The 55,300-nt window shown below is 72.7% G+C and carries 54 protein-coding genes and 1 riboswitch (2 of these 55 only partly in view); of the genes, 24 read left to right on the forward strand and 30 right to left on the reverse strand.

Annotated features, from left to right (window positions below; all coding sequences use genetic code 11):
* Positions 1-1,415, forward strand: partial view of an MFS transporter gene (locus tag ACFYST_RS14095; protein WP_387862041.1) — the 3' portion only. Its footprint begins 7 nt before the window's first position; the window shows 1,415 of its 1,422 coding nt (coding positions 8-1,422); its start codon lies off the left edge, out of view; the stop codon is at positions 1,413-1,415.
* Between the two features lie 203 nt (positions 1,416-1,618).
* Here the strand turns inward: ACFYST_RS14095 and ACFYST_RS14100 are convergent, their stop codons facing one another.
* The 3 genes from ACFYST_RS14100 to ACFYST_RS14110 form a co-directional block, all read right to left on the reverse strand.
* Positions 1,619-2,326 (reverse strand): tyrosine-protein phosphatase, encoded by a 708-nt coding sequence (locus tag ACFYST_RS14100; protein ID WP_387862045.1) that lies wholly within the window; start codon positions 2,324-2,326, stop codon positions 1,619-1,621.
* Positions 2,327-2,361: 35 nt separating this feature from the next.
* Positions 2,362-2,868: a hypothetical protein gene (locus ACFYST_RS14105; protein ID WP_387862047.1), complete on the reverse strand. Its 507-nt coding sequence runs from the start codon at positions 2,866-2,868 to the stop codon at positions 2,362-2,364.
* Between the two features lie 179 nt (positions 2,869-3,047).
* Positions 3,048-4,496 (reverse strand): glycine hydroxymethyltransferase, encoded by a 1,449-nt coding sequence (locus ACFYST_RS14110; protein ID WP_387862049.1) that lies wholly within the window; start codon positions 4,494-4,496, stop codon positions 3,048-3,050.
* Between the two features lie 30 nt (positions 4,497-4,526).
* Positions 4,527-4,634: riboswitch (ZMP/ZTP riboswitch) on the reverse strand.
* A 100-nt stretch (positions 4,635-4,734) separates the two neighbouring features.
* Between ACFYST_RS14110 and ACFYST_RS14115 the strand changes: the two genes are divergently transcribed.
* Both ACFYST_RS14115 and ACFYST_RS14120 read left to right on the forward strand, forming a co-directional pair.
* Positions 4,735-4,932: a DUF664 domain-containing protein gene (locus tag ACFYST_RS14115; RefSeq protein WP_387862051.1), complete on the forward strand. Its 198-nt coding sequence runs from the start codon at positions 4,735-4,737 to the stop codon at positions 4,930-4,932.
* 85 nt (positions 4,933-5,017) lie between these two features.
* Positions 5,018-5,509, forward strand: coding sequence for a hypothetical protein (locus ACFYST_RS14120; RefSeq protein WP_387862054.1), 492 nt, complete (start codon positions 5,018-5,020; stop codon positions 5,507-5,509).
* Between the two features lie 100 nt (positions 5,510-5,609).
* On the opposite strand, the gene ACFYST_RS14125 is transcribed toward ACFYST_RS14120, so the two are convergent.
* Positions 5,610-6,890, reverse strand: a complete 1,281-nt coding sequence (locus ACFYST_RS14125; protein ID WP_387862057.1) for a carbohydrate-binding protein — start codon at positions 6,888-6,890, stop codon at positions 5,610-5,612.
* A 252-nt stretch (positions 6,891-7,142) separates the two neighbouring features.
* A complete protein-coding gene (locus ACFYST_RS14130) occupies positions 7,143-7,949 on the reverse strand; it encodes a TetR/AcrR family transcriptional regulator C-terminal domain-containing protein (RefSeq protein ID WP_387862059.1) in 807 nt (268 codons plus the stop codon).
* A 361-nt stretch (positions 7,950-8,310) separates the two neighbouring features.
* Between ACFYST_RS14130 and ACFYST_RS14135 the strand changes: the two genes are divergently transcribed.
* Positions 8,311-9,834, forward strand: coding sequence for an MFS transporter (locus ACFYST_RS14135; protein ID WP_387862062.1), 1,524 nt, complete (start codon positions 8,311-8,313; stop codon positions 9,832-9,834).
* A 168-nt stretch (positions 9,835-10,002) separates the two neighbouring features.
* Here the strand turns inward: ACFYST_RS14135 and ACFYST_RS14140 are convergent, their stop codons facing one another.
* The 3 genes from ACFYST_RS14140 to ACFYST_RS14150 form a co-directional block, all read right to left on the reverse strand.
* Positions 10,003-11,631: a cellulose binding domain-containing protein gene (locus tag ACFYST_RS14140; protein ID WP_387862064.1), complete on the reverse strand. Its 1,629-nt coding sequence runs from the start codon at positions 11,629-11,631 to the stop codon at positions 10,003-10,005.
* Positions 11,632-12,073: 442 nt separating this feature from the next.
* Positions 12,074-13,003 carry a lytic polysaccharide monooxygenase gene (locus ACFYST_RS14145; RefSeq protein WP_387647991.1) on the reverse strand — a complete coding sequence of 310 codons (930 nt, stop codon included), beginning with the start codon at positions 13,001-13,003 and terminating at the stop codon, positions 12,074-12,076.
* Between the two features lie 513 nt (positions 13,004-13,516).
* A complete protein-coding gene (locus ACFYST_RS14150) occupies positions 13,517-14,038 on the reverse strand; it encodes a protein phosphatase (RefSeq protein ID WP_387862066.1) in 522 nt (173 codons plus the stop codon).
* Positions 14,039-14,215: 177 nt separating this feature from the next.
* Between ACFYST_RS14150 and ACFYST_RS14155 the strand changes: the two genes are divergently transcribed.
* Positions 14,216-15,646 (forward strand): lamin tail domain-containing protein, encoded by a 1,431-nt coding sequence (locus ACFYST_RS14155; protein ID WP_387862069.1) that lies wholly within the window; start codon positions 14,216-14,218, stop codon positions 15,644-15,646.
* A gap of 7 nt (positions 15,647-15,653) precedes the next feature.
* Here the strand turns inward: ACFYST_RS14155 and ACFYST_RS14160 are convergent, their stop codons facing one another.
* From ACFYST_RS14160 to ACFYST_RS14170, 3 genes are all read right to left on the reverse strand, one after another.
* On the reverse strand, positions 15,654-16,436 hold the full coding sequence (locus tag ACFYST_RS14160) for a hypothetical protein (RefSeq protein ID WP_387862072.1): 783 nt from the start codon (positions 16,434-16,436) through the stop codon (positions 15,654-15,656).
* 105 nt (positions 16,437-16,541) lie between these two features.
* The gene (locus tag ACFYST_RS14165; protein ID WP_387862073.1) at positions 16,542-17,510 is read right to left on the reverse strand and encodes a hypothetical protein; all 969 of its coding nucleotides are present in this window, start codon (positions 17,508-17,510) and stop codon (positions 16,542-16,544) included.
* 48 nt (positions 17,511-17,558) lie between these two features.
* Entirely contained in the window at positions 17,559-18,113 is a 555-nt protein-coding gene (locus ACFYST_RS14170) for a hypothetical protein (protein WP_387862076.1), read from the reverse strand.
* 196 nt (positions 18,114-18,309) lie between these two features.
* Between ACFYST_RS14170 and ACFYST_RS14175 the strand changes: the two genes are divergently transcribed.
* The 3 genes from ACFYST_RS14175 to ACFYST_RS14185 all read left to right on the forward strand — a co-directional run bounded on the left by ACFYST_RS14175 (position 18,310) and on the right by ACFYST_RS14185 (position 21,098).
* Entirely contained in the window at positions 18,310-19,173 is an 864-nt protein-coding gene (locus ACFYST_RS14175; RefSeq protein ID WP_387862078.1) for a hypothetical protein, read from the forward strand.
* Between the two features lie 40 nt (positions 19,174-19,213).
* Positions 19,214-19,750, forward strand: coding sequence for a carboxymuconolactone decarboxylase family protein (locus ACFYST_RS14180; protein ID WP_387862079.1), 537 nt, complete (start codon positions 19,214-19,216; stop codon positions 19,748-19,750).
* An 85-nt stretch (positions 19,751-19,835) separates the two neighbouring features.
* Positions 19,836-21,098 (forward strand): MFS transporter, encoded by a 1,263-nt coding sequence (locus ACFYST_RS14185; protein WP_387862082.1) that lies wholly within the window; start codon positions 19,836-19,838, stop codon positions 21,096-21,098.
* 160 nt (positions 21,099-21,258) lie between these two features.
* Here ACFYST_RS14185 and ACFYST_RS14190 read toward each other — a convergent pair whose 3' ends face one another.
* Together ACFYST_RS14190 and ACFYST_RS14195 are read right to left on the reverse strand one after the other, a co-directional pair.
* The gene (locus ACFYST_RS14190) at positions 21,259-21,900 is read right to left on the reverse strand and encodes a hypothetical protein (RefSeq protein ID WP_387862085.1); all 642 of its coding nucleotides are present in this window, start codon (positions 21,898-21,900) and stop codon (positions 21,259-21,261) included.
* Between the two features lie 80 nt (positions 21,901-21,980).
* On the reverse strand, positions 21,981-22,595 hold the full coding sequence (locus tag ACFYST_RS14195; RefSeq protein WP_387862087.1) for a hypothetical protein: 615 nt from the start codon (positions 22,593-22,595) through the stop codon (positions 21,981-21,983).
* An 85-nt stretch (positions 22,596-22,680) separates the two neighbouring features.
* On the opposite strand from ACFYST_RS14195, the gene ACFYST_RS14200 reads away from it, so the two are divergent.
* Positions 22,681-23,097: an SRPBCC family protein gene (locus ACFYST_RS14200; RefSeq protein WP_387862090.1), complete on the forward strand. Its 417-nt coding sequence runs from the start codon at positions 22,681-22,683 to the stop codon at positions 23,095-23,097.
* A gap of 49 nt (positions 23,098-23,146) precedes the next feature.
* Here the strand turns inward: ACFYST_RS14200 and gdhA are convergent, their stop codons facing one another.
* From gdhA to ACFYST_RS14215, 3 genes are all read right to left on the reverse strand, one after another.
* Positions 23,147-24,526: an NADP-specific glutamate dehydrogenase gene (gene gdhA / locus ACFYST_RS14205; RefSeq protein WP_387647957.1), complete on the reverse strand. Its 1,380-nt coding sequence runs from the start codon at positions 24,524-24,526 to the stop codon at positions 23,147-23,149.
* 275 nt (positions 24,527-24,801) lie between these two features.
* Positions 24,802-25,626, reverse strand: a complete 825-nt coding sequence (locus ACFYST_RS14210; RefSeq protein ID WP_387862093.1) for a barstar family protein — start codon at positions 25,624-25,626, stop codon at positions 24,802-24,804.
* A 49-nt stretch (positions 25,627-25,675) separates the two neighbouring features.
* Positions 25,676-27,382, reverse strand: coding sequence for a glycoside hydrolase family 13 protein (locus ACFYST_RS14215; RefSeq protein ID WP_387647951.1), 1,707 nt, complete (start codon positions 27,380-27,382; stop codon positions 25,676-25,678).
* A gap of 308 nt (positions 27,383-27,690) precedes the next feature.
* Between ACFYST_RS14215 and ACFYST_RS14220 the strand changes: the two genes are divergently transcribed.
* Positions 27,691-28,194, forward strand: coding sequence for a helix-turn-helix transcriptional regulator (locus tag ACFYST_RS14220; RefSeq protein WP_387862096.1), 504 nt, complete (start codon positions 27,691-27,693; stop codon positions 28,192-28,194).
* Here the strand turns inward: ACFYST_RS14220 and ACFYST_RS14225 are convergent.
* On the reverse strand, positions 28,187-28,957 hold the full coding sequence (locus ACFYST_RS14225) for a TetR/AcrR family transcriptional regulator (RefSeq protein ID WP_387862098.1): 771 nt from the start codon (positions 28,955-28,957) through the stop codon (positions 28,187-28,189). The genes ACFYST_RS14220 and ACFYST_RS14225 overlap by 8 nt on opposite strands.
* A 96-nt stretch (positions 28,958-29,053) precedes the next feature.
* Positions 29,054-30,580, reverse strand: a complete 1,527-nt coding sequence (locus tag ACFYST_RS14230) for an MFS transporter (protein WP_387862101.1) — start codon at positions 30,578-30,580, stop codon at positions 29,054-29,056.
* 181 nt (positions 30,581-30,761) lie between these two features.
* On the opposite strand from ACFYST_RS14230, the gene ACFYST_RS14235 reads away from it, so the two are divergent.
* The gene (locus ACFYST_RS14235; protein ID WP_387862103.1) at positions 30,762-31,097 is read left to right on the forward strand and encodes a hypothetical protein; all 336 of its coding nucleotides are present in this window, start codon (positions 30,762-30,764) and stop codon (positions 31,095-31,097) included.
* On the opposite strand, the gene ACFYST_RS14240 is transcribed toward ACFYST_RS14235, so the two are convergent.
* On the reverse strand, positions 31,048-31,572 hold the full coding sequence (locus ACFYST_RS14240) for an RICIN domain-containing protein (RefSeq protein ID WP_387647936.1): 525 nt from the start codon (positions 31,570-31,572) through the stop codon (positions 31,048-31,050). The two genes, ACFYST_RS14235 and ACFYST_RS14240, sit on opposite strands and share 50 nt — an antisense overlap.
* A gap of 193 nt (positions 31,573-31,765) precedes the next feature.
* Between ACFYST_RS14240 and ACFYST_RS14245 the strand changes: the two genes are divergently transcribed.
* The 3 genes from ACFYST_RS14245 (at position 31,766) to ACFYST_RS14255 (ending at position 34,919) form a co-directional block, all read left to right on the forward strand.
* Positions 31,766-33,247: a helix-turn-helix domain-containing protein gene (locus ACFYST_RS14245; RefSeq protein WP_387862106.1), complete on the forward strand. Its 1,482-nt coding sequence runs from the start codon at positions 31,766-31,768 to the stop codon at positions 33,245-33,247.
* A 146-nt stretch (positions 33,248-33,393) separates the two neighbouring features.
* A complete protein-coding gene (locus tag ACFYST_RS14250) occupies positions 33,394-34,512 on the forward strand; it encodes a hypothetical protein (protein WP_387862109.1) in 1,119 nt (372 codons plus the stop codon).
* A gap of 71 nt (positions 34,513-34,583) precedes the next feature.
* Positions 34,584-34,919 carry a DUF6191 domain-containing protein gene (locus ACFYST_RS14255; protein ID WP_387862111.1) on the forward strand — a complete coding sequence of 112 codons (336 nt, stop codon included), beginning with the start codon at positions 34,584-34,586 and terminating at the stop codon, positions 34,917-34,919.
* Between the two features lie 13 nt (positions 34,920-34,932).
* Here ACFYST_RS14255 and ACFYST_RS14260 read toward each other — a convergent pair whose 3' ends face one another.
* Both ACFYST_RS14260 and ACFYST_RS14265 read right to left on the reverse strand, forming a co-directional pair.
* A complete protein-coding gene (locus ACFYST_RS14260; RefSeq protein ID WP_387862114.1) occupies positions 34,933-36,366 on the reverse strand; it encodes a cytochrome P450 in 1,434 nt (477 codons plus the stop codon).
* 143 nt (positions 36,367-36,509) lie between these two features.
* A complete protein-coding gene (locus ACFYST_RS14265) occupies positions 36,510-37,043 on the reverse strand; it encodes a DUF1453 domain-containing protein (protein WP_387862117.1) in 534 nt (177 codons plus the stop codon).
* Between the two features lie 88 nt (positions 37,044-37,131).
* Here ACFYST_RS14265 and ACFYST_RS14270 point away from each other — a divergent pair, with 88 nt between their 5' ends.
* Positions 37,132-37,752, forward strand: coding sequence for a TetR/AcrR family transcriptional regulator (locus tag ACFYST_RS14270; RefSeq protein WP_387862120.1), 621 nt, complete (start codon positions 37,132-37,134; stop codon positions 37,750-37,752).
* 102 nt (positions 37,753-37,854) lie between these two features.
* Entirely contained in the window at positions 37,855-38,739 is an 885-nt protein-coding gene (locus tag ACFYST_RS14275) for a CHAD domain-containing protein (RefSeq protein WP_387862123.1), read from the forward strand.
* Between the two features lie 16 nt (positions 38,740-38,755).
* Here the strand turns inward: ACFYST_RS14275 and ACFYST_RS14280 are convergent, their stop codons facing one another.
* Positions 38,756-39,559, reverse strand: coding sequence for an NAD-dependent epimerase/dehydratase family protein (locus ACFYST_RS14280; RefSeq protein WP_387647914.1), 804 nt, complete (start codon positions 39,557-39,559; stop codon positions 38,756-38,758).
* Between the two features lie 144 nt (positions 39,560-39,703).
* Here ACFYST_RS14280 and ACFYST_RS14285 point away from each other — a divergent pair, with 144 nt between their 5' ends.
* The 3 genes from ACFYST_RS14285 to ACFYST_RS14295 all read left to right on the forward strand — a co-directional run bounded on the left by ACFYST_RS14285 (position 39,704) and on the right by ACFYST_RS14295 (position 40,807).
* Positions 39,704-39,844, forward strand: a complete 141-nt coding sequence (locus tag ACFYST_RS14285) for a hypothetical protein (protein WP_387862125.1) — start codon at positions 39,704-39,706, stop codon at positions 39,842-39,844.
* Between the two features lie 44 nt (positions 39,845-39,888).
* The gene (locus ACFYST_RS14290; RefSeq protein WP_387862128.1) at positions 39,889-40,269 is read left to right on the forward strand and encodes a hypothetical protein; all 381 of its coding nucleotides are present in this window, start codon (positions 39,889-39,891) and stop codon (positions 40,267-40,269) included.
* A gap of 130 nt (positions 40,270-40,399) precedes the next feature.
* Positions 40,400-40,807, forward strand: coding sequence for an ester cyclase (locus ACFYST_RS14295; RefSeq protein ID WP_387862130.1), 408 nt, complete (start codon positions 40,400-40,402; stop codon positions 40,805-40,807).
* 36 nt (positions 40,808-40,843) lie between these two features.
* On the opposite strand, the gene ACFYST_RS14300 is transcribed toward ACFYST_RS14295, so the two are convergent.
* Complete coding sequence (locus ACFYST_RS14300; protein ID WP_387862131.1) at positions 40,844-41,614, reverse strand: uracil-DNA glycosylase; 771 nt, start codon at positions 41,612-41,614, stop codon at positions 40,844-40,846.
* Between the two features lie 158 nt (positions 41,615-41,772).
* Here ACFYST_RS14300 and ACFYST_RS14305 point away from each other — a divergent pair, with 158 nt between their 5' ends.
* The gene (locus tag ACFYST_RS14305; protein ID WP_387647904.1) at positions 41,773-42,708 is read left to right on the forward strand and encodes a slipin family protein; all 936 of its coding nucleotides are present in this window, start codon (positions 41,773-41,775) and stop codon (positions 42,706-42,708) included.
* Between the two features lie 103 nt (positions 42,709-42,811).
* Complete coding sequence (locus tag ACFYST_RS14310) at positions 42,812-43,243, forward strand: CBS domain-containing protein (protein ID WP_387647901.1); 432 nt, start codon at positions 42,812-42,814, stop codon at positions 43,241-43,243.
* Between the two features lie 55 nt (positions 43,244-43,298).
* Here ACFYST_RS14310 and ACFYST_RS14315 read toward each other — a convergent pair whose 3' ends face one another.
* Positions 43,299-44,192 (reverse strand): SGNH/GDSL hydrolase family protein, encoded by an 894-nt coding sequence (locus ACFYST_RS14315; RefSeq protein WP_387862134.1) that lies wholly within the window; start codon positions 44,190-44,192, stop codon positions 43,299-43,301.
* A 110-nt stretch (positions 44,193-44,302) separates the two neighbouring features.
* A complete protein-coding gene (locus tag ACFYST_RS14320) occupies positions 44,303-44,755 on the reverse strand; it encodes a PaaI family thioesterase (protein ID WP_387862136.1) in 453 nt (150 codons plus the stop codon).
* Between the two features lie 97 nt (positions 44,756-44,852).
* On the opposite strand from ACFYST_RS14320, the gene ACFYST_RS14325 reads away from it, so the two are divergent.
* Positions 44,853-45,968, forward strand: a complete 1,116-nt coding sequence (locus ACFYST_RS14325; RefSeq protein ID WP_387862139.1) for a PP2C family protein-serine/threonine phosphatase — start codon at positions 44,853-44,855, stop codon at positions 45,966-45,968.
* Positions 45,969-45,974: 6 nt separating this feature from the next.
* Here the strand turns inward: ACFYST_RS14325 and ACFYST_RS14330 are convergent, their stop codons facing one another.
* A complete protein-coding gene (locus ACFYST_RS14330; RefSeq protein WP_387862141.1) occupies positions 45,975-48,833 on the reverse strand; it encodes an FAD-binding and (Fe-S)-binding domain-containing protein in 2,859 nt (952 codons plus the stop codon).
* A gap of 120 nt (positions 48,834-48,953) precedes the next feature.
* On the opposite strand from ACFYST_RS14330, the gene ACFYST_RS14335 reads away from it, so the two are divergent.
* Entirely contained in the window at positions 48,954-49,292 is a 339-nt protein-coding gene (locus tag ACFYST_RS14335) for a hypothetical protein (protein WP_387862143.1), read from the forward strand.
* 63 nt (positions 49,293-49,355) lie between these two features.
* Here ACFYST_RS14335 and ACFYST_RS14340 read toward each other — a convergent pair whose 3' ends face one another.
* The 3 genes from ACFYST_RS14340 to ACFYST_RS14350 form a co-directional block, all read right to left on the reverse strand.
* The gene (locus ACFYST_RS14340; RefSeq protein WP_387862146.1) at positions 49,356-50,153 is read right to left on the reverse strand and encodes a hypothetical protein; all 798 of its coding nucleotides are present in this window, start codon (positions 50,151-50,153) and stop codon (positions 49,356-49,358) included.
* 344 nt (positions 50,154-50,497) lie between these two features.
* Complete coding sequence (locus tag ACFYST_RS14345) at positions 50,498-51,496, reverse strand: glycosyltransferase family 2 protein (protein ID WP_387862147.1); 999 nt, start codon at positions 51,494-51,496, stop codon at positions 50,498-50,500.
* Between the two features lie 245 nt (positions 51,497-51,741).
* A complete protein-coding gene (locus ACFYST_RS14350; protein WP_387862150.1) occupies positions 51,742-52,512 on the reverse strand; it encodes a transglycosylase SLT domain-containing protein in 771 nt (256 codons plus the stop codon).
* Between the two features lie 552 nt (positions 52,513-53,064).
* Between ACFYST_RS14350 and ACFYST_RS14355 the strand changes: the two genes are divergently transcribed.
* Complete coding sequence (locus tag ACFYST_RS14355; protein ID WP_387862152.1) at positions 53,065-54,360, forward strand: metallophosphoesterase; 1,296 nt, start codon at positions 53,065-53,067, stop codon at positions 54,358-54,360.
* Between the two features lie 84 nt (positions 54,361-54,444).
* On the opposite strand, the gene ACFYST_RS14360 is transcribed toward ACFYST_RS14355, so the two are convergent.
* A protein-coding gene (locus ACFYST_RS14360; protein ID WP_387862154.1) for an enoyl-[acyl-carrier-protein] reductase FabV crosses the window boundary here: on the reverse strand, positions 54,445-55,300 show its 3' portion. It continues 491 nt past the right edge of the window; only the last 856 of its 1,347 coding nucleotides appear in the window; the start codon falls outside the window, past its right edge — the gene reads right to left on this strand; its stop codon occupies positions 54,445-54,447.

Here is a 55,300-nt window from a genome sequence, read left to right on the forward strand (position 1 = left end):
TCGAGGCCCAGCGCCCGCTGCCACCCCGGGCAGCCGCGCCGACCACTGCTCCGCCCGCCACCCCGGCCGGCGGGCCCGGTGGCCGCCCGATCCGGCTCGGGCTGCGCGCCAACCTCGCGCAGTTCGGCCTGCTGGTGGCGGTCAACGCCCTGGTCGGAGGCATGCTCGGGCAGGAGCGGACGGTTCTGCCGCTGCTCGCCGACAAGGTCTTCCACCTGTCCGCCTACACGGGTGCGCTGACGTACATCCTGGCGTTCGGCGCGACCAAGGCGGTCACCAACTTCTTCGCCGGCACCCTCTCCGACCGGTACGGGCGCAGGCCGGTGCTGATCGCGGGCTGGCTGGTGGCCCTGCCGATACCGGCGATGCTGGCCTGGGGCCCGACCTGGGGCTGGATCGTCGCGGCGAACGTGCTGCTGGGCGTCAACCAGGGCCTTACCTGGTCCACCACGGTGATCATGAAGATCGACCTGGTCGGCCCGGCCCGGCGCGGCCTCGCGATGGGCCTGAACGAGGCGGCGGGCTACCTCGCGGTGGCCGTCACCGCGATCGGCACCGGCGCCATTGCCGCCCACTGGGGCCTGCGCCCACAGCCGTTCCTGCTCGGCGCGGCCTACGTCGCGCTCGGCCTGGGCCTGACGGTCGCCGCCGTCCGGGAGACGCGCGAGCACGCCCGGGCGGAGGCCGCCGCCCATGCGGTCACCACAAGCGCGGCGCTGGAGCGAGCGGCGGCCGGGGCCTCGCCGGAGGGTACGGTCGCTGCCACGCCGGAGGATGCGGCCACTGCCCGCGCGAACGCCGGTGGTGACGACCAGGCGGCGCTCAGCACCGCCCGAATAGCGCGCACCACCAGCCTCGGAGATCGGGCGCTGTCCAGCGCCAGCTGGGCCGGCATGGTCAACAACCTCAACGACGCCCTCGCCTGGGGCATCTTCCCGCTGCTGTACGCCGCGCACGGTCTGGAGATCGGCCGGATCGGCATCCTGGCCGCGCTCTACCCGGCGGTCTGGGGCGCGGGGCAGATGCTCACCGGCTGGTGGTCCGACCGGATCGGCCGCAAGCACCTGATCACCGCGGGCATGCTGCTGCAGGCCGCCGCCCTCGGCCTGGTCGCGGTCGGGACGACCTTCCCGGTGTGGGCCGCCGCCCAGGCACTGCTGGGTGCGGGCACCGCCCTGGTCTACCCGACGCTGCTGGCCGTCATCGGCGACGTCGCCCACCCCGCATGGCGGGCGCGCGCCGTCGGCGTCTACCGGCTGTGGCGTGACGGCGGCTTCGCGGTCGGAGCGCTGGTGGCGGGCATCCTCGCCGACGCCTACGGCGTGACCACCGCGATCTGGGCGGTTGCCGCGCTGACCGCAGTGGCCGGCGTCACCGTGGCGGTGCGGATGTACGAGACGCACCCGCGCAACTGATCAGCCCGCGCAACTGGCGGTTGTCGCCGGCGGTGGCGAGGGGCGGCAACCCCGGGGTCATGGCCCCGGGGTCGCAGTCAGAGGACGAGCGATGCGATGCCGTGCGGGTGTCGGGCAGCGCGGGGAACGGAGGAGGTCCAGGCGGAACAGGATGCTGCGGCGGGTGCGTCGCGGCAGGCCGGTGCGACGGTGCCGGGAAGGCCCTACGGGCAGGCCGTGGGGTGGAACTCGGCGCGCAGGGAGGCGAGTTCGGAGGTTCGAGCGCCGTGGGCGCGCAGGTGCTCCTCGAGCGTGCCGTGGTGGGAGCGGACGGAGATCAGGGCGCGTCGCAGGTGGACGGCCGCGACCGGGCGGTCGGCGTGGCCGGGGACGTCGGGGTCGTGGGCGGTGAGTCCCAGTGCCGCGTTGGAACGCAGGAAGTCGGAGAGGATCTCCGGCTCCCCGGCGCCCAGCAGCGACTGCACCAGCGCGACCACCACGCCGGTGCGGTCCTTGCCGGACGCGCAGTGCACCAGGACGGCCCGGCGCTCGGCGGCCAGCAAGGTCCGGACGAGCGCGACGGCCGGGCGTCCGGCGAGCTCGGCCATCAGCGGGTACAGCTCGGCCTGCTCCTCGGGCCAGCGCCGCTCGGCGAAGACGGGGACGTGCAGGTGCCGGATGCCGCTGTCGCCGAGCGCATCCGGGCGGGCGGTGACCTCCGGCGTGCTGCGCAGGTCGAGGACGGTGCGCACACCGAGGCCGAGCAGCGTCCGGGCGCCGTCGGGCGTCAACTGGTCCAGCGCACCGGAGCGGTAAAGGATGCCCTGGGGCAGTGCCCCGAGCCCGCCCGCGTCCCGGAAGTTGCGCACCCCGGGAAGGGCGGTCCCGTCCGCTTCCGCTGCCATCGGTTCGTCCGCGATCACGCCGGCCATCCTAGGCGGCCCCGGGGCGCCGGCCCACGGCACTCCTAGGTGGGGACGACGGCCAGGATCACCGCGGTGTTCTCGCGGATGGCCCGGCCGTCCAGCTCGACCGCCACCCGGGCCGATTCGGTGCTGGTGACGGGCTTCAGCGGGACCGAGACCGCAGGAACCTTCGCGGTGTTGCCGCACAGGCCGGCGTAGTCCGCGACGTCGCCGTGCGGGTAGGCGCTGTCGTCCAGGTGCGCCAGCTGATCGGCCGTCAGGCCATGTTGCTGCAAGTAGTCGGTCATTGCGGCGCGGGTGCTGCGAAGCGCCACCGCGACCTGCAGCCGGCCGCTCTCCGGATCGACCCGGGCGAGGTAGTGCAGGTCCGTCGCCCCGGCGGGCAGGTCGAGTTCGTAGGTGGCCAGCGCCTGGTCCAGCGACAGCACGGTGCCCTTGCAGGCGCGCCGGTCGCCGGCCGGCAGCCCTTCGGCGGTGAACAGGCGTGCCACCCACAGACACATCAGGGTAAAGACGGTCAGCAGTGTGAGGCCGATCGCCCATCGCACTGCGCGTTCCCTGGTCTCCGACACCTTCGCCCCCGCCCCCTGCATGCCCACGCACGCGGTCCGCGCGACGCTAGCAGAGCCGCCGCGTCGCCGTCGGCCTTATCGGGCAACGGAATTGGCCGCGGGGCCGGCTTGCGGGCGTCGGGGACATGCAGGGATGCAGGGGGAGGGACGGTCGGTCAGTCGAGGGTGATGCCGGGGTAGAGGGGGTGCTCGGCCAGCAGGTCGACGGCGCGCTTGGCGACCGCGTCGCGGATGGCGGGGTCGAGGACGTACTGGGCCTTGGAAGAGCCGGCGGCGGAGGTCGCGGCCAGGACGGTGTGGATCAGGTCCGCCACCTCGTCCAGCTCCGCGGTGCCGAGGCCGCGGGTGGTGAGGGCGGGGGTGCCGAGGCGGATGCCGGAGGTGTACCAGGCGCCGTTCGGGTCCTGCGGAACGGAGTTGCGGTTGGTGACGATGCCCGAGTCCAGCAGCGCCGCCTCGGCCTGGCGGCCGGTCAGGCCGTAGGAGGAGACGTCCGCCAGCACCAGGTGGTTGTCGGTGCCGCCGGTCACCAGCCGGGCGCCGCGCTTCAGCAGGCCCTCGGCCAGTGCGTGCGCGTTGTCCACCACCTGGCGGGCGTACACCTGGAACTCGGGACGCCGGGCCTCCGCGAACGCGACGGCCTTCGCGGCCATCACGTGCGACAGCGGGCCGCCGAGCACCAGCGGGCAGCCCCGGTCGACGTGCTCGGCCAGCTCGGAGGTGCACAGCACCATGCCGCCGCGCGGGCCGCGCAGCGACTTGTGGGTGGTGGTGGTGACGATCTGCGCGTGTGCGATCGGGTCGAAGTCGCCGGTCAGCACCTTGCCCGCGACCAGGCCCGCGAAGTGCGCCATGTCGACCATCAGGGTCGCGCCGACTTCGTCCGCGATCTCCCGCATCTTCCGGAAGTTCACCAGCCGCGGGTAGGCCGAGTACCCGGCGACCAGGATCAGCGGCTTGAAGTCGAGGGCGATCCGCCGGACCTCGTCGTAGTCGACCAGCCCGGTCACGGGGTCCGTCCCGTAGCTGCGCTGGTCGAACATCTTGCCGGAGATGTTCGGTCGGAAGCCGTGCGTCAGGTGGCCGCCCGTGTCCAGAGACATGCCGAGCATCCGCTGGTTGCCCAGTTCGCGGCGGAGCTCCGCCCAGTCCTGCTCGCTCAGGTCGTTGACGTTGCGCACCCCGGCCCGCCGGAGCGCCGGGCTCTCCACCCGCTGCGAGAGCACCGCCCAGAACGCCACCAGGTTGGCGTCGATACCGGAGTGCGGCTGCACGTAGGCGTGTTCCGCGCCGAACAGTTCCCGGGCGTGCTCGGCGGCCAGCGACTCCACGGTGTCGACGTTCCGGCAGCCCGCGTAGAACCGGCGGCCCGGGGTGCCTTCCGCGTACTTGTCGCTCAGCCAGTTGCCCATCGCCAGCAGCACGGCGGGCGAGGCGTAGTTCTCGCTGGCGATCAGCTTCAGCGAGGCGCGCTGGTCCTCGATCTCTCCACCGATCGCCGCCGCGATCCGCGGCTCGACGGCGCGCACCACGTCCAGTGCGCTGCGGAAGGCGGTGTCGGCGGCGGGGCTGCCGAAGGTGTGCGGGGTCAGGGACTCGGCCAAGGCGGTCTCCTCGTTCGGAATGGCGACGATTCGGACGGCCCAGGCGCTCGGCTACAGCACGTCGGAACCCGCGGGTTCCGTGCGGAGCCGCTCCCCGATGGTGAAATCCATCCCAGCGCGCCAGTCACGGCTCACCGCGACTCTACCAACCACCCACGCCCGGTCCGGACCAGCCCCGGCCAGGGCACATCCCCGCCCGGCGGCGGAAACTCCCTGGTGCGCCCGTGCGCCCGTGCGCATGACCTTGACCGTTGAGGGACACAAGCACGCCGACTTCGACCTGCTGGACCCGGCCCGTGCCGAGCAGGAGTACCGGCAGTTGCTGGAGGAGCAGTCGCTGGGGATGACGTTCCTGCACTTCACGACCGAGTACGCCCGTCACAACGGTCACGCGGACCTGCTGCGTGAGCACCTCGACGGGGTGGCCGGCGCCTGAGAGATGCCGAAATGCCGTGCGGGGCAAGGGGGATGGGGCGGGCCCGATCGAACGGCGCGTCAGGTGACCGGATAGCATACTGAGTATGGGACCTCTCGAACCGAATGTGCCCGAGCTGATCCTCGGCCTGACTCTCTTCTTCTTCCTGTCCGCGGTGCTCGGCAAGGTGGTGCTGCCGCGCATCGAACGGACGCTCGCCGAACGCCACGACAAGACCGACGGTGGTCTGGCCCGCGCCGAGGCCGCCCGCGCCGAGGCCGAACGCATACGTGACGAGTTCCAGTCGGAGCTGTCCGCCGCCCGGCACGAGGCCGCCGCGATCCGTCAGACCGCCGCCGAGGAGGGCGCGGCCCTGGTCGCCGCCCTGCGCGCCGAGGGCCTCCAGCAGCGCGAGCAGTTGGTGGCCGAGGCGCACGTGCAGCTTGCTGCCGACAAGGTGCTGGCCGAGGCCGAGCTGCGCGAGGACGTCATCAAGGTGGCGACCGAGCTGGCCTCCCGGGTGGTCGGCGAACCGCTGGCCGACCTGCCCTCGACCCGCGCCGTCGTGGAGGAGTACCGCAACCGCGCCACCGTCTGACGCGCCGTCACACCGACTGCCGACAGACACCGACGGGCCGTCCGCCCCCAGAAGTCCTGGGAGTGGGCGGCCCGTTCGGCGTTCCGAGGGGCGCAGGGGCTCAGGTGCACGGGCCGTCGTCGGCCCACACGCCCCACTGGCCGCTGGCGGCCGGGTTCTCGTTCAGGGTCCACCACTTGGCGTGGTAGTTGTGGCCGTTGTAGCTGGCCTTGTCGCCGCCCACGTAGGTGGTGGTCGGCTGCCAGACCGGGCTGCACGTGGTGGTGCCGGGCGAGGAGCTGGAACTGCCGCTGGGCGAAGGCGAGGACGAGCCGGTGGGCGGGGTCGCACCGGCGAACCGCACGGTGAACTTGGTGAAGTCCCAGTCGTTCTGCGCCACGCTGGAGCACGACCCGGACAGGCCCGGGTCCACCGTGCCGGGGCACTGCCGGTCCCGGTTGACCGACCAGTAGGTATAGCGGGCCAGCCGGTGCGCGGTCGCGAAGTCCAGCACGGTCTGGAAGTCGGCCTGCCTGAAGTACTCGGCGGCGTCGGTGCGGCCGTTCATCATCGACACGCCCTCGTGGGCGTACGCGGTGGCCTCGTTCCAGCCGAAGGTGCTCTGCAGGATCTGATTGAACTTCACCAGCGCGTCGGTCTGCGCCGCGGCCCCGTTGAAGCCGCCGTCGAACGGCATGATCGAGTAGTTGTTCGGGGTGAAGCCCTGCGACTTGGCCTCCAGCAGCATCTGGGTGCCGAACCAGCCGGTGCCGGCGTTGGTGCCGGCGGTGGTGACGGAGATGTAGATGCCCGGGTTGTTCTGCTGGAGGATCCGGGCCGCGCCGATCTCGTTGTGGATCGCGGCGGTGTTCTCGTACTCCGGCTCCTCCAGGTCGAAGTCGATCGCCTTGAGGTTGTACTTGGTGACCACCTTCTGGTAGGCGGCGGCGGTCGCCTCCGGAGTGCCGCAGGTCTGGCCGAGCTTGGTGCCGCCGTAACCGCCCACCGAGACCGAGACGTCGCCGCCCTTGGCGCGGATGGTCTGGATCACCGCAGGCATGGTGGTGTCCGAGTCGATCGAGGAGGTTCCGCCCCAGGACGGGCTGCAACTGCTGCCCTGGGCCAGGATGAACGCCAACTGGAAGGCCTTCTGGCCGGTGGCGTCCATCACCGCGGCGGCGTTCGGCGGGCTGTTGTCCTCCGGCATCAGATACGGCGCGGAGGCGTACCAGTTGGAACCGAGCCCGTCTGTGGTGGCGGCGTTCGCCGACCCGGACGCGGTGACGGCGGCCACCCCGCCGGCCAGCAGGGCGAACACGGACAGCGCAACCGCGAGGGCGCGGCGCGGGCGGTGGCGCGCCGGGGCGACGGCAGGGGGGTGTGGGGGGAGTGCGCGTTCCATCGAAGACCTCTCCAGGAGGCGGCGAGGACGGCGGCCCGGGGGCGCGAAGTGGGGGCGCGCGGCCGGGTCAACGGTCGGGTACCGAGCCGAGGTTGACGTGACTGCCCACTGGTATAGACCTGCGCCGGATGGTCGTCAACCCTTGCTGACGCCTGACGCCTGACGCCTGACGCCTGACGCCTGACGCCCGGCGCCCGGTGCCCGGCGCGCGCGACGTCGAATGCCGGGCGCCCGGAGGGTTTCGGTGCCCCGTCAGCTGCCTGTGCCGTCCGCCCCGCCCGACGGGCCGTGCCAGGCGGGCCCGTCGGACGCCGGGCCGGGGCCGGGCTCTGTGGCGACGGCGGGGGCCGGTGCGTTCGCCGGGAGGTAGGACTCCACGCCGCGCAGGAACACCTCGATCTTGAACGCGTACCGCTGGTCGCCGTCGCCCGTCATCATGGTGCCCGCCAGGCGCTGAATGGTCGGGAAACGGTCGGTCGGCAGATCGTCCAGGTAGCCGCGCAGCTGGTCGAAGTAGGCGCCGAGGTCGGTTCCCCGGGCCATCCGGTCGGTGTACACCGAGGCCTCGTACGCGTCGGTGTCGATGATCTGGCCGAGCGCGTCCAGCGCCCAGGCCGCCACCTGCGGTGGCAGACCGACCTGGAGCAGCAGGTCGAGCAGGAACTCGGTGATCCGCAACTGGCTCTCACCCACCGGGATGCTGCCCAGCGACACCAGCGACACGTCCCGATGGGCCGTCAGCACCCGCTGCGCCTCGAAGCAGATCTCGGTGATCTGCTCCTTCCAGCGCTCGGGCTCTGGCCGGAGCGGCAGCCGGATCTCCGACACAACCCGCTCCAGCATCAGGTCGAACAGCTCCTCCTTGTTGGCCACGTGCGCGTACAGCGAGGCCGGGCCGGTGCCGAGTTCCTGGGCGATCCGGCGCATCGTCACCCCGGCCAGGCCCTCGGCGTCCAGCACCCGGACGGCGGTCTCGACGATCAGCGAGCGGCTGAGCGGCTGGCGCGGGTCGGCCTTGCGTGGCTTGTGCCACGGGATCGAGGGCATCTGCGCGGACATCGGGCCACCTGCTTTCGCTGAACGTCCAATGTCGATCATCGTACTCGGGACGAACGCCGTTCGACCGGTGGGCGAAGCACCCGGCTCGAGAGCCGATCGTGGGAGCCTCGGGAGCGGGTCAGGGGCAGGTCGGGGGCAGGTCGGGGGCGGGTCAGGGGTGGGTCCGGGGCAGGTCGGGGGCGGGGCAGGGGTGGGTCAGGGGTGGGTCAGGGGTGGGTCCGGGGCGCCCTCCGGGAGAAGTCGGGGTTAAATCGTTTGACGGGAACGCTGCTCGACTCGTAGAACAGTGTTCGTTAGAAGAAACACCGTTCACTGCGCGGCCCACCGTCCACCGCGCCCTGGCATTCAGCAGGAGTTAGCAATGACCGATGCGGTCGGACTTACCACCTCGGCGAAGCCGCCCGGCGCGGCCGAGCCCTACCGTTGGCGCTGGGTCGCGCTGTTCGTCATCCTCGCCGCCGAGGTGATGGACCTGCTCGACTCGCTGGTGACGAACATCGCCGCGCCCGCGATACGGCAGGACATCGGCGGCGGCGAGTCCACCATCCAGTGGCTCGGCGCGGCCTACACGCTGGCGATGGCGATCGGCCTGATCACCGGCGGCCGGCTCGGCGACATCTTCGGTCGTCGGCGGATGTTCATGCTCGGCGCGGCCGGGTTCACGCTCGGCTCGCTCGCCTGCGGCGTGGCCCAGGAGCCGTGGCAGCTGATCGCCGCCCGGATCGCCCAGGGTCTGCTCGGCGCCGTGATGCTCCCGCAGGGCCTCGGCATCATGAAGGAGATCTTCTCGCCGAGCGAGCAGGGCACGGCCTTCGGCCTGTTCGGTCCGGTGATGGGCCTGTCCACGGTCGGCGGCCCGATCCTGGCCGGCTGGCTGATCGACGCCGACTTCGCCGGCACCGGCTGGCGGATGATCTTCCTGATCAACATTCCGCTCGGCCTGTTCGCCCTCATAGGCGGCCGGGTGTTCCTGCCGGCCCAGGCGGAGGGGCGCACGGTCCGGCTCGACCTGGTTGGCGCGCTGCTCGCGGCGCTCGGCGCGGCCACCGTCATCTACCCGCTGGTGCAGGGCCGTGAGCACGACTGGCCGCTGTGGGCGTTCGCGCTGCTGGCGGTCGGCGTGGCGGTGTTCGGAGTGTTCGGCTGGTACGAGGTGCGGCGCAAGGCCACCGGAGCGGACCCGCTGGTCGAGCCCAGCCTGTTCGCCAAGCGCGGCTTCAGCGGCGGCATGGTGCTCGGCCTGATCTTCTTCACCGCCATGACGGGCTTCTGGCTGACGTTCAGCCTCTACACCCAGCTGGGTCTGCACTACAGCCCACTGAAGTCCGGCCTGGCCGGGGTGCCCGCCTCGATCGGCATGGTGATCGCGTTCGTCACCTCGCAGGCGCTGCAGCGCTTCGGCCGCAAGGTGATGCACGCGGGCCTGCTGGTGATGCTGGCCGGCGTGCTCGGGCTGATGTACACGCTGCACAGCCAGGGCGCGGGCGTCACCCCGTGGCAGACCGTGCTGGCGCTGCTGGTGACGGGCCTCGGCATGGGCCTGGTGATGGCACCGTTCTTCGGCATGGTGCTCGCCTCGGTGGACACGCACGAGACCGGTTCGGCCTCGGGCACGTTGACGGCCGTTCAGCAGCTGGGCGGCGCGCTCGGCAGCGCCATCCTCGGCACGGTGTTCTTCGAGCGGCTGAAGACCGCCGACTTCGCCAACGCCGAGCAGCTCACCCTCTGGTTCGAGATCGGCATGATGGCCGTGGTGTTCGCCGCCATCTTCCTGCTCCCCAAGCACGCCCGCCCCGAGGGCGCCGAGGGTGCGCACGGGGAGAGCGCCGAGGGTGCGGAGGCACCGGCCGAACCCCGCAAGGAAGGGGAGCACCAGGCGGTGTGACGTCTCGTCAATGACGGTCCGGCCGATCGGCCGCCCCGGGCATCAAGCGCCAGGGGCGACCGACCGGCCGGTCACTCGGATCGGATCCGCCGTCGGCCGTCGGCCGACGGTCAATCGGGTCCGCCGTCCGCCGGCGGCCGTCGATCACCGGCCCTCGGCCGTCAACGTTCAGCCGTTGTACGCGGCGAACATCTTCGAGAACTGGTAGGGGGTCTGCGGAATGTTGGTGCACTTGGGCAGCGAGCCGGTGCAGGCGTTGGCGTCCCGGGTCATCTCCCAGAAGGCCAGCTCCCCGAGGTGGTTCTGCTGGGCGAAGGTGAGCAGCTGCTGGGCGTCGGAGATGCCGAACACCTCGGAGCTGGTGTCGTTCTGGCCGAGCATCGGGGTGACGCCGACCATGGCGTACGCCTGAGCGTCCGTCAGGTTGGTCCACACGGAGCGGATCTGCGCCTGGGTGGACTGGGCGGACTGGATCGCGTAGGCGCCCATCTTGCCGGCGGGGCTCGGGGCGGCCCAGTCGCCGAAGTCCATCGCCATGACGTTGACCAGGTCGACGGCCAGCCCGGCGTTCTTGGCGGACTGCAGGATGTAGACGCCGTCGGCGGTGAGTCCGCTGGGTAGCACCGGCAGGGTCAGGCTGACCTTCAGGTCGCGGCCCTTGGCGCGCTGCGCGGCCTGCACCTGGGCGAGGGCGGCGGAGCGGCGGTCGACGGAGGCGTGGTCGGTGACGGCGGTGCCCTCGATGTCGAAGTCGACCCGGTCCAGCGTGTAGACGTCCACCACCTTCTGGTACTGGGCGGCGAGCGAGGCCACGGTGGTGCAGGACTGCGCCAGTTCGGTACCGTTCGCGCCGCCGAACGACGGGCGGACGTCGCCGCCGGCGGCCCGGATGGCGTCCATGTCGTCCTTGTCCCAGCCGGTGGCGGGGTCGTACGCGCCGAACCAGCTGGCGGTGCAGGGCTGGCTGCCGTTGATGATGAAGGCCAGCGAGAACTCCTTGAGTCCGCTGGCGGCGGAGAGCGCGGGGAGGCTGGGCGTCGGGTAGGCGCCGAGGTCCACGTAGGGCGCGGCGGTGCCGGGTGTGGTGCCGGTGCCGGCGGTGGCGGTCACGGCGGTGGAGGCGGCGGACTCGTTGCCGGCGGCGTCGAAGGCGCTGACGGTGAAGGTGTGGCTGCTGCCCTGGAGCAGCCCGCGGACGGTCGCGCTGGTGCCGGTGGCGGTGGCGACGACGGTGCTGCCCTCGCGCAGGTGGTAGCCGGCCACGCCGACGTTGTCGGTGGCGGCGTTCCAGCCGAGGGTGATGCTGCCGGGCCCGGTGGCGGTGCTGCGCAGGCTGCCGGGGACGGTCGGCGGGGTGCTGTCGGCGGGCGCACCGGCGCACGGCAGGTTGTTGATGGTGCAGTTGGCGGGCGCGGTCTGGGTGGCACCGCTGGTCACGCCGAAGCCGACAGCGGGGGCGCTGGCGCCGGGGGCGAGCGGCGAGGCCCAGGTCGGCGAGGTCACCGTGTAGTGGGTGCCGGTGGAGGTGCTGGTGGAGGTGAGGGTGCCGTTCCACAGGCTGGAGACGGTCTCGCCGGTCGGCAGGTCGAAGGAGAGCAACCAGGTGTTGACGGTGGTGTTGGTGTGGTTGGTGACGGTGTAGCTGGCCTGGAAGCCGTTCGACCAGCTCTGGGTCACGGCGTAGTCGGCGACCAGTCCGGAGATCCCGGCGGCGTTGGCCGTGCCGGCCGAGGTGGCGGCCAGCGGCGCGACGAGCAGGGCCGTGGTGGCGGCGAGAGACAGGGTGACGCGCCTCATGGGCGGGTTCTCCTCGACGGTGTGGGGGAGTGGGGTGGTGCAACGGGTGCATGGGGTGCACCGGCTGCGGTGCGGCGCGGTGCGGTGCGCGGTGCTGGGGGCGGACTCAAGATGGTCCAGACCAATTGGGGCCGTCAAGGTGAAAGCCTGTGGTTTTGCAGAGAGTTGACGGTTCGTCGAGGCGCGGGCGGGACGGGACGGGCAGGCGGCGTCGGGGCGGCGTCGGAGGCGGCGTCGAGCCAGCGTCGGGGCAGCGCCGGGCTCCGCGGCGGGTCGGCTCCGGGCCGGTTCTGGGGCGCTCCGGCAGGCCGTGGTGTGGGGAGGGTGCGGCAAAGGGAGTGCGATGGCTCCGGCAGGCCATGGTGACGGAGGGCGCGGCCCCGGAGCTGTGGGGGATGGGGCCACGCCACCCGCCTGACTCGCGTCAGGCGTTCATGGGCCGTCAGGCGGTGACGGCGGCGTTGCGCATCCGGCGGGCCAGGTACACGCCCGAGGCGGTTGCCGACAGCAGGCCGGCGCCGGCCAGGCCGAGCAGGGCGTTGCTGCTGTTGGTGTGGGTCGACGCGGCGGTGCTGGTCGCGGCGGTGCCGGCGGCGGCCTCCTGGGCGGTCAGGGCGTCGCCGCCGTGGCCGGTGTGGGAGACGGAGGAGTGGTCGGCGCCCGCGGCGATCTGCGCCTCGGTGGGCGCGGACGGCGTCTGGGCGGCGAGCGCGCCGGCCGCGGCCGCGGTGCCCGAGCCGAATTCGACGTCCGAGCAGCCGAAGAACGCCTCCGGGCTGTCGGTGCGCTGCCACACCATGTAGACGATCTGACGACCGGTGCGCTGCGGCAGGTTGACGTTGACGTTGTAGTAGCCGTTGTCCGAGGTGCGCGGGCTGGCGAAGGTGGCGATCGGGTTCGCCAGGTCCAGGTTGGACCACTTCAGCGGCTGGGTCGGGTTGTAGCTGCTGTTGGTGATGTACAGCGTCATGACGCCCTGGTGGGGCGCGGTGACGCGGAAGTTGAAGGTCTTCGCGCCAGCCGCCACCGAGGTGGCCGGCCAGTCGGTGCGGGCCCAGTCCAGGGCGCGGTACTTGTCGCGGTTGGCGGAGCACAGGTGGCCGTCGGGGATGATCTGCTGGGCCTGCCCGTTGGCGCTGGCGATGTTGACCTCGTTCCAGTCGTACAGCGGCTGGGTGCCGCTGTCCGCGACGAGGTCCTTGCAGACCTGGGACTTGGGGGCCTCGGGGCCCTCCGCGTAGCAGGCGGCGACGCGGCTGGCGGGGCCGAACATCGCGCCGTGGGCGCCGGCGGTGCCGGCGGCGAAGGTGGTGGCGACCAGGGCGCCCGCGCCCACCGCGGACGCGGTGAGCAGACGACGGGACCAGGACATGGTTCTCCTCGGAAAAGTGCCGGGTCGATGGTGGGGGAAGGGGCGGACGTACGTCCGCCCGACGCCCAGGGAGCGACCCGTGGGCGGCGCGGTGTGGACCCGGCACACCGCGAACGGACCGAAGGCTACGATTGGCCTATACCAATTGACAAGTGTCTGCCACATTCGGCCGGTGCCCCGATGGCGGCATCCGGCCACCCGCAACACCGTTGGCGAGCCGCCGACCTGGCGTTGCGTCAGAATCCGCCGACCGCGCGCTCGGCGAAAAGCACCAGCGGAATCGGCCTCCGACCAGGCCCGGAACCTACCGCCGCCGTACCCGCCGGGCTACGTCCACCCGCCCGCGCGGCCACCTCCACCCTCCGCGCGCGGTGTGCGACGGCTCCGGCGGATAAGGAGGTCATAAGCCACCGATAACCCGCAGCCAACCCGCCAAAGGTCCGCCGAAGCCCCGCCCGGCGGCCCACCCAAGGCCCCGCCCGGCGGCCCCGCGCGCGCCCGCCCGATGCCTCGTCAGCTCCCGGGCGCGGTCAGCGAGCTGAGCAGGCGCGCCGTGTCGAGACCGGTCTCCAGGTAGGCGACGAAGAGTTCGTTGTTCAACGCCCAGGGCGAGCGCCGTGCCCGTACCCGGCGGATCGCCCCGGCGGCGTCCGCACCCAGCTCGACCAGCGCCTGGGCCACCACCAGCCCGGACCGGTTGTAGCCGGAGTGGCAGCGCACCAGCACCCGGCGCCCGGCTGCGACCGCCGCCGCCGTGTACTCGGCCGCGGCCTGGACGGCGGCCAGCTGCCCGGCGTCCAGCGGGTCGTCCGGCACCTCGGCGACCAGGTGTTCGACGCCCGGGTCGGGCCCGTGGCCGGGTGCCGTGAACAGGCTGACCACCAGGTCGAACTCGGCGCCGACGCAAACGAACTGGAGCTCACCGGTGGGGTCGTGCCAGTAGTGGCCGCCCATCCACAGGCCGGGTGCGACCTCGTTCCACGGCTCCTCGGGCGGCCCCGGCAGGTCGGGACCGTCCTTCCGTCGGGTCTTCATGTCATCGCCTCCCCGCCCGACAACGCGATCGGTCCGGGCACAGTTCCCGCAAGCACCGGGGCCGGGGCGGGGTTCGCCGGGCGTTCATGCAGGGAACAGGTCGCGGTGGGGCTTCGTTGGGGCGGGGTCGGGAGGTTGGTCGGCGCCGTGTTCACACCGAACCGAGGGACGGAAACCGTGATCGAACCGCGCGCCCCGAAGTGGCGTCGTCGCCTCTCGCTGCTGCTGGCCGCCGTCGCGTTGCCGGCCGTCGGCGTGGGAGTGCTGACCGCCGCGCCCGCCGCCGCCGCGCCGACCGACGACATCCGCCTGAACGAGGTGGTGACGACCGGGTCGGTGAACGACTCGATCGAGCTGTACAACAAGGGCACCGCGACGATCGACCTGTCGGGGTGGATCCTCAAGGACGACAACGACAGCAACAAGTACAAGATCGCCTCCGGCACCAGCCTGGCCCCGGGCGGCTTCAAGGCCTTCGACGTGCACGGCAGTTTCGGCCTCGGCTCCGCCGACAGCGCCCGGCTGTACCTGGCCGACGGCACCACCCTGGTCGACTCGTTCAGCTGGAGCTCGCACTCCAACCCCTCCTGGTCGCGCTGCGCCGACGGCACCGGCGACTGGACCCAGGCCGCCACCCTGACCCTCGGCGCCGCCAACAACTGCGGCTCCGGCGGCGGCGGTTCCACGACCCCGGTGGCCTGGCCCGGCGGTTCGACGGTCGCCACCGCCGACGCCGCCAACGTGTTCGGCACCGACCTGTCCGGCCTCTACCAGGAGGGCGGCGTGATGTGGGGCGCGCAGAACTCCGGCAAGCTGTGGCGGCTGGTCCCGAACGGCTCCGGCGGCTGGACGCCCGACACCGCCGGCGGCTGGGGCTCCGGCAAGGCGCTGCGCTTCCCCGGCGGCACCGGCACCCCCGACGACGAGGGCGTCACCCTGACCGGCGCGGGCTCGGTCGGCGGCGTGTACGTCTCCAGCGAGCGCAACGCCGACGCCTCGTCCACCAGCCGGCTGTCCGTGCTGCGCTACGACGTGTCCGGCACCGGCAGCACGCTGACCGCCACCCGGGAGTGGAACCTCACCCCCGACCTGCCCGCCACCGGCGCCAACCTCGGCCTGGAGGGCATCACCTGGGTGCCCGACAGCTACCTCACCGGCGCGGGCTTCAAGGACGCCGCCACCGGCGCCGCCTACGACCCGAGCCGCTACGCCGCGCACACCGGCGGCGTGTTCTTCGTGGGCGTCGAGGGCTCCGGCACCGTCTACGGCTACGTGCTGCTGGAGGCCGGCGGGTTCACCAAGGTCGCCACCCTCAGCAGCGGCATGGCCGGCGTGATGGAACTCCAGTGGGAGCCGCAGGCCAACCGGCTCTGGGTGGTCTGCGACGACACCTGCTCCGGCCAGCACCGGGCCTTCCAGGTGAACACCGCCGGGTCCTTCGCCGTCACCGCCGTCCACAACCGCCCCGCCGGTATGCCGAACATCAACAACGAGGGCTTCACCCTGGCCGGCGCCGACGAGTGCGTGGGCGGCAGCAAGCCCGTCTACTGGTCCGACGACAGCAACACCGGCAGCCACGCACTGCGCAAGGGCAGCATCAACTGCTGATCCGGCATCAGAGGTCGGCGGGCGGCGAGGTCTCGGCGACCGGGCCGTACTCGGCGAGGCCGGTGGTGGACCGGAGACGGTAGCCATCGGCCTCGCAGGTCAGCGTCAGTACGGACAGCCGGCCGTCGGCGTCGACCAGCAGGTCGGCGACGCAGTCCGAGGCGTGATGCTGGGCCAGCTGCGAACGGGAGGCGGTGTCGAACGCCCCGGCGACCGTCGCGAGCGGGAGTCGCCCGACCAGGTGGAAGCCCATGCCGCCGCGGAGTGTCCGGATCCTCGCCCGCCCGCGGAAGGACCCCGGGTCGTTCCGCAGCAGTTCCCGGGCCAGCACGCGGTGGTCGGTGAGCAGCGGCTCCGGCGGGCGCGGCGACCGCACCCACGCGGCGTCGTCGGAGCGGGTGTACGCGGCTTCCCGGGTGATCGTCAGATATGCCTGGCTTCGGGCCTGTTGCTCCGCAGAAGCCGATATCACGCTGAGTGCCCCGGTCTGCTGGTCGTCCGACACGTTGACCACGCCCTGCCGCCGCACGGTGCGCGTGCCGTCCGTGACTTCGACGTTGAGCACCGCGGAGAACGGCTGCGCGGGCAGCGCGAGAGCCGCCCGGAGCTCGGCCAACTCCTGGTCGGGGCTGACCGGCCACGCCGCGCCGGCCGACGCGGGTACGGCCCGTGCGCCGGTCGGCGCGGGCAGCGGCCTCGGCGCGGACACGCCCCCCGAACACCCCGTCAGCGCGGCCGCCAGCACCCCTGCGGCCACCGTGACCACCACACCGCCCCTGTGCGTCACCACGGACCCCAACCCCCACCGCAACCCTCGACTTGATCAGCGACCGACACGTTGTCGCAGGTCAGGGGTGGAGCGCAAGGGATTTCGGCCGGTGGACCGAGAAAGTTCTCAGGAGGTGAAACCGGCGTGAACGTGGTCGTGGTGGGTCGGGTCGCTGAAGAACTGGCTCGCCGCCTGTCCGCCGGACAGCAGGCGCGGGCCGCCCACGTTGTACGAGCCGGCGGCCGCGGCGGCGCGCATGAAGGAGTCGACCAGGTCGGTGGGGGTGGCCGGGTCCACCACCGGGTGGCCGTCGATCTGCCAGGTGTCGAAGGCCTTCCCCAGCGGGTGGTCGCTCGGCCGGTCGGTGCCGAACACCAGCAGCGGATGGCCGGAACGCACCACGCTGACCTGGAAACTGTACGGACCGGCCAGCGTCAGCATCGCGCTCAGCACCGAGTCGTGGACCTGCCCGCTGCGCACGTCGGCCGCGGCGGCGGGCGGCAGCACGATCCGGGGCTGGGCGAGCACCCGGGTCGCCGGGTCGGAGAGGGTGGCCGCCGGCGGGCCGGGGTCGGCGGGGTGCAGGGCGGTGACGTCCCACCGGGGGTCGGCCCGGGACAGCCGCACGTCGACCGTGGTGCCCGCGGACTGCGGGGCGCCGTTCGGCCCGGCCAGCCACTGGCGGCACACCACCAGGACGCTCGCCGAGTCGCTCAGCAGCCCGCCGTACTGGGCGTCGATCACCTCCACCGCGGCCTGCGGGGCGTCCGCCAGCAGCGCTCCGCCCTGTTGGGCGAGCCCGGCCGGCAGCCCGAGCGCCGCCACCCGCTGCCCGGCCGCCGCCGCGCCCTGCCCGCCCGGCGGCCAGGTGCCGATCGCCTCCACCACCTGCACCGCCCGGAGTTTGACGTCCGGTTGGAGTTCGCCCGGCCCGGGCTGCCAGGCGGCGGGGGAGGGGAACGCGGACCCGGCCGGGGACGGGGACGGCGAGCCGAAGGATCGGGCGATCGGGTGGGAGGCGGAACAGGCCGTCAGCGCGGCGCAGCCGAGTCCGGCCAGCAGGGCGGCCCGGCGGGGGAGACCAGGTGTGCTCATCCGCCCACTATCGGCGGCGGCCTGGCGGCGGCGTGAGGTGACCCGCCGTCAGGTCAGCAGATGGCCGAGGTAGCCACCGGCGGCGATCAGCCCGGTGGCGAGGCAGTACGCCTGGGCGAAGCGGGTCAGCCGGGGGTCGCGGAGGAACGCGTCGTGGGTGGGCGCGAGCAGGCGGATGCCGCGACGCAGCAGGCCGGTGAGGCCGGCGCCGCAGGCCAGCAGGCCGAGGCCGACCAGCGCGGCGCGCCCCGCCCAGTCGCGGAAGGCGGCGGCGGTGCAGGTGCCGTCGTCCGCGCAGTGCACGTTCACCACGGCGCCCTCCGCGAACCTCCTTGGCGCGTCGATCAGTTGTGCGGGACCGGCGGGGACGGTGCCGTGGCAGGTGGTGGTGGCGAGGCGGAGGGTGCGGACGGTACTGCATGAGGAGACGGTCATCGGCACCTCGGGCCGGCGGCGGGCGTCCGCCAGCTCCGTGAGCCGGGCCGCGCCGGTCACCAGGATGCCGACGCCGACGGCGGTGAGCAGCAGCGTCATCAGCAGGCCGACCGCGTTCGCCCGGACCGAGAGGCGCCCGCTGGTATTCCGGTTCCGTTCCTGGGTCATGACGGGCCATCACCTTCTTCTCGTGCGGGTGCGCCGGGTGCGAGCCGCGGTGTCGGACGACTCCGTGCGACTCCGGATTCCGGAGGCAAGCCTGAGGCCGGGAGGGCTTTCGCTTATACCCCTGGGGGGTATATCGTTCAGTCATTGAGAGGGCGACGAGCCCCCCGGGGACGCAGTACTCACTCGAGGAGATGCCATGAACAGCCACGCCGGACACGAGCACGCCGCACACAGCCACGCGGGCCACGGCGGCCACGCGGGCCACGGCGACGCCCAGGCCGGGGGACTCTCGGTGTCGGAGAGCGGCTACACCTTGGAGCTCGACGCGACGATCCTCGGTGCCGGTCCGCAGACGATCACCTTCCGGGTGACCGGCCCCGACGGGCGACCGGTGACCGAGTACGTCTCCGAGCACGAGAAGGAGCTGCACTTCATCGCCGTGCGGCGCGACACCACCGGCTTCCAGCACGTGCACCCGGTGCGGGACGGCAAGGGCGTCTGGACCACCGAGCTGACCCTGACGCCGGGCGACTGGAAGTTCTTCACCGACATCCACCCGGCCGCCCACACCGGAACCCTGACGCTCGGCGCCGACGTCGCCGTCGCCGGTGCCTACGACCCGCGCCCGCTCCCGGAGACCACCGGGATCGCCCGGATCGGCGACTACGCGGTCACGCTCGACGGCGAGCTGCTGGCCGGCGAGGCGAGCGAGCTGACCCTCACCGTCAGCCGCGACGGACACCCCGTGACCGACCTCGAGCCCTACCTGGCCGCCTACGGACACCTGGTGGCGCTGCGCGTCGGCGACCTCGGCTACCTCCACGTCCACCCGGAGGGCGCCCCCGGCGACGGCGTCACCGCTCCCGGCCCGGAGATCTCCTTCATGGCCGTCGCGCCCTCGGCCGGCACCTACCGCCTGTTCCTGGACTTCCAGCACGAGGGCACCGTGCGGACCGCCGAGTTCACGGTGCGCACCACCACGAAGACCGCCACCGCCACCGCCACCGCTGCGCCGGAGCACGAGCACCACGCCCACCACGGGCACCACGGTCACCACTGAAAGCGCGACCCCCGTCCGCTCCGAAGAAAGGAGTACGCACATGCCCCGCCTCACCGCCCTCACGCCCGACACGGCAGTGGGCGCCTCGCGCGACCTCCTCGCCGACCTGGTCTCCCGGCACGGCAGCATCGGCGACATGGTCTCCACCATGGCCCACTCACCGGCCGTCCTGGGCGGATACCTCCAGCTCAGCCGGGCCATGGGCCGCGCCAACCTCGACCGCAGGATCAGCGAACGGATCTCCGTCGCCATCCAGGTGCAACAGGGGTGCGGCCGCTGTCTCGACGCCCACGTCGGCGCCGCCCGCGCGCTCGGAGTGGACGAGGACGAGATCGAGCGGGCCCGCAAGGGCACCTCGGCCGATCCCGCGATCGCGGCGATCATCGCCCTCGCCCTCCAGGTCTACCGCGAACCGACGTCGATCACCGACGAACAGGTCACCGCGCTGCGCGCGCACGGCTACAGCGACCGCGCGATCGCGGATGTGGTCGGCGTCGTCGCGCTGAACATCCTCACCGGTGCCTTCAACCTCCTGGCCGGCCTCACGCCGGGAAACGAGGGCGACACCGATGAGTAGCGACAACACCCCTGCCTGTATGTGCGGGGCACGGCCGCCACCCCGGAGGCCGTGCCCGGCCGCATGGACCCGGAAGGAACCCGTCATGCGACTGTTCGCGATCCGTGACTACCGCCACCTCTTCGCCGCCCAGGTCATCGCCCTCTTCGGCACCGGACTGACCACCGTGGCCCTCGGCCTCCTCGCCTACGACCTCGCCGGGCCCCGCGCCGGCACAGTGCTGGGCACCGCACTGACCGTCAAGATGGTGATGTACGTGGTCATCGCGCCGCTGGCCGCCGCGTACATCGACCGGCTCCCCAGACGAGCCGTGCTCGTCGCGCTCGACGTGATCCGCGGCTCGGTCGTCCTGCTGCTGCCGTTCGTCAGCGAGATCTGGCACGTCTACGTCCTGATCGGGCTGCTCCAGGCCGGTTCCGCGGCGTTCACGCCGACGTTCCAGGCCGTCATCCCCGACATCGTCACCGACGACGCCGCCTACACCCGTGCGCTGTCCGCCTCCCAGGTGGCCTCCACCATGGAGAGCCTGCTCAGTCCCGTGCTGGCCGGCCTGGCCTTGACGTTCCTGAGTTTCGACCGGCTGTTCCTCGGCACCTCCGTCGGGTTCCTGCTCTCCGCGCTCCTCGTTCTGTCGACCCGCATCCCGAACGCCCGCCCGAGCGCCCACAGCAAGGCCTGGGACAAGGCGGCGGCAGGGATCAGGACCTTCCTCACCACACCGCGGCTGCGCGGCATCATGGCGCTGAACCTGACGGTCGCCGCCGCCGGTTCGATTGTCGTGGTGAACACCGTCAACTACGTGCGTGACGAGCTCGGCGGCTCGCAGTCGGACGTCGCCTGGATGCTCGCCGCCTCCGGCACCGGAACGCTGCTGGCCGCGCTCGCGCTGCCCCGGGTCCTCGACCGGATCGCCGCCCGCACCGTGATGATGGCCGGCGCCGCCGTCCTGGTGGCCGCGACCGCCGCCGCGGCGACCGTCATCGCGGCCGGGATCGCCACCTGGGCCGGTACGGCCGTCATCTGGATCGCGACCGGGATCGGCATGGCGCTGATCATCACCCCGACCGGCAAGGTCCTGCGCGCCTCCGTCGGACGCAGCGCGATTCCCGAGGTGTTCGCCGCCCAGTTCTCGCTCTCGCACCTGGCCTGGCTGATCACCTACCCGATCGCGGGCTGGCTCGGCACGACCGCCGGCTACCCGGTGACCTGGACCGTTCTGGCGGGCCTCGCCGCAGCGGGAGCCACCGGCGCCCTCGTCCTGTGGCCGCGCCACGACGGGCCGGAGACCACCAGTACGACGGTGGCAACCGCCCGGCACACCCCGGAGAACCTGGTCAAGGCCGCGTGAAGCGCCATTGCACAGAACGGGCCCGGACCGCCGACGCGGTCCGGGCCCTTCTGCCGACGGGGCGTCAGGTGAACACGTGGACCAGGAACCCGACGAGGCTGAGCAGTACGGCGGCGATGGCCGCGGTACCGGGTCGGTCCAGGAAACCGCGCAGGCCGGTTCAGACGAGGACGCCCGCGACGATGCCGAGCACGAGGACCGTCGCGAAGAATGCGAGCGTCGCCACCACGGTGGATCGGCGGCGGAAGAAGTCGTCGTGCCAGGGCGCGTAGCGGTGGGTCAGGACGCGGCTGCCGGTGTAGACGCCGGCGGAGAGGAGCAGCACGCCCAGGGTGATCTGGAAGACGCCGGGGAGGCCCCAATCGCCGAGGTCGGTCCGGCACGAGCCGCCCGGAGTGCAGCGGACGTTCACCACTTGGCCGCTCTGCAGGACGTCCGGAGCCTCGTTGAGGTGCCACTGCTCGGTGGTGACGCCGGACGGTCCGTCGGTGCCCCGGCCGTAGCAGGTGATCTCCGGCTGGCGATTGCGTGAGCTCGGGGGAGGCGTGACGCTCTCGCAGGAGCTGACGGTCATTCTCAGCTGGGGGAGGGAGGCGGCGTCGTTCATGGTCCGGAGGTTGCCCGTTCCGAGGACGAGCGCGACGGTGCCGAGGCCCAGCCCGATCAGGCTGATCGCGATGCCGAGGCCCGGTCTGTCGGGATCGAACCGGTCCGAGCCGTTCCACATCCGCGGCCGCTTCTTCTCCTGCTCGCGCCGCGCGGCAGCCCGGTAGGCGTGCGCTTCCTGTCTGCGTTTTGACATGACGGTTTCCCCAGCCCCTGGTGCACGTGACCGTGCGGCCCACAAGTTACTCGCGCCGCAGCACCGTTGTGGTGTGGTTGTCAGAGGAATATGAACAACAGGGATCCGGTGACGGCGAGCAGGACGGTGCCGATGCCTGTCCGGGCGAGGCCGCGGCGGACTCGGCGGGTGCGCAGGAGTTCGGAGCGGTGCGGGGCGAACCGGTCGACGGCGCGGAGGGTGAGGGCGACCAGGGTGGCGCCCACGATCAGGAGTCCGGCGACGGTGGTGAGGAGCGTGATGAAGAGCCTGCCCGCGGTGATGACGTCACAGATGCCGTCCTGGGCACAGCGGACCTTCACCACGGTGCCGGCCGGGTATTCCTCCGGCGCTTGGCGCAACAGCAAGCCTGCGCCGGTGACGGGTGCGCCAGGGTCGCCGGTGCCGTAGCAGCTGGTGACGGAGTCCTTGCTCCCGTGGTGGGTCTCGCACGCTCCGACAGTCATCCGCAGCTCCGGCCTGCTGTGCATGTCGGCGAGGGCCAGCGTCTGCAGCGCGCCGCCGAACAGAAACAGGGGTCCGATCACCGCCCCGATCAGTTGCAGCAGCCACGCAGGCGTCGGCGTCCGCTTGGGGGCCGGCGACAGATCGCGGCGTTTCGGGGTGAGCCCGTGCTTCGTCCGGTTGCGCTTCTTGTGGTGCTTCTTGGTGGCCATGACGGGCCCTCACCTGTTCCTTGTGGTACGAGGCCGTGGGGCGCACAAGTTACTCCCGCGAGCGGGTCGCGGATAGGATCATCGAATGACCGAGTTCCGCATCGTGGAAGCAGTGGCGCTGTCGCCCGAGGAGACCTGGCGGCGCGTCACCGACTGGCCCCGGCACGGGGAGGCGGTGCCGTTCACCGTGGTCACCGGTGACGGCCGGACGGTGGTGGGGCGGACCGGGATCGGGCGGTTCGGGTTCGCGGACGTGATGGACGTCGAACGGTGGGAGCCGCCGCAGGGGAGTTTCGGGGCCGGGCGGTGTCGGCTGGTCAAGCGTGGGCCGGTGGTGACGGGGTGGGCCGAGATCGAGGTGCGGCCGTACCGGGGCGGCAGCGTCGTCCGGTGGCGGGAGGAGCTGCGGATCGGGGTGCTGCCCGGCCTGTTCGACCGGCCGACGGCGTGGTGCGGCCGGGTGGTGTTCCGGCGGGCGCTGCGCACGCTGCTGCGCGGATGAGGAAGGCCCGGACCGCCGCCGCGGTCCGGGCCTCCTCAGTGGCAGGGCGTCAGATCAGGCCCTGGGCGAGCATCGCGTCGGCGACCAGCTCGAAGCCGGCGATGTTCGCGCCGACCACGTAGTTGCCCGGGCTGCCGTACTTCTCCGCCGTGGTGAAGCAGGAGTCGTGGATGTGCTTCATGATCTCGCCGAGCCGGTGCTCGGTGTGCTCGAAGGTCCATGAGTCGCGGGAGGCGTTCTGCTGCATCTCCAGCGCGGAGGTGGCGACACCGCCCGCGTTGGCGGCCTTGCCGGGCGCGAACGCCACGCCCGCCTCCTGGAACACCCGCACCGCCTCCGGGGTGGTCGGCATGTTGGCGCCCTCGGCGACGGCCTTCACGCCGCCGCGGACCAGCGCGAGCGCGTCCGCCTCGTGCAGCTCGTTCTGGGTGGCGCAGGGCAGCGCCACGTCGCAGGGGACGTTCCAGACGCCGGTGCCCGGCACGTACTTGACGTGCTCGCCGCGCGCCTCGGCGTAGTCGGAGACCCGGCCGCGACGGGTCTCCTTGACCTCCTTGAGCAGCGCCAGGTCGATGCCCTTCTCGTCGACCACGTAGCCGGTCGAGTCGGAGCAGGTCAGCACGGTCGCGCCCAGCTGCTGGGCCTTCTCGATCGCGTAGATCGCCACGTTGCCGGAGCCGGAGACCACCACGCGCTGCCCGGCCAGGCTCTCGCCGCGGACCCGCAGCATCTCCTCGGTGAACATCACGCAGCCGTAGCCGGTGGCCTCGGTGCGCGCCTGCGCGCCGCCCCAGCCCAGGCCCTTCCCGGTCAGGACGCCCGACTCGTAGCGGTTGGTGATGCGCTTGTACTGGCCGAACAGGTAGCCGATCTCGCGGCCGCCGACGCCGATGTCACCGGCCGGGACGTCGGTGTACTCGCCCAGGTGGCGGTGGAGTTCGGTCATGAACGACTGGCAGAACCGCATGATCTCGGCGTCCGAACGGCCCTTGGGGTCGAAGTCGGAGCCGCCCTTGCCGCCGCCGATCGGCATGCCGGTCAGGGCGTTCTTGAAGATCTGCTCGAAGCCGAGGAACTTGACGATTCCGAGGTTGACGGAGGGGTGGAAGCGCAGTCCGCCCTTGTACGGGCCAAGTGCGCTGGAGAACTCCACCCGGAAGCCCCGGTTGACGTGGATACCGCCCTTGTCGTCGGACCACGGCACGCGGAAGATCAGCTGCCGCTCGGGCTCGCAGACCCGCTCGATGATCCGCGCGTCGACGAGTTCGGGGCGCTGCAGCAGGACCGGGCCGAGCGTTTCGAGGACCTCACGGACCGCCTGGTGGAACTCGTTCTCGCCCTGGTTCCGCCGCAGGACTTCCTGGTACAGCGGCTCGATCAGGCGGGCGCCGGCGTCGGTGGACGCGGCAGAGCTGTGGGTGGCCGGCATCAAGGCACAACCTTCCGTGAATCGGATGGTGCACGAGGGCGCCCCGCGAGGGGGCCGCCCCTGGTCCTCCTCGCCGTTGAGGATCGCCGCCGGCATGCCTGACACGCGCCGCGCGACGGGGTGGGACCTATGGTCCACACCATTGTCACAGTGCTGACCTGTATTCATCGACAGCGTGTCCAGCATGTGAACACCCGATCGGGTGAATTCGGCCGCTCGGCCCCCCTCAATGCCCAAACTCAAAGAATCGTGCGGATCCGGTGACGGTTCGGTGATCAGCGCAGGAGGACTGCGACGCCGTTGCGCTCGAAGATCTCGTCGATGATGCGGAGCACGGATCCGCGCCCGGGCTCGGCCGGATCCAGCAGCTCCGCGTCGAGCGCCGTCCGGCTCGGGCCGGAGTGCTCCCACTCCAGCGTGACGGAGGCCGCGCCGCCCCAACTGGGCAGGCAGAGGCAGTCGTTCAGGGCGTCGAGGTTCCAGCCGAAGTAGCCGCCGGGGCCGTTCACGGCCTCGCCCAGTGCGCAGTAGAACGCGTACTCGTCCACGATGTGCCGCCCGTCGAGCCGGTAATGGCCGTGCGGCGGCCACTGCTTCTCGGGTGCGGGCGGCCGGTGGGAGAACAGTGCGGCCCCCGCCCAGGCCATCCGGCCCGCCCGGTCCAGGCCGTGCCAGAGGCCGGGGCGGTCGAGGGTTCCCGATCGGCGCAGGCGCCAGGGCAGTTCGCAGGCCGGGGAGAGACTGTCTCCGCACAGTTCGACGGTGATGTCCCACAGCCCCGCGCCGCGCTCGGACGGCTGCGCGGCCAGCACGGTGACCCCGTAGACCGACAGCCGGCCCATGCGGCGGTCCTTCGCGTCGTGCAGATACAGGTCGGCCCAGCCTTCGAGCGCGGCCCTGCGGGTACCGATGCGGTCGAGGGCGGCGAGCAGCGAACCCGCGGGTGTGCAGCCCAGCAACTGCACGTCCCAGAGGTACTGGTCCTCCTCCGGGGTTGAGTAGTCGTACCCCGCGAACAGGCCGGCGAACTCCTGGACGTGTCCCCAGGAGTCGTCGTGCTCGTCGCCGATCAGTTCCCCGCCGATGCTGTGACCCGCCAAGTCCCTGCCCCCTTCGTCGTGTTCGGGGCAGGGTACCTGGCGGGGCCCGTCACATGCGGGGCTGGAGCCACCAGGCGGTGGTGGCCGGGGGGAGGATGCCCGGGGGGCAGGGGGCGGAGGAGAGGAGGGGGGTGCCGGTGACGGGGGCGGGGGCGGGGGTGGTGCCGAAGTTGGTGGCGACCAGGATGCCGTCGCCGCGGGTGAAGGCGAGGACGTTGGGCGGGGTCTCCAGCCAGCGGAGGGTGCCTTCGCCGAGTTGCGGGAGCAGGCGGCGCAGGTGGAGGGCCTCGCGGTAGAGGTGGTAGGGGGAGGTGTGGTCGGTGAGGGCGCGCTCGGCGGTGTGGGCGGCGAAGGACGGGGGCTGCGGCAGCCAGGTGGGGGCGGAGCCGTCGGGGCTGAAGCCGAACGGGGCCTCGGTGCCGGCCCAGGGGAGCGGGACGCGGCAGCCGTCGCGGATGCCCTTGCGGCTGCCGGTGCGGTGGAAGATCGGGTCGGTGATCACATCGTCCGGCAGGTCGTCGACCTCGGGCAGGCCGAGTTCCTCGCCCTGGTACAGGTAGGCCGCGCCGGGCAGTGCCAGCATCAACAGGGCGGCGGCGCGCGCCCGTTCGGGGCTGCCGAAGCGGGTGGTGGTGCGGACCTGGTCGTGGTTGTTGAGCACCCAGGTGACGGTGGATCCGGTGGCGGTGATGTCGCGCACCGCGGCGTCGATCACCTGGTGGAAGTGCTCGCTGTCCCACGGCGCGTGCAGCAGGTGGAAGAAGAACGCCTGGTGGAGCTCGTCCGCCCGGACGTACATGGCCTGTTCGGCGGGGGTCGGCACGGAGGCCTCGCCGACCAGCAGCCGCTGCCGTCCGTCGAGCGCGGTGTACTCCTCGCAGATCGCCCGCCAGGCGCGCCAGATGTCGTGCACCTCGGGCTGGTTCCAGGCCAGCGGGTTGACGGAGTCGCGGGTGCGCTCGTCGGCCTCCGGGTCGGGGGAGTCGGGGAGTTCGGGGTGCTTGAAGAGGCCGGCGGCGACGTCGATGCGGAAGCCGTCCACGCCGCGGTCCAGCCAGAAGCGCAGGACCTTCTCGAACTCGGCCGGCACCTCGGGGTTGCGCCAGTTCAGGTCCGGCTGTTCGGGGGTGAACATGTGCAGGTACCACTGGCCGGCGGTGCCGTCCGGTTCGGTGATCCGGCTCCACGCGGGGCCGCCGAACATGGCCCGCCAGTTGTTGGGCGGGAGTTCGCCGTCCGTGCCGCGGCCGTCCGCGAAGTGGAAGCGCGCCCGCTCGGGGCTGTCGGGGGCGGCGAGCAACGCGTCCTGGAACCACGGGTGTTCGGTGGAGCAGTGGTTGGGCACGGTGTCGAGGACGAGGCGCAGGCCGAGCTTGCGGCAGTCCTCGACCAGCAGGTCGAAGTCCTCCAGGGTGCCGAACATCGGGTCGACGCCCTTGTAGTCGGCGACGTCGTAGCCGTGGTCGTGCTGCGGTGACGGGTAGAACGGGTTCAGCCAGACGCCGTCCACGCCCAGGCGCTTCAGGTAGGGCAGCTGGGCCCGCACGCCCGGCAGGTCGCCGATGCCGTCGCCGTTGGAGTCCTGGAAGCTGCGGACGTACACCTGGTAGATCACCGCGGACCGCCACCAGAGCTCGTCGGGCGCGCCCGGAGCCGTCTGTTCGGCCGGGAGTCGGCGTTCCGCGGGGGCTTCGGCGGACTGGCCGGGGAGCTGGGCGGGGCGCGGCGGATCGCCGGGGACGACGGGCGTGATCATGCGTCACCTTCACGGGAGCGCGCGAGGGAGGTCGCGCTGGCAGGCGTGGGAACCGGCTGACAGGCCGTCAGTTCCTCGGGGATACCTGCATGTTAGGTATACGCCAAAGAGTGTGTCCAGGAGACTGGGGGGACGTCTGTCACCTTCTGCGCCACAGGGTGCCACCACTTGGGCCGTTTCGGATCGGGTTCCGGACGAATAACCGGGCGCGCTCGGGGGTAGGGCACGCCCAGGAGCGCCGCCCGGCGCGCGGCCGAACACGGTCCGACCGCCCGGCGCACCCCCCTGAAGTTCAAGGAGGCACCCGCGTGCGGCTACCCCTGCTCGCACTGCTCGCCACGGGCCCCGCGCACGGCTACCAGCTCCGCCGGTCCCTGGAGAACACCTTCGGCCCGGCCTGGCCGCCCACCAACGATGGGCAGGTGTACATCACCCTGGGCCGGCTGGAGAAGTCCGGCCTGATCGAGGGACAGGACGTCGCCCAGGACGGCCGCCCCGCCAAGCGGGTCTTCGCGCTGACCGACCCGGGGCGGCGCGAGCTCGCCGACTGGTTCGCCCGGCCGTCCGAGGGCGCCAAGGTCCGCGAGGAGTTCTTCCTGAAACTCGTGCTCGCCCCGCAGACCCGGCTCGCCGACCGCCGCACCCTGATCGACCTTCAGCGCTCGCACTGCCTGGCCACCCTGCGCGGACTGGACGCCAGTGCCGACCGGTCCCGCGAACTCGGCGCCTCCCGGCTGCTGATCGAGGGCGCGGTGCTGCAACTGAAGGCCGAGCTGGACTGGTTGGAGCGCTGTCAGCAGGAGTTCACGTAGCGGGGTTCGCGAGCCCGGCCGCCATGCCGGCCAGCATCCAGTCCAGGGCGCGGTGGAAGTGCTGTTCGCGCAGCAGCTTTTCGGGTTCGTCCGGCCGCTCCACCAGTGCGCCCGACTCGGCGATCTCCGGAACCTCCCGCACCGCCTCGGTGATCTCCTCGATCAGCCCGTCGACGGTGGCGCCGGCCGCGGCCGCCTTCTCCTGCCAGTTGACCTCGTTGGCGGTGAAGCCGTACGTGTACTGGAAGATCGCCGACAGGGCGGCCATCGCGTCGGGCTCCGGCAGCGGCGAGCTGCGCGCCACCTCCACGGCGCGAGCGGAGTAGCGGACCGAGTTCGGCCCGACGTTCAGGTAGTCGTTGTAGATCCGCACCGCCCACGGGTGCGCCAGCATCGTCGCCCGCCAGGTCGCGGCCAGCGCCCGCAGGCCGTCCTGCCAGCTCAGGCCGTCGCCGGGCCGGGGCAGCTCCATCTCGCCCGCCACCACGTCCAGCGCCAGCTCCAGCAGGTCGTCCTTGTCGGCGACGTACCAGTACAGCGACATCGGCGTGACGTCGAGCCGGGCCGCCAGCGCGCGCATCGAGAACCTCGCCTCGCCCTGCTCGTCCAGCAGCCGCACCGCCGCCGCCACGATCACCTCGCGGTCGAGCCCTCCCGCGCCGCCCGCGGCGGCACCCGCCGCGCGGCCGCCGCGGCGGCCCCGGGCGGGCTGCGGGGTGAGCCAGACGCTCTTCTTGATCTGTGAGGCGCGCTTGGCGGCCACGTTGCTCCTTCGCCTTCGGTGGGACGGGCTTCGACGGCCCCCACCGTACGCGTTCGGGCCCGCGCGCGGTGCGCGGGCCCGGGGTGCTCGGTGCTGCTAAGCCGCAGGTGAGGGCTCCGGTACGGCAGCGGGAGCGGTCGGCTGCTCGGTGCCCCGCAGCAGGGCCGCCGAGACCAGGCCGCCGAGCAGGATCGCGGCCGCGCCGATCAGCTGGCTGGAGGTCAGTCCGTCGGAGAACGCCGTCCGCACCACCTCGCGGAGGCTGTCGTCGGGTGCGGCGGCCAGCGCGTCCGGCAGCGACTTCGCGGCGGAGTCGGGCACCTGGGCGGGCAGGCCCGCCGCGAAGCGCGAGCCGAGCACCGCGCCGAGGACGGCCACGCCGAGGCCGCCGCCGAACTCGGTGGCCGTGCCCTGCACGCCCGCGCCCGCTCCCGCCCGCTCCGGCGGGATCGCGCCCATCAGGGCCGTGGCCATGGCCGGCTGGGCCACCGCGATGCCGGCGCCCATCAGCAGCAGGCCGGCGAGCAGGCCGGTGTACCCGTGCGCCGAGCCCGTCAAGGCGATCACCGCGAGGCCGCCGGACAGCAGCGCCATGCCGAGCGCGACCGCCCCCGGGAAGCCGAGCTTCGGCAGCAGCCGGGCGCCGACGCCCGTCAGGTTGAGCACCACGATCGCCAGCGCCAGCGGGGTCATCCGCAGGCCGGCCTCCAACGGGCGGTAGCCGAGCACCAGTTGCAGGTACTGGGTGAGCAGGAACAGCGAGCCCGCCATGCCGAAGGCGACCAGGACGCCGCCCGCGGCCGCGCCGTTGAAGCGGCGGTTGCGGAAGAAGTCCATGTCGAGCATCGGCGTCGGGGTGCGGAACTCCCAGGCCACGAAGGCGGACAGGGCGGCCGCGCCGATCGCCGCGGACAGCAGCACCCGGCCCGAGCCCCAGCCGTGCAGCGGGCCGGAGATGATCGCGAACACCACGCCGACCATGCCGACGGTGGACAGCACCGCGCCCGGGATGTCGGGTCGGCGGCCGGCCGGGTCGCGGCTCTCCGGCAGCAGGCGGGCCACCGCGAACAGGCCGATCAGCGCCACCGGAAGGTTGATCAGGAAGATCGAGCCCCACCAGAAGTGCGCCAGCAGCACGCCGCCGAGCAGCGGGCCGCCCGCGAAGCCGAGCGAGCTGACGGCGCCCCAGATGCCGATCGCCTTGGGCACCTCCTCGCCCTGGAAGACCTGCATCACCACGGCGAGCGTGGTGGTCAGCAGCAGGGCGCCGCCGATGCCCATGCCGGCCCGGGCGGCGATCAGTTGGCCGGTGGACTGGGCGAAGGCGGCGGTGGCGGAGCCGATGCCGAACAGTGCCAGCCCGGCCAGCAGGGCGCGCTTGCGGCCGTACCGGTCGGCGAGGCTACCGGCCGTCAGCAGCAGGCCGGACTGCACCAGCGAATAGGCGTTGATCATCCACTGGATGTCGGCCGTGCCCGCGCCCAACTCCTCGGTCAGCGACGGGATCGCGACGTTCAGCACGGTGTTGTCGAGCAGGACCACCAGGGTGGCGAGACACACCACCGCCAGGATCACCCAGCGGCGCGGGTGCGGAGCGGTGGCTGGGACGGACGTTGGTGACAAGAGGGCTCCCCCGGAATGGACGCGGACGAAGGCGCCCGGTGATGGCCGGGCATGTGTTGTACACCGTAGAGGAATCCTTCTACGGTGTACAACGAATATTCGCGCCAAGGGTCCGGCGGGTTGACGGCTAACGCTATTAGCCTTAGCTTTTGGTGGCGTGACGGCAGAAGGGATGCTCTCCATGGGGAAGTTGACGGATCGACGGCCGGACGGACCCGGCCCGGCGAGTCGGCTGGGGTGGGCGGTCCTGGCGCTGTTCTCGGCCGCCTTCGCGGTCTTCGAGACCGCGGTGCACGGCTGGTGGACGGGCCTGGCCGGTGCCGTCCTGCTCATCGGCCCGCTGCTGGTCCACCGGGCCGCGCACCGCGCGCTGCCGCCGGTCGTCGTGCTGGTCGCCTACAGCCTCTCGCCGCTGGACCAGCCGTGGATCTTCACCGCCGCCCTCGGCCTGCTCACCGCCGTCGCGGTCAGACGTGCCAGCGCTGGTCGGCCGCGTCGTTGCAGTACCACTGGATGATCGGAGTGCGGAGTGCGGAGCTGCCGCCCTGCACGCTGACGCACAGGCCCGAGTTCTTGTTCTTGAAGCGCATGTTCGAGCTGTCGATCATGTAGTTGTCGATGTAGAAGGTCTGGTTCGCCCCGCCGTGGCACTCCCACTGGCCGAGCTGGGCACCCGGCTGGGTGGTCCAGCCCGGCGCCTCCAGGCACAGGCCCCAGCGGTTCACGATCTCGTAGGCGCCGCCGCCCGTGTTCTCGAACGTCCACAGCTGGTCGTTGTTGCCGTTGCAGTCCCACTGGAACGCCGGGAGGCCGTTGCCGTCGCCGCCGCCGTCCAGCGCCAGGCACTTGTTGGTGGCGTTGCTCTTCAGGTTCCCCTGGAAGTCGCTGGCCGCCGACGCGGAGCCCGCCGAGGTCAGCGAGAGCGTCACGGTCAGCGCGGTGACGGCGCCGGCGGTGGTGAGCAGACGGCCGAGGCCGGTCCTGCGGGTCATGGGTCCTCCAGATCGGTGCTGCTGGTGCGGTGCCCCGCAAACCTAGGGCGACGCCCCGGCCGGCCAGGTGCGACGGTGCCCGGTGAGCCCCGCCGGACGGTGTCGAACCGCACACCGAGCGCGTTGATCTTCCGCTCGTGGCGCGGATAGCCTGGGGGCGAATCGACTTCGGATGTCACTCGGGGGAAGCGACATGCGCGAGACGCCCCTGCCGGGGGGTCGGACCGTCCAGCGCCTGCGCCGGGCCGACGACGTCCTCGACCTCCAGGCCGCCGGACGCCGCGGCGGAACCCCCGCCGTCCTGCGCCTGCTCGCCGCCCGCACCCGGGCCGGCGTCCTGCTGCTGCACCCCTCCGGTACCGACGCCTGCCCGCCACCCGCACCCGTCAACGCCGCCGAACGCGCCCTGGCCCGCAGCGCCGTCCGCGAAGCCGTCACCCGCGGCACCGGCTCCGCCGCCGTCGGACAGACCGCCCTGACCTGCCTGGTCGTCACCCTGCCCGGCCGCCCCGGCACCCGACTGCCCGTCCTCGCCGCCGTCGCACCCCGACCCGCCCCGCCCGACCTGCCCGTCCTGCTCGCCGACGCCGCCACCGTCCTCAGCCTCACCTGGGACGCCGAACGCGGCCGCCAACAGGCCCACCAGGCGCAACTCGCCGACACCGGCACCCGCGAAGCCGTCCTCCAATTGCTGATGGCCGGCCAGGTCGCTGTTGCCCGCCGACTCGCCCGAACCCTGCGCAGCGCACTGCCCGACACCGTACGGATGTACGCCGTCGAAGGACCCGCAGCCGCCCGCCGGGACGCCGCCGACTGGGCCGCCACCACCGCCGCCTGGGTCGGCCGCGAACCCGGCGGAGCCGGCCGCACCCTCGTCCTCGAACCCGCCACCGGCACCCGTCCGCTCGCCGCCTGGCTGCACCACCCCGCCGTCGCCGACACCTGCCACGTCGGAATCAGCGACGCCGTCCCGCTGCGCGACACCGCCCTCGCCCACCACCAGGCCCTCCGGGCCCTCACCGCCGCCCGCCGGCACCCCGAACGCCGCGCCGCCCACGCCCAACTCGGCGACCTCGCGCCCGCGCTCGGCCCCGCCGGCGCCGCCTGGGCCGCCGCCACCCTCGCCCCCCTGCACACCCACCGGCCCGCCCGCCCCCAGGACCCCGACGGCCCCGCGCTGCTCGCCACCGCCACCGCGTGGCTGCACCACCCCACCGACGCCGCCGCCCGCCTCGGCATCCACCGCAACACCCTGGCCGCCCGCCTCACCCACCTCCACCACCGCCTCGGCACCGACCCGCACCGCCTCGCCGACCGGGCCGCGCTCTCCCTGGCCCTGCGAGTGCGGACTGACGGGCACTCAATGTGCGTTGGTGGAGCCGGACTTGACGAACTTCTGGCCCAGCCGCAGGTGATCGACTGGGCTTCGAGCCGGCTCCACCCGCTGCACGCCCCCGACGCCCCGCCCGCGCTGGCCGACACCCTCGCGCGCTGGCTGCGCCACGACGCCCGAATCGGCCCCACCGCCCAGGAGTTGGCGCTCTCGCCCTCGGCCGTCCGCAAACGCCTCGGCCGGATCGAGACGCTGCTCAACTGCGCACTGCTGCGCCCACCCACCGCCGTCCACGACCTGTGGCTCGCCCACCGTGCCCTGGAGCTGGCCGGCCGACCTTAGGGTCCGGCCGGGGTCAATTGGCGGAACCGGCAAGCGGCGCGCCGGGCGGCGTGCCTAACGTGGCCTGCCGGGGGGCAGTTCAGAGCACGTTCACGGGTCGGGACCGCCGATTGCGCAGGTCCGGCCCGCTCCTCAGGAGGCAGTACATGAGATTTCGGGCATGTTCGAGCGCGCTGGCGATCGCCGCGCTGACCTTCGGCCTGACCGCCGCCGCGCCCGCGGGCCACGTGATGGGCCCACGGCCGTTCCTGGACCGGCTGAACACCGTCACCCCCGGCCCGTCCACCGTGCCGGGGAACGGTGACCAGAACCCGTACGGCACGTTCACGATCAAGGAGAACGTCGGGGACCTGCACCGGGGCAGCGTCCTGGTCAGCAACTTCAACAACGCGGCCAACCTGCAGGGCACCGGCACCACCCTGGTGCAGGTCGCCCCGGACGGCGCCGTGACGACGTTCGCCACCATCGACCCCGCCCATCTGCCCGGCCCCTGCCCCGGCGGCGTCGGCCTCACCACCGCGCTCACCGTGCTGCCCGGCGGCTGGGTCGTGGTCGGCAGCCTGCCCACCGCCGACGGCACGGCCGCCACCGCGCAGGCCGGCTGCCTGCTGGTGCTCGACCGGCACGGCACCGTCCGTGAGACGTTCGTCGGCGGCGGCATCAACGGCCCCTGGGACATGACCGCCGTCAGCCACGGCAGGCACAGCGACCTGTTCGTCACCAACGTGCTCAACGGCACCGTCGCCGGGGGCGGCGCGGAGGTCGACGCGGGCACCGTGCTGCGGATCTCCCTGACCACGAACGACGACCAGCCGCCGCAGCGCGGCGACACCACCGTGATCGGCTCCGGCTTTCCCCAACGGACCGACCCCGCCGCGCTGGTGATCGGCCCGACCGGCGTCAGCCTCGGACGTGACGGCACGCTGTACGTCGCCGACACGGTGCCGAGCCGGATCACCGCCATCCCGCGCGCGCTCACCCGCGACGACAGCGCCGGCATCGGCCGGGTCATCACCTCCGACGGGGACCTCAACGGCCCGCTGGGCATGACCCTCACCCCCAAGGGTGACCTGCTGACCGTCAACAGCCAGGACGGCAACATCGTCGAGACCACCCCCCGCGGCGAACAGGTGGCGGTGAAGCAGATCAACAACGAGGGCAACCCGGCGGGCGCGGGCGCGCTCTTCGGCCTCACCCTGGACATCGACTGCGACGCCGTCTGGTTCGTCAACGACGCCGACAACACGCTGGACCTGCTGCACTGAGACCGCTTTCGGCGCGCGGCGGCGGGCCCTCCCGCTGCCGCGCGCCGCACGTGCGGTGGGGAACTCCGTTGGTGCGGTGGGGCGTTGAGACCGGCATGGTGGCACTGGTGGCGGTGATGGGCAGCCTGGTGTTCCCCGCGGCGCTGGTGCTGCTGGGGTTCGCGGCCTCGGCGGCGCGACGCGCGGCCGTGCGGTGGACCGGCCCCGCGGAGAGCGGTCGCGGGGTCGGGGCGCAGGCGGGGGAGGAGCTGCACGCGCTGCTGTACGCGGGCAAGCGGGTGCAGTTGGAGCAGCGGCGGATCGAACTGGTGCTGCGCGACGACGAGCACGACGGCGCGCCCCCGCGCACCGGGATCGACCTGGCGGCGGGCACGGCCCGGATCCGGCCGCCGGGCAGCGGGAGTTGACGGGTCCTACTCGTCAGTGCGCCGCGATCCGAAGGTGCAGGCGGCGCGGGCGCAGCACGGTGGCCAGCGGGACGGGACGCAGGTCGGCGTCCGGCTCCGGGACGAGGCGCCGGCGGGAGAGCAGGGTGGCCAGCACGAGGACGCACTCGGTGCGGGCGAACAGGTCGCCCACGCACTTGCGGGCGCCCGACCCGAACGGCAGGAACGCCCGCCGGGCGGCCGGGGTGACCCGTTCGGGCCGCCAGCGGTCCGGGTCGAACTGGGCCGGCGCGCGGTACGCGGACGGGTGCCGGGACACCGCCGCCGGGGAGAACACCAGCGTGGTCCCCGCCCGGAGCGTGCGGCCCGCCAACTCGGTGGGCGCGGTGGTCACCCGGGTGAACAGCCAGCCCGGCGGGTGCAGGCGCAGCGTCTCCGACACCACCCGGTCGACGGCGCCCAGCCGCGGCAGGTCCGCCCACCCCGGGGCGCGGCCGTCCGGCAGCACCTCCGCCAGCTCCGCCCGGACCTGCTCGGCCGCCGCCGGGTGCTGGGACAGCCGCCACAGCGCCCAGGTGAGGGTGGCCGCGACGGTCTCGGTGCCGGCCGCGAGCAGGGTGATCACCTGGTCGTGCACCTCGGCGTCGGAGAGCCGCGCCCCGTCCTCGCCGCGGGCGGCGAGCAGCGAGGACAGCAGGTCGGGCTCGGTGCCGGTGCCGGTGCCGGTGGGGTCGGGCGCGGTGGGGTCGGGCTGGGGGAGGGGCGCGCGGTAGGTGGCGATCAACTGCCGGGTGGCGTCGTGCAGTTGGGTCAGCGCCCGGCGGTAGCGAAGGTTGCCGGGCAGTGGCAGCTCGCGCACCGGCGTGGGCAGCAGCATCTGCCGGAACACCCCGTTCAGCACGGTGTCGAACGCCCGCTCCACGCTGCGCGCCAGCTCCGCGTCGATCGCCGTCGCGCAGAGCGTGCGGCCCAGGGTGCGTAGCGCGATCCCGTGGAAGGTGGGGAAGGCGTCGATCACCTTGCCCGGCTGCCACCCGCCGGTGGCGAACTCGATCTCGGCCTGCATGACCTGCGCGTACCTGGCCAACTGCGGGCGCCGGAAGGCGGATTGGACCAGTCGGCGCTGGTGCTGGTGGTCGCGGTACGGGCAGGTGACCAGGCCGTTGCCCGCCACGTCGCGGGCCCGGTCGTAGAACGCACCGCCCTTGTCGAACAGCCGGTGGTCGGCCAGCACCTGGTTCAACAGCTCCGGGTGGCACGGGACTTGAACGGTCGTCGGCCCCAGCCGCATCGCCACCAGGTCGCCGTGCTGGTGCAGCGAGGACAGGTACCCCGCCGACCCGCGCAGCAGCCGGTGGCCGTGACCGAGCAGCGGCAGGGCGCCCGGCGCGACGGCGGCGGAGTAGGTCGGGGGCTGCGACGGGTGCTGCGATGAGCGCTGCGATGAGTGCTGCGGCGAGTGCGGCATCCCTCCACGGTAGGCAGCCCCGGTCGGCGGCGGACCGCGCCCGGTAGCCCGTCGCCTGCCGGGCCGGTCGGGCGGCGGGCGTGGCGGGGCATGACGAACGTGGGTTCGTGGGGTGGGGTGTTGTGCGTCAGGTTGACGGGGCGTCAGGGGCGCTGTTGGCGGGTGCGGTCGAGGCCGAGCAGTGCGGACGGGCCGCGGCGTTCCGGTGCGAACGGGATGCCGGAGGTGAGGCCGCGCAGGCCGACGGTCAGGGCCTCGCCCAGGAAGCCGATGCCGATGGACAGTTGGGTCGGGCGGGCGTCGGCGGGCAGCCCGGCGTGCTCGGCGAGGAACGAGAACCCGGCCATCACCGCCAGCGAGCCCGCGGCGACCAGGAACGTCCAGCCGGTCCAGCGCTGCCAGAGCACGCCCTGGCGCGCCTCGACCCGGACGGTCGCGCCGCGCAGCGCGCCCGTCGCGAGGCCGAGCACGAGGCCCGCCGCGATCCAGGCCCAGTCGACCGCGCCGAGGCCGTGGCGCAGGTCGTGGTGCAGGTCGTGGTGCTGCCAGAGCGACCACGCGCCGAGCGCCGTGAGGACCACCGGCGGTCCGAACAGGTCCCGCGCGTTGAGCGGTTCGCCGCGCAGCCGCCGGACCGCCACCGCGACGACCACCGCCGCGATCAGGACCGCGCTCATCCATCCGTGCATCGTTCCGCTCCCCCGAAATCTTTTTAGCTCGACTGTGCCAAAACGCAATTTAGCTCGCCCGTGCTATAACGGCAACATGCCGAAGATCGTGGACCCCGAGGAGCGCCGCCAGGCCGTCGCCGATGCCGTACTGCGCGTCGCCGCCCGGGAAGGCCTTGAACACGCCTCGCTGCGCAACGTCGCCGACGAGGCCGGACTCGCGATCGGCTCGGTCCGGCACTACTTCGCCGGCAGTTCGGAGCTGATGATCTTCGCGATGGGGGAGTTGGCCCGTCGCATCGAAGCCCGCATCCGCACCCACGCGGCCGCCCTGCTCGACCCCGCCGCGACCGGCGACCGGCGCGAGCTGACACTGCAACTCCTCGCCGAGACACTCCCGTTGGACACCGTGCGCCGCGAAGAGTCCGCCGTCTGGCTGTCCTTCGTCACCGCCGCCCGCACCCGCCCCGAACTGCGCGGCTGCCTCGCCACGATGCAGTCCGGCCTGGACGAACTCATCCACCGCGTCCTGCTCGAGACCCGCCGCACCGGCGCCCTCGCCCCCGGCCTCGACCTCGCCGTGGAGACCCGCCGCCTCTCCGCCCTCCTCGACGGCCTCACCCTCCAAGCCGTCCAGCACCCCCTCCTGGTCGGCCCGGACGAGCTCTGCGCCGTTCTCCGCAGCCACCTCGACTCACTGGCCGGTGCACGGCCTTGAGGCGCTGAGCCCGCCGCCCCGGCCCGCGGCACCGTCGCAGCGCGGTGCCCGCGCGAACCCGCCACCACCGGCCTACCCTTGGCAGGCACGGAAGGACGTGCCTTGGCGGCACGGAAGGACGTGGCGAACGTGGCACACCGGATCGACGGCAGCGCGGGGGACGTTCTCACCGCACGCCTGCGCGAGCAGACCGCGAAACTGGTCGCCCTCGAGCCCGACGTCCGCGCCGACCGGCCCGACGCCGTCCACCAGATGCGCGTCGCCGCCCGCCGCCTGCGCAGCGCCCTGCGCACCTACCGCCGCCACCTGGCCGGCGACCACACCGGCCTGGAGAGCGAACTGCGCGAGCTCGGCCGGAACCTCGGCCGGGCCCGCGATGCCGAAGTGCTCGGCGAACGCCTCCTCGCCCAGGCCCGCGAACTCCCCGACGGCGGCGACCGCGAACGCGTCCTCGCCGAACTCACCACCTGGAGCAGCCGGGAGGCCCGCGAAGGCCGCGCCGCCGTCCTCGCCGCACTCGACAGCCAAGCCTTCCGCGAACTGCTCGACGCCCTCACCGCATTCGCCGACGACCCCCCGCTCAACGCCCGCGCGACACGGCCCGCCGGGCCGGAACTCACCCGCATCCTGCGCCGCGAACACCGCCGCACCGCCGAACGCCTCGCCACCGCCGAACACACCCCCGACGGCCCGGCCCGCGAACACGCCCTGCACGACGCACGCAAGGCCGCGAAGCGCGCCCGCTACGCCGGCGAGACCGCCGGCCGCCCGGCCCGCAGCTTCACCCGCCGGATGAAGGCCCTGCAGGACGTGCTGGGCCGCCACCAGGACGCGATCGTCGCCCGCGGGGCGGTGCGGGGGCTGTCGGACGGGGGTTTTGGGTACGGGGTGTTGTTCGGGCGGCAGGTGGGGGAGGCGGTGTTCGCGCGGGAGTTGCTGTCGGGGGTGTGGGAGCGGGCGGGGCGGCGGCCGAAGCGGATGCGGTGACGGGGGTGTTTGGCGGTCAGGGCGCGAGGTGGCGGAGGGTGAACTCGGGGAGGGCGTACGGGCCGGCCTGGGGAGCGGTGGGGTCGGCGGGGTGGTCGGCGCCGGGGATGGCGGGGGCGTGGAGTTCGGCGTCGTCGACGGGGGCGTAGTCGAGTACCGCCGGGTCGGGGAGCTGCCAGAAGCGGCGGGTGTTGGCGGAGACGGCGTACGCGGTGGCGAAGCGGACGGTGGGCGGGGCGGTCAGCGCGGCCCGCACAAAACCGATCGCGTCGCGGGGGCTGAGCCAGGTCGCCAGGTGGCGGGGCTCGGTGGGGGCCGGTTCGAAGCTGCCGATGCGCAGGCAGATCACCGACAGGCCGAACTTGTCGGCGTAGAGCCGCCCGAGGGCCTCGATGGCCGCCTTGCTCACGCCGTACAGGCCGTCGGGCCGGACGGGATCCTCCGGGTCGGTGTGGTGGCCGACCGGGTGGAAGCCGGTGACGCGGTTGCTGCTGGCCAGCACCACCCGGTCGATGCCGGTACGGCGCGCCGCCTCCAGGACGTTGTGGGTGCCGAGCACGTTCACGTCGAGCAGTTCCGGCAGCGGCGCTTCGTCCGGCACGCCGCCCAGGTGGAGCACCTGATCGGCGCCGGCGAGTGCCGCCTCCACGGCGGCCGCGTCGCGCAGATCGACGGTGCGCGCCTCCTCGTTGGGAGCCTCCGGCCGTAGCGGCACCCGGTCGAGCAGGATCAGCCGCTCGGCCTCGTCCCGAAGTGCCTTGCGCGCAACGGTTCCGATGTTTCCTGCCGCGCCGGTCAATGCCACCGTACCCAGCCGCACTCTGCCTCCTCAGGCGATCCGTCCGTTGCATTCTGGGCGCCGGGCTCCCACCGATCAAGCGATATGCGGTGGGCGATCGCGGTCGCTCGATCATGGTGTCCGGCCGTGGTTCAGCGCACGCAACGCGTGGGCGGGGGAGGGGCGATGGCGCGCGGACGGACCCGGGTGGCCGGGTGGGCGGCGGTGCTGGGCAGCGTGTTCGCGGCCGGGCACGGGGTGGCGGTGGCGCTGCTGCCGTCCGGGCAGCGGGCCGGGACGGCGGAGCGGCGAACGGCGCCGAGCTGAAGGACGCGCTGCTGAAGGTCGCGGGTTCGCCGACGGCGGAGCGGGTGCTGCCCACCCTGGTCGCGGTGCTGTGCGCGCTGGCCTGGTTGGTGGCCGCCGTGCTCGACCGGCGGCGGGCCGACCTGGGCAAGTCGACGCCGTCGTGGTTGCTGGCAGGGCTGCTCGGCGTCGGCCTGGTGCTCGCCTCCGTTGCCGCGCTCGCCCAGGCGAACGGGCCGGACGAGGCCGACGGGCGGCAGGTGCGGCGGATCGCGCAGGCGGGCGGGGTGAAGCGGAAGTTGCCGATCGTCGCGGTGCGCTCCGAACCGACGGTGCTGGGGCGGGTGAACCGCCACCAGGTGTACCGCGCGACCGTCGATCTGGAGGTGCCGTACGCGGCCGGCCCGCGGACCGTCACCACCCGGGTGGAGACGCTCGGTGGCTGAGCGTGGTATTCGCGACCCGGCCCGACGCGTGTCGTACGGCGATCGGCCGGGTGGTGCGCGGATCGGCCGCATAGGGCGGCGAGTTGGGGGCACTGGCGGGCCGGGTCGGCTGCTGGGTACGGTCGGTGCCATGTCCGAAGCTGTCAGCAAGCGCAACGTCGAGGTCGTCCGCCGCTACCTCCGGGTCTTCGAGACGAAGCAGGTCGCCGAGTTCGAGGAGCTCGTCGCCGAGGACGTGCTCGTTCACGGCGCGGGGCTGCACGGTCAGGGGCGGCACTACCCCGAGGGGTCGGTGCTGACCCCGGGCCTGTCCAACTGCCGCGTCCAGGTGGACGATCTCTTCGCGGCCGGCGACCGCGTCACCGTGGCCTTCACACTCACCTACACCCACGACCGCAGCGGCCGGGACCTCACCATGACGGGCGTCAAGTCCTACCGGCTCCGCGACGGGCGGATCGTGGAGTTCTGGGGCGAGACCGACCTCTACGGACTCCTCCGCCAGGCCGGACTCGTCCCCGAGCAGATTCCGCCCCTCTGACCGGATCGCACAGCCTGACCGGATCGCACAACGGACCTACGGCGCGGTCGGGTTCAGGCCCGCGGTGGTCGCGGCGGTGCGGAGGAGGTCGTCGACCATGGTGGGGGTGAGGCGGCCGGTGTAGGTGTTGCGGGGGCTGACGTGGAAGCAGCCGTAGAGGTGGAGGGGCGGGCCGTCGTCGGTGGCGGGGAGGATCGCGTGGGCGCCGTGGGTGAACTGCGGGCGGGGGCGGGGGACTTGCCAGCCGGCGGCGGCGAGGGCGGGGAGGACGGCCTGCCAGGCGAAGCCGCCGAGGGCGACCACGGCGCGGACGGTGGGGCGGAGGTACTCGAACTCGCGGACGATCCAGGGGCGGCAGGTGTCGCGTTCGGTGTTGGTGGGCTTGTTCTCGGGCGGGGCGCAGCGGACCGGGTCGGTGATGCGGACGCCGAACAGTTCGAGGCCGTCGTCCCGCCAGGTGGAGTGCGGCTGGGAGGCCAGGCCGAGTCGGTGCAGGGAGGCGTACAGCAGGTCGCCCGAAGGGTCGCCGGTGAAGATCCGGCCCGTTCGGTTGCCGCCGTGCGCGGCGGGGGCGAGGCCGACCAGGACCAGGCGGGCGTCGGTCGGTCCGAAGCCCGGGATCGGTCGCGCCCAGTAGTCCTGGTCCTGGAACGCGCGGCGCTTCACCCGGGCCGCCTCCTCCCGCCACTCGACCAGGCGCGGGCAGGCCCGGCAGCCGACCACCAACTCGTCCAGTTCGGCCAGCCCGTGGACACGTCCGACCAGTTCGGAGGGCAGGGCGGAGGACGGTTCGGAGGGCAGTTCCATGGCGCCGATCCTAGGGGCGCGCAGACCGTGACAGGCGGGACGGCGAGTCAACGGGAAAGCGTTTTCCCGTTGGGTCTCGCGCGGCCCGGCCGGTGGGGGCGGGGGCGGAGTAGCGTAGAGATACGAGTCTGCGTGCCGTACGGGTCGAGGTGACGGCGATGATCGTGGTTGACGCGTTGATTGCGGTGCTGGTGCTGTTGGCGGTGCTGGCCGGGCTGAGTGTGCGCATGGTGCAGCAGTACCAGCTCGGCGTGGTGTTCCGGTTCGGGCGGGTGCGGGACGAGATCAGGACGCCGGGGCTGGTGCGGATCATGCCGATCGCGGACCGGCTGCGCCGGGTGAACGTGCAGATCATCACCATGCCTATCCCGGCGCAGGAGGGCATCACCCGGGACAACGTGACCGTCCGGGTGGATGCGGTGGTGTATTTCAAGGTGGTCGACCCGGTGAAGGCCATCGTCAACGTGCAGGACTACAACTTCGCGATGTCGCAGGTCGCACAGACCTCGCTGCGGTCGATCATCGGCAAGAGCGAGCTCGACGACCTGCTGGCCAACCGCGAGCCGATCAACCAGGGCCTGGAGCTGATGCTGGACAGCCCGGCGCTGGGCTGGGGCATCCAGATCGACCGGGTGGAGATCAAGGACGTCGCCCTGCCCGAGTCGATGAAGCGCTCGATGGCCCGGCAGGCCGAGGCGGACCGGGAGCGGCGGGCCCGGATCATCACCGCCGACGGTGAGTACCAGGCGTCCGCGCGCCTGTCGGAGGCCGCGAAGGTGATGTCCGCGACCCCGGCCGCGCTGCAACTGCGGCTGCTGCAGACCGTGGTGGAGGTCGCCGCGGAGAAGAACTCCACGCTGGTGCTGCCGTTCCCGGTGGAGCTGCTGCGCTTCCTGGAGAGCTCCACCGAACGCAACACCGCGCAGGCCGTCGAGGCCACCGAGGTCGCGGCGCAACTCGCCGAGAACGAGGCCGAGGGGACGCTGGAGCCGGATCCGGACGTCGAGCAGCTGGAGCTGCCGCAGGTCGCGGCGGCCGCCGAAGTGGGCCGTCCGGAGCGCCCGTTGGACGTCGCCCCGCGACACGCGGCGTGACCCGCCGGACGGACGGTCGGGGCCTCAGCGGTGGCGGGCGGTCCGGTGGCGGGGCCAGCATGGAAGACGGCCAGTGGACACAACCAGCTCGGGAGGTCCGGCCATGACCACCGCGAAAGAGATCATGCACCCGGGAGCGGCGTGCGTCACCGGTGAGCAGACCCTCGGCGACGCCGCCCGGATGATGCGCGAACGCGGCGTCGGCGCGCTGCCGATCTGCGACGAGAACCAGAAACTGCTGGGCATCGTCACCGACCGGGACATCGTGCTCAGGTGCGTCGCCGACGGACGCGACCCCGGCACCGTCAAGTGCCTCGAACTCGCCCTCGGCCGCCCGATGGTGATCGAGGAGGACGAGGACGCGGAGTTGGTGCTGTCGGTGATGGAGGACCACCGGGTGCGCCGGCTGCCGGTGATCAACCACCCCGACCACAAACTCGTCGGCATGATCAGCGAAGCCGACATCGCCCGGCACCTGCCGCAGGAGCGGGTGGCGGAGTTCGTCACGGCCGTCACCGCCGTCACCTCCCACTGAGAACCGGTAGGGCGACACCCCGCCACACCGGGTGGTGCGGCGGGGTGATGGTGTGTCAGTGCATGTACTGCTTCGGCAACTTGGCGACGAAGGCATCAGCGATCACCTGGTAGCCCGCGTCGTTGGCGTGGATGTCGCCGCGCGCCATGTTGGTCCACTGCATGACCCGGGCCACGTTCAGCGGCACCTGCTGGTTGCCCAGCGGCACCAGCGGCGCGAACGAGGTGGTGGAGAACGCCCCCGCCACGTCGGCGGTCGGGACGCGGTGGCGCGCGTCCACCGTCTCGATCACCGAGTTGAGCGCGTTGGCGAGCGGCACCGAGGCGGTGGCCATCTCCTTGCCCTTGTCGCCCGTCATCCAGGCGGCCAGGAACGGGTCGTACAGGTTCATGCCGACGATCCGGGTGTGCGGGCCAGCCGCCTGCTGGAGCTCGCCAAGGATCCGGTCCAGGCCGGTTCGGACCTGCTCGATGCCGTTCATCGCGCAGGGCAGGTCGAGCGAGCCACCGGCCGCGCAGCGCTGCACGTCGTTGGCGCCGATGTCGATCGTCACCAGCACCTCGTCCTTCCAGTGCGCCTTCAAGTAGGCGACCGCCGCCTCCAGTTGGGAGCCGTCGAAGGAGTGCGGGTACGGGCAGCCGCCGTTCGCCATGGTGCCGGTGGTCTCGCCCGGGCAGCCCAGGTCGGTGAACTCGAACGGGCGGTGGTCGTCCGCCGCCCGCTCACCCAGCGTCCGCGCCAGGTCCTGGGCGTAGCCGCGGCCCACGATGTGGCCGCCGGTCGGCGTGGACTGGTAGCCGGCCGCCAGCGAGTCGCCGATCGCCAGGTAGTACGCCGTGGCGTGCTGCCCGCCCGGCGCCGCCGAAGCGGGAACGGCCGCCGCGCCGGTGAGGGTCAGAGCGGCGAGCGCGGCCGCAACGAGCGCGCGGCGGCGGGGGATCGGGCGCATGGAGCCTCCAGGGCGAATGATCGCGATCAGACGGATCCGAGGAGGCTACTGCTCGGTACACCCGCAGGAACAGGGGTGTGCACGTACTTGATCTTCCGGGGCGAGGTGGTTCAGCCCGGGAACGCGTAGACCGTGGTGGCGTGCGCGACCGGGTCGTCCGGCGCGTCCGGCGTGGTGAGGGTGATCTCGGCGAACGCGATCCGGCGGCCCAGCTTGGTCAGCCGCGCCGTGACCAGCAGATCGGTGTCACGCGCCGCACGCTGGAAGGTGATCGACTGCTGGACGGTGGTCATCGGAGCGAACCCGCCCAGCGCCGAGGACACCGCGATGACCGTCGCCGTGTCGGCCGCCGCCATCATCGCCTGCCCCGACAGCCCGCCGCCGTCCCGGGCCAACTGGTCGGACCACGGCAGCCGCAGCACCGCGTGCCGCGTCCCCGTCTCCACCACGGAGAGCCCCAGGGCCCGCACCCACGGTGCGAATCGCTCGGCGAGGATCAGGTCGCCCTCGGCGGGCTCCAAGGGGTTCTTACCGGCTTCGGCAGCCTTCGGCGGGGTCGTCATGGCGTGATCGTAGGAGCTGCCGGTGACGCGGCGCCATACCCCGGACGCGGAGTGTCCACCGGTCGTGGGCAACCCCGCGGCGAGGCATGGTGGTGGGGTGGGAGTGCGGCGGCGGAGTCTGGCGGAACTGCGGAGCGAGTGGCGCGCCGAACACCTGCTGGTGCTGCTGCCGATCAGCCTGATCGTGCTGATCTCCGTCATCGACATCTCGATCTCCCCGAACATCCACCTCGGCCCGCTGCTGGTGGTCGCCCCCGCCATCACCGCCTCGTTCGGCGGTACCCGGATGACCGCCCTGATCGGCGCGCTCGCACTGATCGCCCTGATCCTCATCGCCGCCTTTCACGGCGGCCTGTTCACCGCCAACCACCAGGCCCAGATCGGCGCGCTCGCCCTGGTCACCGTCGTCGTCGTCGCCTTCCGCCGGGCCCGCGAACGCCACGGACGCGAACTCACCCGGGTCCGTACCGTCTCCGACGCCGTCCAGCGCGTCCTGATGCGCCCGCTGCCCGAACAGGCCGGACCGCTGCGGATCGCCACCCGGTACCTCGCCGCCGACGACGAAGCGAACGTCGGCGGCGACCTGTACGCGGCCGTCCGCACCCCGCACGCCACCCGCCTGCTGATCGGCGACGTCCGCGGCAAAGGACTCGACGCCGTCGGCGACGCCGCCGCACTGCTCGGCGCCTTCCGCGAGCTCGCTCACCTGCACCAGGACCCGGCACAGCTGGCCGACGCGCTGGAGACCTCCTACCAGCGCCATCTCGCCGAGGTCGCCGACGCCGGCCACGACGTCCGGGAGAACTTCGCCACCGCGCTCGTGCTCGACCTGCCCGACGACCGCCCCGTGATCCGGCTCGCCGACTGCGGACACCCGCCGCCCCTGCTGCTCACCCCCGGCCACGCCCACCTGCTCCCGCTGCACCGGAGCGGCCCCCCGCTGGGCATGGGCGACCTCGCCCCCGCCGACCGCCGCACCGAGGAGTTCGCCTTCCCGCCCGGCAGCACCCTGCTGCTCTACACCGACGGCGTCACCGAGGCCCGCAACCACGAGGCCGTCTTCTACCCCCTGCCCGCCCGCGCCGCCCACCTCGCCCCGGAGCCCATCACACCCACGGACTTCCTCGACCGCCTCCGCCGTGACCTGCTGGCCTACGTCGGGGGACGGCTGATGGACGACGCGGCGATGGTGGCGGTCGGGCGGGAGGGCTGACGGGGGCTACTCGTTCTGCCGGGTCTGCTCGAGCGCGCGGAGCAGGACTTCGGCGAGGTGCAACGGCCGGGCGGACGGCTCCAGTTGGGTGAGCTGGGTGCGGCAGCTGAGGCCGTCCGCGAGCAGCAGCGTGCCGGGCTCGGCGGCGCGGACGGCGGGCAGCAGGGCGCGTTCGGCGGCGGCCACCGACACCTCGTAGTGGCCGCGCTCGAAACCGAAAGCCCCGGCCAATCCGCAGCAGCCGGCGTCGAGTTGACGGTTCGTCAGACCGAGCTCGGCGGTGATGCGCCGGTCGGCGTCGGTGCCCAGGGCGGCGTGCTGGTGGCAGTGCACCTGGGTCATCGCCGTGCCGCCCAGCCGCGGCAGGGCCACCTCGTTTTCGTCCAGGAACTCGGCCAAGGTGCGGACCCGGGACGGGAGTTCGGGGCCGTCGAGGAGTTTCGGCCAGTCGCCGCGCAGGGTGGCGGTGCAGGACGGCTCCAGGCCCACCACTGGGAGGCCGGGCGGCAGTTGGCGCTGGGAGCGGCGGATCACCCGGCGCGCCGCGCCGAGTTGGCCGCTGGCGATCAGCGTGAGCCCGCAGCACACCGGCCCGGTCGGAAGCTGCACCCGGAAGCCGAGCCGCTCCAGCACCTGGACGGCGGCCATCGCCGGTGCGGGGTCCAGGAGTTCGGACATCGAGTCGGGCCACAGCAGCACCGCCGGCGCCGCCGGGTCGGCCGGGTGGGCGGCGCGGTAGCTGCGGAACCAGGAGGAGAAACGGCGCTCCGGGAGGGCGGGGAGCGAGCGCCGGGGGTCGATGCCGCCGAGGCGCTTGAGCAGGGCGCCGCTGAACCGGCCGCGCAGGGCGGCGTTCGCGGCGCGCGGCGCGAGATGGGCCAGGCGGAGCCACAGCGGCAGCAGGCCGAACGAGTAGTGGGCGGCCGGGCGGGGCCTGAACCGGTAGTGGTGGTACAGGAATTCGGACCGGTAGGTGGCCATGTCCACCTGCACCGGGCAGTCGCTCGCGCAGCCCTTGCAGCCCAGGCAGAGATCGAGCGCCTCCCGGACCTCCGGCGAGCGCCAGCCGTCGGTTACCAGTTCGCCGCGCAGCATCTCGCCGAGCAGCCGGGCCCGGCCCCGGGTGGAGTGCCGTTCCTCTCCCGTCACCATGTAACTCGGGCACATCACCCCGCTGTTGGTGTCCACGCACTTTCCGACGCCGACGCAGCGGTGGACGGCGTTCAGCAGACTGCCGGCGTCCAGCGGATACGCCAGGGTCAGCGGCAATTCCCGTCCGGGGAAGCGCAGATCGGCGTCCAGCGGGCGCGGGTCGACCAGCAGGCCGGGGTTGAGCAGGCCGTCCGGGTCCCAGATCTGCTTGAACCGGGCGAACAGGTCGATCACCTGCGGCGGGAACATCCGCGGCAGCAGCTCGGCCCGGGCCTGCCCGTCGCCGTGCTCGCCGGAGAGTGAACCACCGTGCGCCACCACCAGATCCGCCGCCTCGGTGAGGAACTCCCGCATCACCTGCGGCCGTTCACGCACGGGGAAGTCCAGGCGCAGGTGCACGCAGCCCTCGCCGAAATGCCCGTACGGCACCCCGCGCAGCCCGTGACGCTTCAGCAGGGCCCGCAACTGCCGCAGGTAGGAGCCGAGTTGCTCGACCGGGACGGCCGAATCCTCCCAGCCCGGCCACGCCGCGCCACCCGGTCGGCCGCCCGGCCCCGGAGGCAGGCGGGTGACGATGCCGGCGCCGGCCTCCCGGATCGACCACAGCGCACGCTGCTCGGCCGGGTCGGTGACCAGCGCGACCGTCGCGGTGCGCTCCCGCCGTACGGCGTCGGCGAGTTGACGCGCCCGGTCGGCGGCCTCGGCGGCCGTGGCGCCGCCCGTCTCCAGGAACAGCCAGCACGCACCGTCGGGCAGCCGGTCCAGCACCGGCGGGCGCGGCCCCGCCGCGAGCAGCGCGGCGACCAGGTCGGCGGCCATGCCCTCGCAGGTCAACGGTTCGAGCGGCAGCAGCGCGGGCACCGCGTCGGCGGCGGCCGTCTCGTCCCGGTAACCCGCCACCACCAGTGCGCGGTACGGCGGTTCGGGCACCAGCCGGACGGTGGCGCCGAGCAGCAGGGCGCACGTCCCCTCGGTGCCGGTGACGGCCCGCACCAGGTCGAAGCCGCGCTCCGGGAGCAGCGCGTCCAGCGGATAGCCCGAACCGCGACGCGGCAGCACCGGCATGGCGCGGCGCAGCAGCGCCAGATTGTCGGCGGCCAGGGCCTGCAACTCCCGGTGCAGACGGCCGAGTCGGCCCGGCGCGGAGGCCAGGGCGGCCCGTGCGGCCGGTGGCAGCGGGCCGGTGACGGTCAGTTCGGTGCCGTCGGCGAGCAGCAGGTCCAGGCTGTGCAGATTGTCGGAGGTGCGGCCCCAGGCCAGCGAGTGCGAGCCACAGGCGTCGTTGCCGATCATCCCGCCCAGCGTGCACCGGCTGTGGGTGGACGGATCCGGCCCGAACCGCAGCCCGAACGGCCTTGCCGCGCGCTGGAGTTCGTCCAGTACCGTGCCCGGTTCGACCCGCGCGGTGCGGGACTCCGGATCGACCGCCAGCACCTTGCCGAGATGCCGCCGAAAGTCCAGCACCACGGCGCCAGGCCCGATCGCCTGCCCCCCGATGCTCGTCCCCGACCCGCGCGCCACCACCGGCACCCCGTACTCCCGGCACACCGCGAGCGCCGCCCGCACATCGTCCGCATCGGCCGGCTTCACCACCCCACGCGGCACCTGCCGGTAGTTGGACGCGTCCTGCCCGTACACGGCCCGCTCCGCGGTGTCGAAGCGGACCTCACCACGGACGGCGGCGGCGAGAGTACGGGCGAGATCGGAAGCCATCCGCCGATCATCCCAGCCGGGGGCGTCCGGCCCCGGTCGCGGGCCTGTGAACGGCGGGTCGGAGCTCGACGGGCGGTCGCGGTTCCGCGCTGTGTCCGGCCGACGGCTACCTTGGCGGGCATGGAAACCGAACATCCCTTGGTCCGTGACGTCTTCCCCGAACTCGTGGACGAACTCGCGGCGCTGCTGGAGCAGGACGGCGAACCCGAACTGGCCGCCGGCGCACGGGAACTGCGCCTGGTCGCACCGTGCGAGTGCGAGGACACCTCCTGCCAGAGCTTCCGCACCGCCCCGCACCCGGCCGGACAGCCGTACGGCCCGGGCCACCGCTGCCTCGAACTGCCCGCCGAGGAGGGCATGGCCGTCCTGGACGTGGTGGACGACCGGATCACGTACGTCGAGCTGATCGACCACCCCCCGCTGCGGGACGCGCGCACGCACCACGCCACGCGAGCATGAAGATCGGATCATCACGAGTCGCGAACCGGACCCGGCCGCCCTCTCGGTTGAGCCGGTGAACGGTCAACTCCCGGTGGTTTGCGCCGATTCGGAGACCGGGCTTGCCTGCTTGGGGATGGTGGCCACGACCGGTTCGGTGGGCTGCGGCCCGGATGCGGCGGATGCGGCGGGTGTGGTCGGTGGAGTCGAGGCCGTGGGCGAAGTCGGGGCGGTGGGCTGGATCTTGTCGTCGCGTTCGTCGTCGCCGGCGCCGTCGCGGGTGGTGAGGACGGTGTCGAAGATCTCGCGGAGCTTGTCGGTGGCCTGCTTGGAGAACAGGCCGCACAGGCCGGCGATGCCGGCGAAGCCGTACGGGTTGGTGGCGGTGCCGTCGGTGCCGTTGGCGAACAGGCCGCCGCGCAGCAGGAAGTAGACCAGCAGGGCGAGTGCGCCGCCGATCGCGGTGCGCAGCAGGTACCAGGGCAGCCAGCTGGGCAGGAGTTGGCGGTTGCCCGCGTAGGTGGCGAAGGACGTCGCGGCGTGCACGAAGCTGCCGAGCCCGCTGGCGGCCAGGACGGCGATCAGCATCGCGGTGTTGGACGTCAGGTGCCAGGGGCCGAGGCCGAGCACCTCCCAGGTCGCGGGGACCTCGGACGGGGCGCGTTCGGCGGTCAGGGTGGTGAGCGGCGTCCAGACGCTGATCAGGGCGGCCACGCAGACGAATGCCTCGGCCAGCAGCAGTACGCCGAGCAGCAGCACAGCCCAGCCGGCCATCTGCTGCTGGGGCGGGAGTTGGCCGACCGGCCCCGGAGTGGGGCCGCCGTCGGCGGCGGAGAACGGGTCCGTGGTGGGATCGGCCGACGGGGAGACAGGGGAGGTCATCGAGAGTTCGCCTTCCGGTCCGGTGATGCACGGAGGTGCACAGGGTGCACGGAGGTGGCGCGGCAGAGGTTGGCGCGGGGAGGGACTCTACCGTCCGCCCGGGGCCGACGGTTCGTCAGGACCCCCTGGTCCAGGTCAACCGCATGCTCGTCAGGAGGTTGCCCGACGGATCGTCAAGGCACGCGGCCCGGGCGGAAGATTTCCGAAATCCCTGCCGCGAGCCGACGTACGCCGTCCCCACTTCCGGCGCGTCTTCGCGCGAGGGCGCGCTCAGCGGTGCACGCGCCTCGGGCCTGCGGGGGTGCGCTCAGCGGCGCCCGCGCCTCGGGCCTGCGAGGGCGCGCTCAGCGGCGCACGCCCGCCAGGCGGGAGAACTTGGCGACCTCGAAGGTGGCGTACGAATTCGACGCCAGCAGCGAGAACTTGATGCCCTCGCGGCCGTCCGGGCGCTTGTAGCCGTCCGGGAGGAAGCGCTTGTAGTGCTCGGCGGCGCGCTGGAAGAACTGCGGGCGCTCGGTGCGGGTCAGGGCCCCCGGCAGGTCGAAGACGAACAGGTAGTGGCGGATCATCCGGGTGAACAGGTGGGTGCGCACCTCGGGGTTGACCGGCGAGGCCTCCTCGGGCTGCGCGTCCAGCAGTTCGAAGGTGCCCTCGTAGCGGTCGAACAGGTCGAAGTGGCTTGCTCCTTCGCCGCCCGCCGGGTGCAGGGTGTGGCGGCGGCGGATGGTGACGCACTCGCGGTTGAGCACCGCGATCCGGGAGGCGGCCAGCAGCGTGCGGTGCACTGCCGGGACCTCCTCGTAGAACCCGTCGGGGAAGGTCGGGGCGGTGGCGGTGCGCACCAGCCGGTCCCAGATCAGCGGTGGGGCGCCGAAGAATTCGGGGTGCTCGGCGGGGGTGAACACGTCGGGGCCGGCGGCGTCCAGCAGTTCGGCCGCGTTGCCCGGCCACACCTGGCCCCGGTACTCGCGGTTGTGGCCGAACAGCAGCAGATCGACCTCACCGGTCTCGGTGAGCCGGGCGTCCATCGCCTCGAACGCGTCCGCCGGCAGCAGGTGGTCGGCGTCCAGGAACAGCAGGTAGTCGCCGCGCGCGTGTGCCGCGCCCGCCATCCGGGCCCGTCCGATGCCGGGCTCCGTGTCCAGCCGCAGCACCCGAACCCGGGCGTCGCGCAGCTCGTACGCCTCCAGCAGCCGCTCCTCCGGGCAGTGCGGGGAGGGCGTCTGGACCACGATGATCTCGAACTCGCGGAAGGACTGTGCGAGCAGGGAGTCGAGGCACTCCTTCAGTTGTTCCTGCTCGTCGTAAGCGGGGAGCACGACGGTGATCAGTGGTGGGGCCATGGGCGGGAGGCTAGGGGCGGGGACAGCCTCAGGCAAAGGTCGGAAGCCGCTCTAAAGCGGCTATTCCGGACAGCAGTCATGGGAAGTTCGCTGAATCTTCACCAAACGAACACGAGCGTGCGATGAAATGTCCGGATAGAGGGCGGAACGCCGCGACTTGCTGACGTATCGTCAGATGTACGCATGGTGGTGGAGCTGCGCACACACCGTGCCGAATGTCCCTCCGGGGCAAGGACCAACGGCCCTCAGTACCAGTTGTGAGCCTGCCAGAACGCCCACGCCGCACACGGGCTGCCATAGGTCTGGTTCATGTACTGCAGGCCCCACTTGATCTGGGTCGCCGGGTTGTCCCGCCAGTCCGCGCCCGCCGACGCCATCTTCGAACCCGGCAGCGCCTGCATCAGCCCGTACGCACCCGAGGACGGGTTGGTCGCATGCACGTTCCAGCCGCTCTCGTGCTCCACGATGTTGTTGAAGCACTGCAACTGCCCCGCCGGCACGAGCTGCGCCGCGATCTGCTGCGGCGTCCCGCTCAGCGCCTTGGCGACGGCCGACGCGGACACCGACGCGGACGCCGACGGGGTGGCGGACGGCTTGCTGCTCGCCAGCGCCTGGCGCTGCTGCGACCGGGACGCCGCCTCGGCGTCCGCCCTGGCCTTCGCCTCGGCGCTCGCACTGGCGCTCGCGCTGGCGCTCGCACTGGCCTCCGCTTCCGCCTTGGCCTTCGCTTCCGCCTCGGCCTGCGCGGACGCACTGGCGCTCGCGCTCGCCTCCGCCTCGGCGCGCGCCTGCGCGGACGCGGCGTCCGGCGAGGGGAGAGCGCCTGTCGCCAACTGCTCGACGCTCGCCGGCCGGGCCGCCGCGTCGGCCGGGGCCGAGTGCTGCGGCAGGATGATCGCCAGGGCGGCGGCACCCGCGACCGCGACGGTCGCCACACCCGCCACCATCGAGTGGCGGTTGCGACGGAGCGTCCGCGAAAGGCGGGACGGGCGGCGGTGCGGGCGGCGCTGCGGCATGGCGATCTCTTCTTGTACGGGCCGGACGGCCGGTGGGACACGGCGGCCCGCCGACCGGCACGCACGGCACCGGCCCCGCACCGTGGAACACGGCGCAGCGCGGCAATCGGACGAACGTGGCAGCGGGATGGTGGCCGGAGCGGCCGGACTGCCCGGCGGACGGGGGACATTCTTGGCAGATCACGCAGAGTGGCTCAAAAGCCCCGGCAACTATGCCTCGTAGTAGCGGGTCGGTCGGAGGGTGGGTGGTCGGGCGGGCTTCGGCGGCCCCGGGCCGGGCTTGGTCCGTACCATCGGCCGGTGGCCACCGGAATGCCTCTGACCTGCGAAGTTGCGGTAAGCTTCGGCGGGCAGACAGGAAGGCGACGTGGCCGCCCGCGAGGCTGGTTCGCGCACCGACTATTGAGAGTCGTAGAAGCCCGCCACGATGTGGGAGGGCTCACAGGAACCGAACGCGCACCGGCACGCCCCGCACCCGGACGAACACGCCCGGTCGAACGGAACGGCACCCCGGTCACAGCCCGCGATCACCGGGCCCCGATACTTGCCCGCATGGTGATCGTGGTGGTGGGGCTGGTGGCAGTGCTCGGCCTGTTCGGGGCGGCGCACTGGTACGTGTGGCGACGACTGGTCCGCGACGTCTCCCGCCCCGGCAGCCGCTACCGGCGCGCAGGCACCGTGCTCGCCGTCCTGCTGCCCGTGCTCTCCCTGCTGGCCCTGGTCGGCGGCCGGGCCTTCCCGCTCGCCGTGGAACGCTGGTTCGCCTGGCCCGGCTACCTCTGGATGGCCGTTCTCCTCTACCTCCTGCTCGCCCTGCTGGCCGGCGAACTGCTGCGCCCCCTGCTGCTCCGGCTTCCGCGTCGCCGCGAGAGTGAGCCGGCGGTGGCTGTCGAGCCCGTGGCGGTCCCTGCCGAAGTGGTGGCGGTTTCTGTCGAGGCGGCGGGGCCTGCAGGGCCTGCTGCTGGGCCGGCGGAGCCCGAAGAGTCCGCGGCGGGGTCTGCTGGGGCGGGGAAGGCGGTGGAGCCCTCGCGGCGGCTGTTCGTGTCCCGGGTGGTGGCCGGGGCGGCCGCCGGAGTCGCCGTCGGCGTGGTGGGCAACGGTGCGTACGAGGTGCTGCGCGGGCCGCAGGTGAAGCGTGTGACGGTGCCGCTGGCGAAACTGCCGCGCGCCGCGCACGGCTACCGGATCGCCGTGGTCAGCGACATCCACCTCGGCCCGATCCTCGGCCGCGCACACACCCGGCGGATCGTCGACACCATCAACGCCACCCAGCCCGACCTGATCACCGTGGTCGGCGACCTGGTCGACGGCACCGTCCCCGAACTCGGCCCCGCCGCCCGCCCGTTGGCCGACCTGCGGGCCAAGGACGGCGCGTACTTCGTCACCGGCAACCACGAGTACTTCTCGGGCGCCGCGCCCTGGGTCGACTTCGTCCGCGAACTCGGCATCCACCCGCTGGAGAACGCTCGCGTCGAGCTGCCCTGGTTCGACCTTGCCGGGGTCAACGACATCGCCGGCACCTCGCAGGGCCAAGGCCCGGACTACGCACGGGCGTTGGGCGACCGAGACCGCGGCCGGGCGGCCGTCCTGATGGCCCACCAGCCGGTGACCGTCCACGACAGCGTCCGCCACGGCGTCGACCTCCAGCTCTCCGGCCACACCCACGGCGGCCAGCTCTGGCCCGGCAACTACCTTGCCGAACTGGCCAATCCGACCGTGGCCGGCCTGGAACGGTACGGCGACACCCAGCTCTACGTCACCCGCGGCGCGGGCGCCTGGGGCCCGCCGGTCCGGGTCGGCGCACCGTCCGACATCACGGTGGTCACACTCGCCTCGCTCCAGGCCTGAGGCCGCTCCAACCGACCCGACCCCGCCGGGACATGGCGCGAGGCGGCCGGGTGCAGGCAAGCCGATGCCGCACCCGGCCGCCCGCTACCTGGCCTCGAAGTCGGGCCAGGCCACCGCCGTTTCGACATCGACGCCGTAGTCCACACCGGGGACGTCCCAGCCGTACAGCGCGCGGAACTGGCCGTAGAACCACGCCGCGCCGCCCGGCTCCCCGGCCAGCGCGCCGGCCGGATCGGCCCACAGCTCGCGCACCCGCTCCTGCACCTTCTCGTCCAACTCCCAGCCGTCCAACCGGATCCGGCCCCGCTCGTCCAGCACCAGCGGCTTCTCGCCGGTCAGCTGCGACCACAGGTCGACGGCCTGGTCGGCGGTGCTGCGCCAACCGTCCGCACCGAGAACGTTGCGCAGCAGCGAGGTGTACAGGGCGATGGACGGAATCGCCGTGGACGCCTGCGTGACGGCGGCACCGGCGACCACGGTGAACGCCCGGCCCGCGCCATCGGCGAGAACACCGTCGGCCAGGGTGCGCGCGGTCGCCTCCAGGTGCTCCTTGGCGGCGCCGATGGTGCCCTGCCGATAGACGGGGGCAGTGATGTCGGAGCCGACGTAGGACAGCGCCACCGTGGTGAACCCGCCGCCGAGCAGCCGACGTTCGGCCAGCGCCTCGACCCACAGCCGCCAGTCCTCGCCGCCCATCACCTGCACCGTGGCACGCTGCTCCTCCTCACTCGCCGCGGTGAGCTGCACGGTGCCGACCGTCGCCACCTCGTCCGGGAACACCAGGGACGCGGCCTCGTACGCTTCGCCGATCGGCTTGATGACGGAGTGGTGCACCTCGCCCGTCACCGGATCGGTGCGACGCGGTGCGGCAAGGCTGTAGACCAGATGGTCGACCGGGCCGAACCGCTCCGCGATCAGATCGAGCGCCCGCTCCTTGGCG

Source organism: Kitasatospora sp. NPDC004614, assembly GCF_042873675.1.
Lineage (GTDB): Bacteria > Actinomycetota > Actinomycetes > Streptomycetales > Streptomycetaceae > Kitasatospora.

Coding starts and splice junctions, on each gene's coding strand:
- ACFYST_RS14300 (WP_387862131.1), bottom strand. CDS start 41,614: ATGGAACTGCCCTCCGAACCGTCCTCCGCCCTGCCCTCCGAACTGGTC.
- ACFYST_RS14350 (WP_387862150.1), bottom strand. CDS start 52,512: ATGCCGCAGCGCCGCCCGCACCGCCGCCCGTCCCGCCTTTCGCGGACG.
- ACFYST_RS14250 (WP_387862109.1), top strand. CDS start 33,394: ATGAGATTTCGGGCATGTTCGAGCGCGCTGGCGATCGCCGCGCTGACC.
- ACFYST_RS14305 (WP_387647904.1), top strand. CDS start 41,773: ATGATCGTGGTTGACGCGTTGATTGCGGTGCTGGTGCTGTTGGCGGTG.
- ACFYST_RS14140 (WP_387862064.1), bottom strand. CDS start 11,631: ATGAGGCGCGTCACCCTGTCTCTCGCCGCCACCACGGCCCTGCTCGTC.
- ACFYST_RS14215 (WP_387647951.1), bottom strand. CDS start 27,382: ATGATCACGCCCGTCGTCCCCGGCGATCCGCCGCGCCCCGCCCAGCTC.
- ACFYST_RS14165 (WP_387862073.1), bottom strand. CDS start 17,510: ATGAGCACACCTGGTCTCCCCCGCCGGGCCGCCCTGCTGGCCGGACTC.
- gdhA (WP_387647957.1), bottom strand. CDS start 24,526: ATGCCGGCCACCCACAGCTCTGCCGCGTCCACCGACGCCGGCGCCCGC.
- ACFYST_RS14190 (WP_387862085.1), bottom strand. CDS start 21,900: ATGTCAAAACGCAGACAGGAAGCGCACGCCTACCGGGCTGCCGCGCGG.
- ACFYST_RS14310 (WP_387647901.1), top strand. CDS start 42,812: ATGACCACCGCGAAAGAGATCATGCACCCGGGAGCGGCGTGCGTCACC.
- ACFYST_RS14235 (WP_387862103.1), top strand. CDS start 30,762: ATGGGGAAGTTGACGGATCGACGGCCGGACGGACCCGGCCCGGCGAGT.
- ACFYST_RS14330 (WP_387862141.1), bottom strand. CDS start 48,833: ATGGCTTCCGATCTCGCCCGTACTCTCGCCGCCGCCGTCCGTGGTGAG.
- ACFYST_RS14130 (WP_387862059.1), bottom strand. CDS start 7,949: ATGTCCGCGCAGATGCCCTCGATCCCGTGGCACAAGCCACGCAAGGCC.
- ACFYST_RS14115 (WP_387862051.1), top strand. CDS start 4,735: ATGACCTTGACCGTTGAGGGACACAAGCACGCCGACTTCGACCTGCTG.
- ACFYST_RS14265 (WP_387862117.1), bottom strand. CDS start 37,043: ATGAGCGCGGTCCTGATCGCGGCGGTGGTCGTCGCGGTGGCGGTCCGG.
- ACFYST_RS14100 (WP_387862045.1), bottom strand. CDS start 2,326: ATGGCCGGCGTGATCGCGGACGAACCGATGGCAGCGGAAGCGGACGGG.
- ACFYST_RS14180 (WP_387862079.1), top strand. CDS start 19,214: ATGCCCCGCCTCACCGCCCTCACGCCCGACACGGCAGTGGGCGCCTCG.
- ACFYST_RS14285 (WP_387862125.1), top strand. CDS start 39,704: ATGGCGCGCGGACGGACCCGGGTGGCCGGGTGGGCGGCGGTGCTGGGC.
- ACFYST_RS14120 (WP_387862054.1), top strand. CDS start 5,018: ATGGGACCTCTCGAACCGAATGTGCCCGAGCTGATCCTCGGCCTGACT.
- ACFYST_RS14150 (WP_387862066.1), bottom strand. CDS start 14,038: ATGAAGACCCGACGGAAGGACGGTCCCGACCTGCCGGGGCCGCCCGAG.
- ACFYST_RS14270 (WP_387862120.1), top strand. CDS start 37,132: ATGCCGAAGATCGTGGACCCCGAGGAGCGCCGCCAGGCCGTCGCCGAT.
- ACFYST_RS14315 (WP_387862134.1), bottom strand. CDS start 44,192: ATGCGCCCGATCCCCCGCCGCCGCGCGCTCGTTGCGGCCGCGCTCGCC.
- ACFYST_RS14320 (WP_387862136.1), bottom strand. CDS start 44,755: ATGACGACCCCGCCGAAGGCTGCCGAAGCCGGTAAGAACCCCTTGGAG.
- ACFYST_RS14200 (WP_387862090.1), top strand. CDS start 22,681: ATGACCGAGTTCCGCATCGTGGAAGCAGTGGCGCTGTCGCCCGAGGAG.
- ACFYST_RS14340 (WP_387862146.1), bottom strand. CDS start 50,153: ATGACCTCCCCTGTCTCCCCGTCGGCCGATCCCACCACGGACCCGTTC.
- ACFYST_RS14295 (WP_387862130.1), top strand. CDS start 40,400: ATGTCCGAAGCTGTCAGCAAGCGCAACGTCGAGGTCGTCCGCCGCTAC.
- ACFYST_RS14135 (WP_387862062.1), top strand. CDS start 8,311: ATGACCGATGCGGTCGGACTTACCACCTCGGCGAAGCCGCCCGGCGCG.
- ACFYST_RS14245 (WP_387862106.1), top strand. CDS start 31,766: ATGCGCGAGACGCCCCTGCCGGGGGGTCGGACCGTCCAGCGCCTGCGC.
- ACFYST_RS14175 (WP_387862078.1), top strand. CDS start 18,310: ATGAACAGCCACGCCGGACACGAGCACGCCGCACACAGCCACGCGGGC.
- ACFYST_RS14185 (WP_387862082.1), top strand. CDS start 19,836: ATGCGACTGTTCGCGATCCGTGACTACCGCCACCTCTTCGCCGCCCAG.
- ACFYST_RS14195 (WP_387862087.1), bottom strand. CDS start 22,595: ATGGCCACCAAGAAGCACCACAAGAAGCGCAACCGGACGAAGCACGGG.
- ACFYST_RS14145 (WP_387647991.1), bottom strand. CDS start 13,003: ATGTCCTGGTCCCGTCGTCTGCTCACCGCGTCCGCGGTGGGCGCGGGC.
- ACFYST_RS14240 (WP_387647936.1), bottom strand. CDS start 31,572: ATGACCCGCAGGACCGGCCTCGGCCGTCTGCTCACCACCGCCGGCGCC.
- ACFYST_RS14345 (WP_387862147.1), bottom strand. CDS start 51,496: ATGGCCCCACCACTGATCACCGTCGTGCTCCCCGCTTACGACGAGCAG.
- ACFYST_RS14335 (WP_387862143.1), top strand. CDS start 48,954: ATGGAAACCGAACATCCCTTGGTCCGTGACGTCTTCCCCGAACTCGTG.
- ACFYST_RS14125 (WP_387862057.1), bottom strand. CDS start 6,890: ATGGAACGCGCACTCCCCCCACACCCCCCTGCCGTCGCCCCGGCGCGC.
- ACFYST_RS14260 (WP_387862114.1), bottom strand. CDS start 36,366: ATGCCGCACTCGCCGCAGCACTCATCGCAGCGCTCATCGCAGCACCCG.
- ACFYST_RS14355 (WP_387862152.1), top strand. CDS start 53,065: ATGGTGATCGTGGTGGTGGGGCTGGTGGCAGTGCTCGGCCTGTTCGGG.
- ACFYST_RS14170 (WP_387862076.1), bottom strand. CDS start 18,113: ATGACCCAGGAACGGAACCGGAATACCAGCGGGCGCCTCTCGGTCCGG.